The 49,011-nt window shown below is 33.5% G+C and carries 51 protein-coding genes; 40 read left to right on the forward strand and 11 right to left on the reverse strand.

Annotated elements, in window-relative coordinates:
• Nucleotides 1–155 precede the first annotated feature (155 nt).
• On the forward strand, nt 156–1,043 hold the full coding sequence (locus DRF58_RS12530) for a DUF72 domain-containing protein (RefSeq protein ID WP_116035921.1): 888 nt from the start codon (nt 156–158) through the stop codon (nt 1,041–1,043).
• On the forward strand, nt 1,043–1,633 hold the full coding sequence (locus tag DRF58_RS12535; protein WP_116035922.1) for a Fic/DOC family protein: 591 nt from the start codon (nt 1,043–1,045) through the stop codon (nt 1,631–1,633). Before DRF58_RS12530 ends, DRF58_RS12535 begins: the two co-directional genes overlap by 1 nt.
• Here the strand turns inward: DRF58_RS12535 and DRF58_RS18395 are convergent.
• Nucleotides 1,614–1,766 carry a hypothetical protein gene (locus DRF58_RS18395; protein WP_157966731.1) on the reverse strand — a complete coding sequence of 51 codons (153 nt, stop codon included), beginning with the start codon at nt 1,764–1,766 and terminating at the stop codon, nt 1,614–1,616. The genes DRF58_RS12535 and DRF58_RS18395 overlap by 20 nt on opposite strands.
• Nucleotides 1,767–1,852: 86 nt before the next feature.
• Nucleotides 1,853–2,149 (reverse strand): hypothetical protein, encoded by a 297-nt coding sequence (locus DRF58_RS12540; RefSeq protein WP_116035924.1) that lies wholly within the window; start codon nt 2,147–2,149, stop codon nt 1,853–1,855.
• Between the two features lie 78 nt (nt 2,150–2,227).
• Here DRF58_RS12540 and glyA point away from each other — a divergent pair, with 78 nt between their 5' ends.
• The 21 genes from glyA (at nt 2,228) to DRF58_RS12655 (ending at nt 27,937) form a co-directional block, all read left to right on the forward strand.
• Entirely contained in the window at nt 2,228–3,496 is a 1,269-nt protein-coding gene (gene glyA, locus DRF58_RS12545) for a serine hydroxymethyltransferase (protein WP_116035926.1), read from the forward strand.
• A gap of 97 nt (nt 3,497–3,593) precedes the next feature.
• Nucleotides 3,594–4,058: a regulatory protein RecX gene (locus DRF58_RS12550; protein WP_116035927.1), complete on the forward strand. Its 465-nt coding sequence runs from the start codon at nt 3,594–3,596 to the stop codon at nt 4,056–4,058.
• A gap of 113 nt (nt 4,059–4,171) precedes the next feature.
• On the forward strand, nt 4,172–4,792 hold the full coding sequence (locus tag DRF58_RS12555) for a porin family protein (protein WP_116035929.1): 621 nt from the start codon (nt 4,172–4,174) through the stop codon (nt 4,790–4,792).
• Nucleotides 4,793–4,916: 124 nt separating this feature from the next.
• Nucleotides 4,917–5,633, forward strand: a complete 717-nt coding sequence (locus DRF58_RS12560; protein ID WP_245955443.1) for a polysaccharide biosynthesis/export family protein — start codon at nt 4,917–4,919, stop codon at nt 5,631–5,633.
• Between the two features lie 14 nt (nt 5,634–5,647).
• On the forward strand, nt 5,648–7,963 hold the full coding sequence (locus DRF58_RS12565) for an exopolysaccharide transport family protein (RefSeq protein WP_157966732.1): 2,316 nt from the start codon (nt 5,648–5,650) through the stop codon (nt 7,961–7,963).
• Nucleotides 7,963–9,501, forward strand: coding sequence for an MATE family efflux transporter (locus DRF58_RS12570; RefSeq protein ID WP_116035934.1), 1,539 nt, complete (start codon nt 7,963–7,965; stop codon nt 9,499–9,501). Before DRF58_RS12565 ends, DRF58_RS12570 begins: the two co-directional genes overlap by 1 nt.
• Nucleotides 9,494–10,498 (forward strand): glycosyltransferase family 2 protein, encoded by a 1,005-nt coding sequence (locus DRF58_RS12575; RefSeq protein ID WP_116035935.1) that lies wholly within the window; start codon nt 9,494–9,496, stop codon nt 10,496–10,498. Before DRF58_RS12570 ends, DRF58_RS12575 begins: the two co-directional genes overlap by 8 nt.
• A 116-nt stretch (nt 10,499–10,614) precedes the next feature.
• Nucleotides 10,615–11,775 (forward strand): glycosyltransferase, encoded by a 1,161-nt coding sequence (locus DRF58_RS12580; protein WP_116035937.1) that lies wholly within the window; start codon nt 10,615–10,617, stop codon nt 11,773–11,775.
• Complete coding sequence (locus tag DRF58_RS12585) at nt 11,775–12,716, forward strand: glycosyltransferase family 2 protein (protein ID WP_157966733.1); 942 nt, start codon at nt 11,775–11,777, stop codon at nt 12,714–12,716. Before DRF58_RS12580 ends, DRF58_RS12585 begins: the two co-directional genes overlap by 1 nt.
• Complete coding sequence (locus tag DRF58_RS12590) at nt 12,717–13,700, forward strand: glycosyltransferase family 2 protein (RefSeq protein WP_116035940.1); 984 nt, start codon at nt 12,717–12,719, stop codon at nt 13,698–13,700.
• Between the two features lie 6 nt (nt 13,701–13,706).
• Entirely contained in the window at nt 13,707–14,831 is a 1,125-nt protein-coding gene (locus tag DRF58_RS12595) for a glycosyltransferase family 4 protein (protein ID WP_116035942.1), read from the forward strand.
• Nucleotides 14,828–15,895, forward strand: coding sequence for a glycosyltransferase (locus DRF58_RS12600; protein WP_116035943.1), 1,068 nt, complete (start codon nt 14,828–14,830; stop codon nt 15,893–15,895). The genes DRF58_RS12595 and DRF58_RS12600 overlap by 4 nt, the downstream gene beginning before the upstream one ends.
• Nucleotides 15,888–17,009, forward strand: a complete 1,122-nt coding sequence (locus DRF58_RS12605; RefSeq protein ID WP_116035945.1) for a glycosyltransferase family 4 protein — start codon at nt 15,888–15,890, stop codon at nt 17,007–17,009. Before DRF58_RS12600 ends, DRF58_RS12605 begins: the two co-directional genes overlap by 8 nt.
• Nucleotides 17,002–18,225, forward strand: coding sequence for a glycosyltransferase (locus tag DRF58_RS12610; RefSeq protein ID WP_116035946.1), 1,224 nt, complete (start codon nt 17,002–17,004; stop codon nt 18,223–18,225). Before DRF58_RS12605 ends, DRF58_RS12610 begins: the two co-directional genes overlap by 8 nt.
• A gap of 2 nt (nt 18,226–18,227) precedes the next feature.
• Entirely contained in the window at nt 18,228–19,328 is a 1,101-nt protein-coding gene (locus tag DRF58_RS12615; RefSeq protein ID WP_116035948.1) for a glycosyltransferase family 4 protein, read from the forward strand.
• The gene (locus DRF58_RS12620) at nt 19,325–20,536 is read left to right on the forward strand and encodes a hypothetical protein (protein ID WP_116035949.1); all 1,212 of its coding nucleotides are present in this window, start codon (nt 19,325–19,327) and stop codon (nt 20,534–20,536) included. The genes DRF58_RS12615 and DRF58_RS12620 overlap by 4 nt, the downstream gene beginning before the upstream one ends.
• Before the next feature lie 459 nt (nt 20,537–20,995).
• The gene (locus tag DRF58_RS12630; protein ID WP_116035953.1) at nt 20,996–22,057 is read left to right on the forward strand and encodes a hypothetical protein; all 1,062 of its coding nucleotides are present in this window, start codon (nt 20,996–20,998) and stop codon (nt 22,055–22,057) included.
• 840 nt (nt 22,058–22,897) lie between these two features.
• Entirely contained in the window at nt 22,898–23,644 is a 747-nt protein-coding gene (locus DRF58_RS12635) for a hypothetical protein (protein WP_116035954.1), read from the forward strand.
• A 1,349-nt stretch (nt 23,645–24,993) separates the two neighbouring features.
• Nucleotides 24,994–26,139: a glycosyltransferase family 4 protein gene (locus tag DRF58_RS12645; RefSeq protein WP_185144545.1), complete on the forward strand. Its 1,146-nt coding sequence runs from the start codon at nt 24,994–24,996 to the stop codon at nt 26,137–26,139.
• Nucleotides 26,140–26,445: 306 nt separating this feature from the next.
• Nucleotides 26,446–27,036 (forward strand): hypothetical protein, encoded by a 591-nt coding sequence (locus DRF58_RS12650; protein ID WP_116035957.1) that lies wholly within the window; start codon nt 26,446–26,448, stop codon nt 27,034–27,036.
• A gap of 58 nt (nt 27,037–27,094) precedes the next feature.
• Nucleotides 27,095–27,937 (forward strand): mechanosensitive ion channel family protein, encoded by an 843-nt coding sequence (locus tag DRF58_RS12655; protein WP_116035959.1) that lies wholly within the window; start codon nt 27,095–27,097, stop codon nt 27,935–27,937.
• A 16-nt stretch (nt 27,938–27,953) separates the two neighbouring features.
• Here DRF58_RS12655 and DRF58_RS12660 read toward each other — a convergent pair whose 3' ends face one another.
• Nucleotides 27,954–28,457 carry a hypothetical protein gene (locus DRF58_RS12660; protein ID WP_123902410.1) on the reverse strand — a complete coding sequence of 168 codons (504 nt, stop codon included), beginning with the start codon at nt 28,455–28,457 and terminating at the stop codon, nt 27,954–27,956.
• A gap of 77 nt (nt 28,458–28,534) precedes the next feature.
• Nucleotides 28,535–29,725: an ADP-forming succinate--CoA ligase subunit beta gene (sucC, locus tag DRF58_RS12665; RefSeq protein WP_116035962.1), complete on the reverse strand. Its 1,191-nt coding sequence runs from the start codon at nt 29,723–29,725 to the stop codon at nt 28,535–28,537.
• Nucleotides 29,726–30,000: 275 nt separating this feature from the next.
• Here sucC and DRF58_RS12670 point away from each other — a divergent pair, with 275 nt between their 5' ends.
• The 4 genes from DRF58_RS12670 to DRF58_RS12685 are packed head-to-tail and all read left to right on the forward strand — an operon-like array spanning nt 30,001 to nt 35,059.
• Nucleotides 30,001–30,675 carry a TetR/AcrR family transcriptional regulator gene (locus tag DRF58_RS12670; protein ID WP_116035964.1) on the forward strand — a complete coding sequence of 225 codons (675 nt, stop codon included), beginning with the start codon at nt 30,001–30,003 and terminating at the stop codon, nt 30,673–30,675.
• A gap of 4 nt (nt 30,676–30,679) precedes the next feature.
• Complete coding sequence (locus DRF58_RS12675; protein WP_116035966.1) at nt 30,680–32,344, forward strand: peptidase domain-containing ABC transporter; 1,665 nt, start codon at nt 30,680–30,682, stop codon at nt 32,342–32,344.
• A gap of 14 nt (nt 32,345–32,358) precedes the next feature.
• Nucleotides 32,359–33,672 (forward strand): HlyD family secretion protein, encoded by a 1,314-nt coding sequence (locus DRF58_RS12680; RefSeq protein ID WP_116035967.1) that lies wholly within the window; start codon nt 32,359–32,361, stop codon nt 33,670–33,672.
• Nucleotides 33,656–35,059, forward strand: a complete 1,404-nt coding sequence (locus tag DRF58_RS12685; protein ID WP_162300307.1) for a TolC family protein — start codon at nt 33,656–33,658, stop codon at nt 35,057–35,059. Before DRF58_RS12680 ends, DRF58_RS12685 begins: the two co-directional genes overlap by 17 nt.
• A gap of 31 nt (nt 35,060–35,090) precedes the next feature.
• On the opposite strand, the gene DRF58_RS12690 is transcribed toward DRF58_RS12685, so the two are convergent.
• Genes DRF58_RS12690 through DRF58_RS12700 form a run of 4 tightly spaced genes read right to left on the reverse strand, consistent with a single transcriptional unit; the run spans nt 35,091 to nt 37,334 of the window.
• Nucleotides 35,091–35,441, reverse strand: a complete 351-nt coding sequence (locus DRF58_RS12690) for a hypothetical protein (protein WP_116035971.1) — start codon at nt 35,439–35,441, stop codon at nt 35,091–35,093.
• Nucleotides 35,442–35,828, reverse strand: a complete 387-nt coding sequence (locus tag DRF58_RS12695; RefSeq protein ID WP_116035972.1) for a DUF423 domain-containing protein — start codon at nt 35,826–35,828, stop codon at nt 35,442–35,444.
• A 2-nt stretch (nt 35,829–35,830) separates the two neighbouring features.
• Nucleotides 35,831–36,001, reverse strand: coding sequence for a hypothetical protein (locus DRF58_RS18515; protein WP_168926422.1), 171 nt, complete (start codon nt 35,999–36,001; stop codon nt 35,831–35,833).
• A 4-nt stretch (nt 36,002–36,005) separates the two neighbouring features.
• Complete coding sequence (locus tag DRF58_RS12700) at nt 36,006–37,334, reverse strand: hydroxymethylglutaryl-CoA reductase, degradative (RefSeq protein WP_116035974.1); 1,329 nt, start codon at nt 37,332–37,334, stop codon at nt 36,006–36,008.
• A 158-nt stretch (nt 37,335–37,492) separates the two neighbouring features.
• On the opposite strand from DRF58_RS12700, the gene DRF58_RS12705 reads away from it, so the two are divergent.
• The 12 genes from DRF58_RS12705 to ygiD all read left to right on the forward strand — a co-directional run bounded on the left by DRF58_RS12705 (nt 37,493) and on the right by ygiD (nt 44,808).
• Complete coding sequence (locus DRF58_RS12705; RefSeq protein WP_123902411.1) at nt 37,493–37,909, forward strand: hypothetical protein; 417 nt, start codon at nt 37,493–37,495, stop codon at nt 37,907–37,909.
• A gap of 121 nt (nt 37,910–38,030) precedes the next feature.
• Nucleotides 38,031–38,255, forward strand: a complete 225-nt coding sequence (locus DRF58_RS12710; protein ID WP_116035977.1) for a hypothetical protein — start codon at nt 38,031–38,033, stop codon at nt 38,253–38,255.
• A complete protein-coding gene (locus tag DRF58_RS12715) occupies nt 38,237–38,536 on the forward strand; it encodes a type II toxin-antitoxin system RelE/ParE family toxin (RefSeq protein ID WP_116035979.1) in 300 nt (99 codons plus the stop codon). Before DRF58_RS12710 ends, DRF58_RS12715 begins: the two co-directional genes overlap by 19 nt.
• A 117-nt stretch (nt 38,537–38,653) precedes the next feature.
• The gene (locus DRF58_RS12720) at nt 38,654–39,910 is read left to right on the forward strand and encodes a putative DNA modification/repair radical SAM protein (protein ID WP_116035981.1); all 1,257 of its coding nucleotides are present in this window, start codon (nt 38,654–38,656) and stop codon (nt 39,908–39,910) included.
• A 60-nt stretch (nt 39,911–39,970) separates the two neighbouring features.
• Nucleotides 39,971–40,207 carry a type II toxin-antitoxin system ParD family antitoxin gene (locus tag DRF58_RS12725; RefSeq protein ID WP_116035982.1) on the forward strand — a complete coding sequence of 79 codons (237 nt, stop codon included), beginning with the start codon at nt 39,971–39,973 and terminating at the stop codon, nt 40,205–40,207.
• The gene (locus DRF58_RS12730; RefSeq protein ID WP_116035984.1) at nt 40,200–40,496 is read left to right on the forward strand and encodes a type II toxin-antitoxin system RelE/ParE family toxin; all 297 of its coding nucleotides are present in this window, start codon (nt 40,200–40,202) and stop codon (nt 40,494–40,496) included. The genes DRF58_RS12725 and DRF58_RS12730 overlap by 8 nt, the downstream gene beginning before the upstream one ends.
• 78 nt (nt 40,497–40,574) lie before the next feature.
• Nucleotides 40,575–41,081 (forward strand): SH3 domain-containing protein, encoded by a 507-nt coding sequence (locus DRF58_RS12735; protein WP_157966734.1) that lies wholly within the window; start codon nt 40,575–40,577, stop codon nt 41,079–41,081.
• Between the two features lie 4 nt (nt 41,082–41,085).
• The gene (locus DRF58_RS12740) at nt 41,086–41,385 is read left to right on the forward strand and encodes a hypothetical protein (protein ID WP_116035987.1); all 300 of its coding nucleotides are present in this window, start codon (nt 41,086–41,088) and stop codon (nt 41,383–41,385) included.
• 2 nt (nt 41,386–41,387) lie between these two features.
• Complete coding sequence (locus tag DRF58_RS12745) at nt 41,388–41,942, forward strand: hypothetical protein (RefSeq protein WP_116035989.1); 555 nt, start codon at nt 41,388–41,390, stop codon at nt 41,940–41,942.
• A gap of 71 nt (nt 41,943–42,013) precedes the next feature.
• A complete protein-coding gene (locus tag DRF58_RS12750) occupies nt 42,014–42,772 on the forward strand; it encodes a TIGR03915 family putative DNA repair protein (RefSeq protein ID WP_116035991.1) in 759 nt (252 codons plus the stop codon).
• 241 nt (nt 42,773–43,013) lie between these two features.
• Entirely contained in the window at nt 43,014–43,523 is a 510-nt protein-coding gene (locus DRF58_RS12755) for a YceI family protein (RefSeq protein WP_116035992.1), read from the forward strand.
• Between the two features lie 457 nt (nt 43,524–43,980).
• Nucleotides 43,981–44,808 carry a 4,5-DOPA-extradiol-dioxygenase gene (ygiD, locus tag DRF58_RS12760; RefSeq protein ID WP_116035994.1) on the forward strand — a complete coding sequence of 276 codons (828 nt, stop codon included), beginning with the start codon at nt 43,981–43,983 and terminating at the stop codon, nt 44,806–44,808.
• A 172-nt stretch (nt 44,809–44,980) separates the two neighbouring features.
• Here the strand turns inward: ygiD and DRF58_RS12765 are convergent, their stop codons facing one another.
• Genes DRF58_RS12765 through hutH form a run of 3 tightly spaced genes read right to left on the reverse strand, consistent with a single transcriptional unit; the run spans nt 44,981 to nt 47,590 of the window.
• On the reverse strand, nt 44,981–45,430 hold the full coding sequence (locus tag DRF58_RS12765; RefSeq protein ID WP_116035996.1) for a GNAT family N-acetyltransferase: 450 nt from the start codon (nt 45,428–45,430) through the stop codon (nt 44,981–44,983).
• Nucleotides 45,427–46,083: a GNAT family N-acetyltransferase gene (locus DRF58_RS12770; RefSeq protein ID WP_116035997.1), complete on the reverse strand. Its 657-nt coding sequence runs from the start codon at nt 46,081–46,083 to the stop codon at nt 45,427–45,429. The genes DRF58_RS12765 and DRF58_RS12770 overlap by 4 nt, the downstream gene beginning before the upstream one ends.
• 19 nt (nt 46,084–46,102) lie before the next feature.
• Nucleotides 46,103–47,590 carry a histidine ammonia-lyase gene (gene hutH, locus DRF58_RS12775; protein WP_116035999.1) on the reverse strand — a complete coding sequence of 496 codons (1,488 nt, stop codon included), beginning with the start codon at nt 47,588–47,590 and terminating at the stop codon, nt 46,103–46,105.
• A 104-nt stretch (nt 47,591–47,694) separates the two neighbouring features.
• Between hutH and DRF58_RS12780 the strand changes: the two genes are divergently transcribed.
• Nucleotides 47,695–48,525, forward strand: a complete 831-nt coding sequence (locus DRF58_RS12780) for a GLPGLI family protein (protein WP_116036000.1) — start codon at nt 47,695–47,697, stop codon at nt 48,523–48,525.
• The last annotated feature ends 486 nt before the right edge of the window (nt 48,526–49,011 follow it).

The following is a 49,011-nucleotide window of genomic DNA, read 5'->3' on the forward strand; positions in this document are numbered from 1 at the left end:
TGAAATTCATAGACAAATATCTGATTATCAGATATAAATATACAAAAAATAACAATTATAACCAAAAAAAATCCGCCTCAAGTTGTGAGACGGATTCTTGCTAACTTTAAACCTCAATTCTAAAATCTAATTTCTAACCTCTAACTTCTTACAAAATGAAATTCGGACAAGTTGCTGACCCGTCACAAATCGATTTTACTTTACCAAAAGACCATCCTCAAACCAAATTCATTCTTAATCAGAACAAAAAAAGTTTGGAGAACATCTCGATTGGCTGTGCAAAATGGAACAAGACCGACCTCAAAGGTTTTTATCCGAAAGGAACAAAAGACGAGTTAACATATTACGCAACCCAATTTAATTCGATTGAATTGAATGCAACTTTCTATGGAATGCCGACCGCAGAACAAGTTCAGACTTGGAAAGAAAAAACGCCGAAAGATTTCAAATTCTTTCCGAAAATTACCAATACAGTTTCACATTTCCGAAGATTATTGAATGTTAATGACGTTGTAACACAGTTTGCTTCAGCAGTTTTGAATTTCGATGAAAAATTAGGAATGGTTTTTTTACAGCTTCACGATAATTTCAAACCGAAAGATTATGAACGTTTGGAGAAATTTGTTCAAGATTGGCCAAAAGAAGTTCCGTTAGCAATTGAACTCAGAAATACGGAATGGTTTACAGATGAAGAGGTTTTCAATACAGTCTGTGAATTGTTTGAAATGAATAATATTACCAACATCATTGTAGATACAGCAGGAAGACGAGATATGCTTCATATGCGATTAACAACTTCTGATGCTTTTATCCGCTACGTTGGGGCTAATGCAGAAAGCGATTATGCAAGATTAGATGACTGGTTAGAGAGAATCAAAGTTTGGAAAAAAGAAGGCTTGCAGAATCTTTATTTCTTTGTTCATCAAAATGTTGAAAAAGCTTCGCCATTATTGTCAGCTTATTTTATTGAGAAAGTTAATAAAGAGTTTGGAACCAATATTCATATTCCAACAATGGCTTCGGAAAAGCCAACTTTGTTTTAATGACTAAGTATAATGTAAATCCGAATGAAGATGAGATTCTTCCTAATTTATTAAATTCAAATTCTAAGAAAGAAATCGAAGAAGCTGAGTTTGAAGGATTTTTATATGCGGAAATATTTTTAACGACTCAACTTTTTGATAAGACAAAATTTAATTTAGATTATATTAAGAACATTCATTATTTAGCTTTAAAAGATGTTTATTCATTTGCGGGGAAATATAGAACAGTTAATATTTCCAAATCAGGATTTATGTTTCCTGCCGCAAGATTCTTAGAAGAATCAATGAAAGAATTTGAGAACGACATCTTAAATAATCTTTTAGATAAGTATGAAAAATTCGATTCCGCGTTTTTAATTGGAGATATTGCCAAAGTTCACGCAGAATTGTTATATATTCATCCATTTAGAGAAGGGAATGGTAGAACTGCTCGTTTGTTGCTTAATCTAATGTTAAGGAAAAATGATTGGGAGATTTTGGACTTTACAAAAATGGATGATGAATTGTTTGAAAAATACGTCTTTGCTGTTCAGTCGGCTTCAATGAAGAACTATCAACCAATGGTAGAAGTTATTGAGCTTTTGCTTTGATTTTTTTTAAAACACGAGCATAAGCTTCATTAGCAAATTTATCAGAAATTTTAATACGTTCAATACCAAAAGAACCTTTCAGAGATTGAAGGGTTTTATTTTTATCGAACGTATTAATTTTTTCTTTTTGCATAATCAAATATAAGGAATTAATTTTTACAAATGTCAGTCTGAGGCTCTTGAAGATCATAAAAGTTGTAAGTCTGAGACTCTCGAAGACTAAGCCAAAAACTTCAGTTCTTTATCTTTAAATTGATTGTTTTCAACAAGTTTGTGCATCGCTTTCAAAGTTTTCTTACGAAGCTTTGCCAAAACTCGAACATTTTTGTCATCGCTATAATCAAAAATATCGTCTTCAAAAGAAAATACATCTCCTTTTTTAAACTTGATATTGTTTTCTTTCATTTCTTTAAGAAGCATTAGATTGGTCATTACTCTTAGAGATGCACTTTCTGCCGCTTCCAGATGTTTCAGAGATTTTAGAAGCTCTTTTTTATATTTTTTCTTTGATTTCATTTCGAATGATGTTAATCTATGAAAGGTATGAAAATTTCTTTAGAATTTTGTAATTTTGGAGGAAATAAATCTTAAGAAATGCAAGACCCTATTTTCGAACTCATTGAAAAAGAAAGACAAAGACAAACACACGGAATTGAATTAATCGCTTCGGAAAATTTTGTATCCGAAAATGTGATGAAAGCCATGGGAAGTGTACTCACCAACAAATATGCAGAAGGCTATCCGGGAAGACGTTATTACGGCGGATGCGAAGTGGTAGATGAGGTAGAGCAATTGGCAATCGACAGAGCAAAAGAATTGTTTGGTGTAGATTATGTAAATGTTCAGCCGCATTCTGGTTCTCAAGCCAATGCCGCAATTTACCTTTCAGTTCTTAAACCTGGAGATAAAGTGATGGGAATGGACTTGTCTATGGGCGGACATTTGACCCACGGTTCTGCGGTTAATTTCTCAGGAATCCAATATCAGGTTTGTTCTTACGGCGTTCAAAAAGAAACTGGTTTGATTGATTATGACCAAATGAGAGAAGTCGCTTTAAGAGAAAAACCAAAAATGCTAATTGCTGGATTCTCTGCTTATTCCAGAGATTTGGATTATGCTAAATTCAGAGAAGTTGCGGATGAAATTGGAGCGACTCTTTGGGCAGATATTGCGCATCCAGCAGGTTTGGTTGCAAAAGGTCTTTTGAATAATCCATTTGAACATTGCCACGTTGTAACGACTACGACTCACAAAACGTTGAGAGGTCCAAGAGGTGGGATGATTATGATGGGTAAAGATTTTGAAAATACTTATGGTCATAAAACGCCAAAAGGAGAAACTAAATTGATGAGTGCTGTTTTGGATGGTGCTGTTTTTCCTGGAATTCAAGGTGGGCCGTTGGAACACGTGATTGGTGCAAAAGCAGTTGCTTTTGCAGAAGCTATTGATTCTAAATTTGAAACTTATGCGAAGCAAGTTAAAGCTAATGCTCAGGCTTTGGCAAAATCAATGATAGATTTAGGTTTCGAAATCGTGAGTGGTGGAACGGATAATCACTTGATGCTGATTGACCTTAGAAATAAAAATGTTAACGGTAAAGAAACTGAAAAAGCATTGGTAAAAGCAGATATCACTTGTAACAAAAATATGGTTCCTTTTGATGACAAATCACCTTTCACCACTTCAGGCATCAGACTTGGAACGGCAGCGATTACAACAAGAGGTCTTAAAGAAAATGATATGGAAACCATTGCAGGTTTGATTTCTGAAGTGGTTGATAATATCAAGAATGAGGAAGTTTTATCTTCTGTTAGAACGAAAGTCAATGAATTGATGGAAGGTCACGCACTTTTCAATTATTAAGAAATTAGTTTCAAAATATTCAATAGGAAGGTGCAGAAAAACTGCACCTTTTCTGTCTCTCATCTATTAGTCTATTATCTATCCATCTAAAAACAATATGGACAAAAAATCACCCACTTTCGATGAAATTAAACTAAAGCTTGTGAACTATTGCGTTTATCAGGACAGATGTCATTATGAAGTAGAGCGGAAGATGAGAGAGTTTCTTTTGATTCCAGAAGCTAAGGATGAGATTTTTCTTTATCTAATGAATGAAAATTATCTTAATGAAGAACGTTTTACCAGAAGTTACATCCGAGGGAAATTCTACATCAAACATTGGGGAAGGAATAAAATCAAAATGAACCTCAAGCAAAAGGGGATTACCGAAAAACTAATTTCAAAATGTATGGATGAAATTGATGTTGATGATTATGAAAAGGCTTTCATGAAAATCTATCATGATTATTTTTCCAAACAGAAAGGAATGAAAGATTATCAAAAAAAAAGCAAAACAATCAAACATCTTATATCCAAAGGTTACGAGTATGATGTTGTTTTGGATGTTGTAAATAATGAATGAAATAGGATGTTAAATTAAATTAATATATCATTATACTATAAGATTTTAAAATATTTCTTAAAAAGTGATGAATAATTCTTAATTTCGTCACAAATTTGAACAACTACTATTCCATGAGAAAAATTATTACTATATCTTCACTATTGTTATTTGGATTTATAAATGCACAAACGGTTAAATATGGAGTGACAGGTAATTTTCATAAAAGCTCAATTCCGGGTATTCACGATCGTTCAAAAGGTATATTTGGTGGTGGAATAGGTGTTTTTGCTGATATTTCTTTAGTACGCAATGAAATATATAATTCTGCTTGGTTGTACCTTACTCCTCAGTTGGAATTTAACACTCAAGGGGAAAATGCTCAAATGCCGGGGCAAGAAACTCAAAAGTATCATAATAATTATATAGGGATTCCTCTATACATCAAATATTTTTTGAAAAGTCAGGGTTATAAAGGCGATATCTATTTTATGGCGGGACCAAGATTTGAGTTTATGGTATCCAATAAAGTATCTGGACCAGTGTCTCTCACTGCACACCAAGAGGAAAATATTGAAAAGTTTGGCTATGGTATTTCTGCAGGAGTTGGGGTTAATATCCAAAATAGGTGGGATGTTTTTATTAGGTACGACAGAGGTTTTTCCAAAATTTATCCAGATTATACAAAGTACACAACCTATAACAGAATGTTAGCTATAGGAATCAATTTGTATTTAGGCGAGTCTGGGTTCTAAAAAATATTTGGCTGTTAAAAGATCGTTATGATCTAACAGTATTTTCATGAAGAAATCATTATTATATTCACTTGTTATATTGTTTTTAGCTTTTTCTTGCAAGCCTAAAAATAATATGATTTATATGAGCAACAACAACTTTCAGCAAGAGGTTTCTCAGGCTAGGTACACGGGTCTTCATATTCAAGAAGGAGATGTGTTGGAGGTTATTGTGACTGCTATGGATGATTTGGCGGTTAAACCTTTTAACAAGACTACCATTCAACAGACAGGAGAAGAGGGGAGTTCTGGAGGGATGTCTATGCGTTTAGGAAATAATGAGTATCAAGTCACTTCGGAAGGTTACATTATTTTTCCAGTTCTAGGCAATGTGTATTGCAAAGGGATGACCAAGCAACAACTGAAAACCGAATTTGATAATAGGCTCAAGCAATATCTTACAGATCCTATTGTAACCATAAGACATGTCAATTTTAACATCAGTGTTTTAGGAGATGTGGGTGCGCCAGGGCAAAAAACAAGTTCTACAGAAAGATTGAATGTCTTTCAAGCTTTAGCTTTGGCTGGAGATATGAGAGATTCTGCAGATCGAACCAAGGTGAAATTAATTAGATATTCGGAAGAATCGGGGAAAGATGTGACCTACTCATTGGATTTGTCAGAAGCTTCTATCGTCAATTCGCCTTATTATTATCTGCAGCAGAATGATATTCTATATGTAGAGCCAGATCGAAACAAGCAAATTGCGGCTAATACCACCAATCCCAATCGAGCATTACTATTCCAGATTTTAGGAGTAGCAATTGGTCTAGTAACATTTGTGATTGCAATAGCTAAATAATCTATATGGAGTTAATGGAGAGCCAACCGGCTGTGAAGAAGAGAAAACTCAATCTCAAGAAGGAGGTATTAAAGTATCTTCGCTATTGGTATTGGATGCTTTTGAGTATGATTGTATTTTATTTAGGAGCTAGAGTTTATTTGCGATATATTACGCCTCAATACCTTTCTAAAACTACATTACAGTTTCCACAATCTAAAACCAAAGGGGGTGTTCCTCTTAGCGATTTGACAACTTTGGGCAATGGTCTCAATGGAGATAGCGAGCTTCAAGGAGAGGCATCCGCTATTCTATCCAAACCAATACTGGCAAAAGTCGTAGGACAACTGAATATGAATGTAAGTTTCTACGGAGTAGGAGCAATCAAAGAAACCGAGCTTTATACATCGTCTCCTTTGTTAGCCAACATCATTACAGTTACAGATCTTAGATTCTCCTCTGTATCCTACGTTGTGACACCCAATGGTAACAACACGTACAAACTTTCAGAAGGGCCTTTGCTCAAGGGAAAAGACACATTTCGTTTAGGAGAGATTGCTCAGCTGCCTTTTGGTAAGTTTGTAATGAATTTGAAACAAGGGGTAAAGTCTTTTGCGCCAGTAAAGGTTGTATTTAGAAGCACATCCAATTTAGTATCATCTTTAGAAAGTTCTGTAATAGTTTCCTTACCGCCTGATAAGGGCTTGATGATGGAGCTAAGTTTAATAGGAGCTATTCCGAGTAAATCTGAGAATATCCTCAACAGTATCACAGAGCATTATAAACAAGAAGGCGTCAAAGACCGTAATTTAGAAGCCCAAAATACCCAGGATTTTATTAATGGTAGGTTAGAGATCATATCAGAAGATCTTTCTGGCATCGAAGGCGAAAAAGAAAGCTTCAAACGTAAAAATCAAATTACTGATCTTGATACACAAGCGGCTTTGGCTGTAAATAATGCTAATGCCAATACAAACCAGATTGTTACGCTTGCAACACAATTGGATTTGGTTAATTCTATCTATGCGTTTACAGCGGCAGAACGTTTGCTCCCGTCTAATATGGGATTGTCCTCAGTAACCGAAGGCTATATTGCAAAATATAATGAGATGTTGCTGACAAAGAACAAGACTTTGAAGCAGGCAACCACTCAAAACCCATCTGTTATCCAATTGAATAGAGATATTGCAGAGATGCGAGATCTTATTCGGGATAACCTCAAAGAGTCAAAAATTACTTTGCAACTTCAGATTGCACAAGTACAAAATCAACTTGATACAAATCGTTCAAAAATTTATAATTATCCTACACAGGAAAAAGTATATAGAGGGATAGAGCGTCAGCAAAACCTTAAAGAGCAACTATATCTTTATCTTTTACAAAAAAGAGAAGAGAATGCGATCACATTAGCGGTAACAGCGCCTATTGCAAAAGTTATCAATCCAGCTTATACCGTTGGTATTGTAAAACCAGATAGGCAGAAGATTACTTTAGGAGCATTACTGGCAGGCTTGTTATTACCTCTGGTGATATTGTTTATAAAATATGCTTCGGATAGTAAGGTTCATACAAAGCAACAGATACAGTCACAGCTTCCCGATGCTTTGATTATTGCAGAGATTCCTGAGGGCGAAAAAGAATCCCATTTGGTTTTAGCCAATGATTTTTCGGTTTTTTCAGAGTCCTTTCGTATTTTGACATCCAATCTCAAGTTTATTCTGAAAACAAAAAAGAATAAAAAAGAAAGCGATGTGATACTCATTACATCTTCCATTAAAGGAGAAGGGAAGACTACTATAGCTTTTAACACGGCAATGAGCCTGGCAGGGAATGCTAAAGTGTTGCTGATTGGCGCGGATATCAGGAACCCACAATTGCATAGGTTCGTTCCAATCAAAGAAAAGGGATTGACAGATTATTTGGTGTCAGATGATCTTGTGCCAGATTCTTATATTGTACCATCTAAAATACATGATAATGTGGATGTTCTTTTTAGTGGCGCATTGGCACCCAACCCCAATGATTTGCTAGAGATGGATAAATTCGATGCAATGATTGAGCTACTCAGAGAGCGATACAGATACATTGTCATAGACTCAGCACCAGTTATGTTGGTAAGTGATACATTGCACTTGATAGATATTGCAGATGCTATATTATATGTGGTTAAGTCCAACTACACCGAAGTTCAGATGTTAGACTTTATCGATGAGCTCCAAACAACACATGATGTCACGAACATGTCATTTGTCCTAAACAATGTGAAGCCAGAGAATAGCCGTTATGGTAATAAGTATGGGTATGGGTATTATACTAATTCGGGGAAACAAGGTATAAAAAAGTTTTTCTGATGTCTTCTACAAAAAATATTGCCAAAAATTCAATGTTTTTGTACTTCCGGATGTTCATCAATATGTTGGTGGGATTATGTACAGCGGGAATCGTCCTTAATACTTTAGGAATTAGCGATTATGGTATTTACAATGTTGTTGGGGGGTTCGTATCCATGTTTGGATTTCTAAATTCGTCTATGTCTTCGGCAACGCAAAGGTTTTTGTCTTTTGATATCGGAAGAAATGACCAGGTGCAACTTGGTAAAACCTTTTCTACAACAGTTACCATTCATTTTGTAATTGCTTTAGTAATTGTCTTGGCTTTGGAAACTTTTGGGCTTTGGTATATCAATCATAAATTGAATGTTCCTGCTGAACGATTAACAGCTGTAAACGTAGTTTTCCAGTTTTCAGTATGGACTTTCTTTTTTGGAATCATACAAGTTCCTTATAATGCATTGATAACAGCGCATGAGCGGTTTAATGTATATGTGTATGTAAGTATTTTAGAGATGGTATTTAAGATTACTATCCTTTTTTTAATAGTAAATATAAACTATGATAAATTGATTTTATATTCAGCATTACTTTTTGTTTCTTCTTTCATAGTACGTATGCTATACAGAATTTATTGTCGTCGTCATTTTAAAGAAAGCATTTACCAATTTCATTATGATAAACCATATTACAAAAATATGGTGTCATTTTCTAGTTGGAATCTATTTACCAATGTAGCGATTATTTCAAAAAATCAAGGAGTAAATTTGTTGTTGAATTTTTTTTATGGAACATTCCTAAATACAGCTTACGGTATTACTTCACAAGTGCAAGGTCTGGTTCTTAACTTTGTTGCGAGTTTTCAAAATGCAGTTAATCCTCAAATTGTAAAAACATATTCCTCCGGAAATGTTGATCAGTCCATTAAATTAACCATGCAAAGTTCCAAATTTTCTTTTGGACTAGTTTTAATAACCATGTTTCCTGTAGTGGTATCTTTAAAAGAACTGTTTGATTTGTGGTTAAAGAATTATCCTACTTACACTTTGTCTTTTGTTAAGTTAGCACTTATTATTGCAATGTTGGAGGTTTTGGTGTATCCAATTGATACTCTTATTAAATCTACGGGTAGAATTAAAAAATACCAACTGGCATTATCATTTTTAATTATTCTCAATTTACCTATTTCTTATCTATTTTTGAGTTTTGGATATCCTCCTGTAACGATTTATATTATTAATATTTCAATTGTATTGCTTTCAATGACCACTAACATTTACTTTATGAATGTTCTTTTAAAAGTAGATGTTAAGCTTTTTTTGCGCAATGTAATTTTTCCTGCATTAGCTATAGGTTTTGTTTTAATGATATTGTATTTCTTTTTGATGAATTATATTCATTTTGATAATGCTATTATTCAAGTTTTAATAAGAAGTGGTATTGCTTTTTTATCCGTTTTAATATTAGAGATTTTGCTCCTTTTTTCTAAAACTGAAAGACAATCAATTTACTTGTTGTTAAAAAATAGATTTTTGCCTAAAACAAGTCAAAATGAGTAAGCAGCCTAAAATTTCTATCATTATTCCAGTCTACAATGCTGAAAAGTATCTTACAGAATGTTTACAATCAGTCCAATTTCAATCTTTTACAGATTTTGAAGTATTATTAGTGAATGATGGTTCAACAGATAGAAGTGGAAAGATATGTGAGGAATTTGTTGAAAAGGATTCTCGGTTTAAAGTTTTTCATAAAGAAAATGGAGGTGTATCTTCTGCCAGAAACTTAGGAATTAAAAATGCGAGCGGTGAGTTTATTTGTTTTATTGATAGCGATGATTATATAAAAGAAAATTTCTTTAAAGATTTTAAATTTGAAACAAACAGTGCAGATTTATTTGTACAAGGGTATCATATTAAGATAGAGAATCAACAGTTTTTAGAGAGAAGCATAATTCACGCAAATTTAAAATCAAACGATATAGGCTCTATTTTATGTAATTTAGAAATTAAGACGAATATAATTGAAACACCTTGGTCGAAATTATTTAAAACAAATATTATTCATGATAATAATTTGCTTTTTAATGAGAGATTACATAATGGAGAAGATCATTTGTTTGTGTTGAGTTATTTTAAATATATAAACTCTATTTATCTTTCAAATTCAAACAATTATATCTACAACAGAGCTGATAATCCAGATTCTTTAATCAATCAAAGAATACAGCATCATAATTTTGGTTACTATAATCATAAGGTTTTTGATAGAAGAATTGAAAATTATAGGATCCATAATATGAAACAAGAGTATAAAGATTTTATCTTAACGATGTTTCATGCTAATATTTATCGAAGCATTAAATTATTGTTTAATGATTTAAACGAAAGACAAAAGAAGAAATATTTTCAACAATACATGTTTGAAATCAAAAAAATTGAGAAGGATAATCATTTTTTAATACAAAAAAGGGGTAAAGTGAATCATCTAGTAAGTGTACTGGATCATAATTTTCCCTACATGCCATTTTTAATTAAACTCATTTATAAATATGTTTAAAGTTTACTGCATAATTGTTACCCAAAATGCTTCAAAATGGATTTCTGATTATTTAGTTGTTGGTGTTCCTGCAAAAGTAATTGGGGAAAATTTAAAATGGAAATAGCCTAGCATTTATGAAAAAAATACTTGTTTTTATCAATTATCATGGAGTGTTATCTGAGACATTTATTGCTGATGAATTAGATTTTTTACGTCATAATGAGGAGTTAGATATAGACGTTCTTCATTTTGGAGATGATAATATAGAAGAGGGCATCTATGGACTCAAATTTCCAGTTGGAATCATTCAAAGATGGAAGAAGATCATTCGCAATTGCGATTTTTCTATTTTTAAGTATTTGGGTTATCGAAATGGTATCAATGGTGTGCTTCCTTTTTTAGCAAATTTTTTAAAAGGTAAAAAATATGATACTATATATTGTCATTTCGGAACTAATGGGAAGTTAATTGCTGAACTAAAAAAAATAGGTGTAGTTTCTCTAGAAACTAAATTAGTTGTAAGGTTTCACGGCTTAGATATGAATTTTACAAAATATTCGAAAAGTTATTATAATGTATTAGTTGACTATTGTGATGCTATACTTTTTGGGAGCAGTATGGCAAAAGAAAAATTATTTAATTATGGTCTAAAAAATAATTTAGTTTTTCTTCCGGTTGGAATTCAAAATAAAAATATTTCTGGTTTAATTGATGAAATAAGCAATGATGTTGGAAGCTGTAGAAGTTTTAAAATACTTTCCGTTGGAAGATTTATAGAATTAAAAGGGCATGAGATGTCTGTAGAGATTATAAATAAATTAAAAATTGAAAATGTTACTTTAAAAATTATTGGTGAGGGACCTTTATTTAACAAAATATCAAAGGTAATTATTAATAAAAACCTACAAGGAAAAATAAAATTATTAGGATCACAACCTCATGCTTTTGTATTTTCAGAATTAGAACGTATTGATGTTTATTTATATTCAGGAATATATGATTCAGAAGGTAGATGTGAGAATCAAGCGACATCTATTTTGGAAGCTATGGCAAAAGGTAAAATTGTATTAGCCTCGTCTTTAGGCGGGATACCAGATTACTTGTTGGAAAATAAGACAGGTTTTTTGTGTAGACCTGGTGACGTTATGCAATTTGTTGAAAAACTTAATTGGATTATTTCAAATTTTAGTTCTACGACAATAAATAGAATTCGCACTAACGCTATAAATATGGTAAAAGAAAATTACTGCCAAGAACAATTGAATGTTCAATTATTAGAAATTTTAAAAAAATAGTGTTTTCTATAGTTATTCCATATTACAAAAAAAGAAAGTACATCGAACGATGTATTGATTCTGTATTGGAACAAACATTCTCGGATTACGAAATCATATTGATAGATGATGGTTCGCAAGATGATATTGAAGAGCTTATCAATGGTAAATATGCAGGAAAAGTAACTTTAATTACGCAAAATAATCAAGGCGTTTCTGTCGCTAGAAATACAGGCATAGCAAATGCGAAGTATGATTATATTGCATTCTTAGATGCTGATGATTATTGGAGTCCTTTTTATTTAGAAAAAAATAAAAATGTTCTATATAGAGAAAAAGACGTTGCGATTGTAGGAGCTAAATATTCCATAGATGTAGACCTAGTAGAAAAATATGATGTGGCTCTTAAATATACGCAGCTAAAAAAATATTTTAAAAAAGCCATTTGTGAAACCATCTTCTTTACATCGGCTACAATAGTAAGGAAAAGTTTTTTTCATGATAACGAAGGCTTCAATACAGAATTATCCTTGGGAGAGGATTTAGATGTTTGGTTTAGAGTAATTGCTGTAGGAGGAAATGTTTTTTTTATTAAAAATACACTTGTTTATTATAGTAATGATGATCTACTATCTATTACAAAATCTAGTGTTCCTTTTACGAAATCATTAAACAGTAAACTACAAGAAATCTATTATCCTCTATTTTCAAAATTTAATAATGTTGCTTTTGAAGAGTTTGTTGCCAAACAAATATACAGTACATTAAGTATTCGTTATTTTACGGAAGATACACATGATGTTTCCAAAAAAATGATTCGAACTAATAAGAAAAAATATTTTTTTGCGGAATTATACTTTGCAATTCCTTATAGTATAGGAAGTAGATATTCAGCAAAAACGTTTTGGAGAAAATACACTCGTAAATATTTTAAATTCATTTTCACTTATATATATATTTAAATGCTGATATCAGTTATTGTTCCAGTTTATAATGTTGAAGCATATTTACAAGACTGCATCACTTCTATTATTAAACAATCCTACAACAAAATAGAAATTATACTTGTCAATGATGGGTCTACTGATAATAGTGGTAATATTTGTTATGAATATGAGACGATTGATAATAGAGTAAGAGTTATCCATAAAGAAAATGGGGGAGTAAGCTCAGCAAGAAATATCGGGTTAGCATCTGTTTTAGGAGAATGGTTTTGTTTTGTGGATGCTGATGATGTCTTACAAGATAACTTTATAGAAACATTTACTACGATGTTGGCACATGATAAATGTTCTAGTGATATATATATACAAGGAGTTGGGCAATTCTGGAATAATGATGTTTCGAACTTCCAAACTTACACAACATATCCGGACGGTAAGTATACTATTGAAAATTTTCTGAAGTACAAACACCAAGATCTTATAAGGCTACCTGTATCAAAATTGTATAAGACACAAAAAATACGCAATCATCAGGTCGTATTTGATAATAGTTTAGTATTAGGAGAAGATACCAAATTTGTATTTCAATACTTATTGTATTGCCAAAGTGTATTGGTTTCCCAGAATTTGGGATATTTATACAGAAGACTTTCTGATTCTTTGAGTAATAAAAAGTTAGAATACACTTATGATAAAAAATTATTAGAAGAAATAAGTACCGTATTAGATTCATTTGTAGATAGCAATCCTTCTTTTTCTAAGCAAAACCTACTACATCATACTTCTTATGTTTCGTTAAGAGCCTTGCTTTCTATTTATCATAGTAATAGCATGAGCAAAAAGCAACGCATAAAAGAAGTTAGGTGGATTAGAAATTCGCATCCGGGCTTTTTGTTGTTGTTAAAAAAAGGACATATAAAATCAAAACTAATGTATGTACTATTAAAGTTTAGGCTATACTCTTTTTTTGATTTTTTATACATTAATATGAATAAAAAGTAATTAGTTATGAATATTATATTTTTTATTGGGAGTCTAGCAAATTCTGGCGGAATGGAAAGGATGTTAACTTTTCAAGCCAACTATTTTGCAGATAAATTTGGGCATAATGTAACTATTCTTACTTATGAGCAAGGAGATCATCAAGATTTTTTTCAAGTTAGCAACAAAGTAAAAAGAGTTAAATTATCTTTCGAAAAACCAAACCATTCTAGCTCTATTATTACGCTTTATTTACAGAGAAATTACAAGGAAAAATTACAAATAGAAATTGAAAAGATATTATTTCAGTCAAATTTTGACATTTCTTTAAGTTTTGGCATAGAGGGTAGTTTTTTATATAAAATAAAAGATAATAGTAAAAAAATAGTAGAATTTCATTTCAGCAAAGATTTTTATAAACAAGATTCAGGAAACTTTCTTCAAAAGATATGGCGAGGATATCGTTTTAAACAGTCCATCCAACGAACGAAAGAGTATGATAAAATGGTCATACTTACAGAAACAGATCAGCTTTTTTGGGAAAAATATTTATCTAATGTGGTTGTTATTAATAACCCCAATGTAATGCAAGCTGATATAAACGCACCGCTTGAAAGCAAAGTAGCGATAAGCTTAGGTCGTTTAACAAAACAAAAAGGATATGACCGTTTAATTGAAATTTGGGAAAAGGTAGTTCAAAAATTTCCCGATTGGAAACTCCATATTTATGGAGATGGCAAAGAAAAGAATGCTTTGTTGCAGTTAATTGATGAGAAAAATTTATCCAAATTTATCCAAATTTATCCAACAGTTAGTGATGTGTCAGAGATTTATCAATCTGCCTCTTTCTATCTCATGACTTCACGTTTTGAAGGGTTTCCTTTGGTTTTGATAGAAGCAATGTCTTGTGGCTTGCCTGCAATTGCTTATAGCATAATTGGTCCAAATGAATTGGTCCAAAATAATGTAAACGGTTTTTTAATAGAAGATGGTGATACTGACGCATTTGTTAATCATATTGAGATTTTATGCTCTGATTTTGAAAAACGTAAAGAATTAGGTGAAAACGCAAAGAAATTAGTTGAAAAGTTTTCTCCGCTCCAAATTATGAACCAATGGAATGATTTGTTTAATCAAGTTGTAAAAAAATGAAAATCCTACGTCTAACCACATTACTTGATTTTGGAGGTCAGGAAAAGCAATATCTGAGTCTTACAGAAAAACCAGAATTGCTAAAGCATCAATATATTTTTGCTGCAATAGGTTTTGGTGGCAATGCAGAAAAAATTCTGAAAGAAAGAGGATTTGAAGTGCATATTCTCAATCAAAATTTTTCTATTAAAAATATTTCCAATATTTGGACAGTATATAAGTTAATTAAGAAAATTAACCCTGATATTGTGCACACTGCAGCAGCGGAAGCCAATTTCTTTGGTGTTTTAGCAGCTAGATTGGTTGGCGTAAATGTGATTATTGGTGAAGAAGTTGGGATTCCGAATCATTCTTCTATTGCTCAAAAAGTTTTTAGATGGGTTTATAGATTTGCAGATAAAGTAGTAGGGGTTTCCCAATCTGTTAAAAATTATTTGGTAAGCATTAATGAAATCTCCGAAAATAAAGGTGAGGTAATTTATAATCCAGTAAGCATACCGACACAATTTCCAAAAGCAGTTTCTGAAAAATTTGAAATCGTTTATGTTGGAAGGTTAGAAGCAGTAAAAAATGTTGAAGGCTTAATTAGAGCATTTGCGAATTCAGAGAATGATAATATGCATTTAACCATTGTGGGTGACGGAAGGGAAAGAAATAATCTGGAAGAACTCACTAGTCATTTAAAAATGGAATCTAAAGTTACCTTTGTAGGTTTTTCCTCAGAGCCTTCCAAATACCTTTCAAATGCAGATTTGTTTGTGTTACCTTCCTATTCAGAAGGCTTTGGGATTGCAGCGGCAGAAGCTATGTTTTTACAAATTCCAGTTTTATGTTCTAATGTTGGTGGTATTCCTGAATTTGTAGTCAATGGCGAAAATGGATGGTTATTCAATCCGAATAATATTGATGAACTATCTTCTAAATTAAATGATATTTTCGTTTTGGACAATGCCGCATTGAAGCAAATAGGACTAAATGGATACAATAGCGTAAATACTCAATTTACGATTGAAAAATATATTCAAAATTTAGAAAGATTTTATAACAAGTTAAGTCATGATTAGAGTTCTACATATAATGTCTACTGTTACTGGTGGTGGCGTAGAGCGAAGACGCCTTTCTTTGGCAAAAGCTTTTAAGGGAACAGATATCCAAATGAAACTCGTGGGCACTTTCAAAAGTGGTCTTATTGCAGAACAAATCGAGCAAAATGGGGTTGAAATATTAGAGGTTGGAGATTTCAATGGACCTTTTCATTGGGAAAAACATAAAAAAGTTCAACAAATTATTGAGGATTTTAAGCCTCATATTATACATGGAGCTGTTTACGAAGGAGTAACCATGGCGGCAGTTAATAGCTTTATAAAAAAAGTGCCTATTGTTATATTAGAAGAAACATCAGATCCTCAAAATAGGAGCAAAAAAGCAGATTTTCTGCTTCGCTTGTTTTCTTTTGTGGCAGATAGATTTATTGCTATTGCGCCTAATGTGGCAGATTATCTTAAAAACACAGCAAAAGTTTCTCCACGGAAAATAATAACCATTAATAATGGAGTCGAAATTCCTAGAATAGTTTCGGACGAAGAAATTCACTCTTTAAAAAGTAATTTGGGAATTACTGAAGGTGATTTTGTAGTGGGTACCGTTGGTAGATTATTTAATGATCATAAAAAATTTACCGATATCATCGAAGCTTTATCTTTGTTGAATCTTCCTAATATTAAACTTTTAATTGTTGGGAGTGGACCCGATGAAGAAATGATTCGACAAAAAGTAACCGAATTGCGTCTAGATAATCAGGTGATTTTTACAGGTTATCAATTCGATACCGCACCCTATTACAAATTGATGAATGTATTTTGCATAGCGTCCCAGCGAGAGGGTTTTGGATTGGTAGCAGCAGAGGCGATGCTCCATAAGTTGCCAGTTATTGCGACACGAGTTGGAGGTTTACAGAATATAGTGGTTGATGGGGAAACTGGTATACTAATAAGTCCCAATAAGCCGCATGAAATATCAGATGCAATAAAAGAAATTTATAAATCATCAGATTTACAAAAAAAATATTCCCAGAAGGGATACGATAGAGCTATGAAAAATTACACAGAAGAAAGATATGTGAAAGATGTGATTAATTTATACAATGAGTTATTAGAAAAGAAGAATATCAATGCCTAAAAACCTTCTCTTCATCACTTGGGACGGTCCACAAACTTCCTATATGGAAGGTCTTTTTATGCCTATTTTTCAGGAAGTTGCCAAGAATAATGATGTGAAATTTCACGTGTTACAATTCACTTGGGCAGATGAGAATAAAATTAGTCATACCAGAAATGTGGCGGAAAAAATGGGAATCAGTTATTCTGCTTTACCAATCATTAGAAAACCCAATGTGTCTGTGGGAAGTTTGTTGACGGTTTTTACCTCAGCCAACAAAATCAAAAAATACATCAAGGAAAATAATATCAACATCGTGATGCCAAGAAGTACTTTCCCGGCAATGATGGTCAATCAAATTCTAGGAGCTAGCAGAGTCTCCTTTAGGGGATTTAGGGGTAAACTAATCTTCGATGCAGACGGACTTCCCATAGAAGAACGTATGGATTTTGCAGGTCTCAAAAAAGAATCATTTCAATACAAATTGATGAAATCTGCGGAAACCAAAATACTCAAAAATGCAGATGCTGTTATCACAAGATCTCAAAAAGCTATAGATGTCCACATCAATAATATTGGAGAAAAGAACAGAGAAAAATTTTCTGTAGTATATAATGGGCGAGATAAAAATCATTTTAAATTAAATCAAGACTCCAGAGTTCTGGCTCGTAAAGAATTGGGATTAGGTGACGAGTTTTTATTCGTTTATGCAGGTTCTTTGGGTCCACAATATTGTCTGCCAGAGATGTTAGCTATTTTTAATCATCACAAGATGGCTAATAATTCCAAATTTCTTATTCTGACGGGTAATACAGAATTTGCTGAAAACAATATCCCAGAAGAATTGCGGTCAAAAATCATTTTGAAATCGGTAAAATCAGATGAGGTTCCTTTTTATCTCAATGCAGCCGATGTGGCGTTTGCGTTGCGACAACCAACTTTCAGTATGCAAGGCGTGGCACCCATTAAGTTGGGAGAATATCTCTTGTGTGGACTACCTGTTATCGCCAGCAAAGGGATTGGAGATACAGATGATGTTCTTGAAAATTTCCAAGAATGCTATCTTTATGATCATTCTTACAGATTAGAGGAGCAGAAAGATAAAATAGCTGACTTTTTAGAAAAAGTTATATTTGCGGATAAAAAAAATATAGCTTCAAAGTCTCAAGTGTATTTCTCTTTGGAAGCCGCAGCCGAATCATACATCAATGTGATAAGAAAAATAACCATCAACTAACAATGAAGATCCTTTACCTTACCAAATATACCAGAATGGCGGGTAGCAGCAGAATGCGGAGCTATCAGTATTTCCCATATTTGGAAAAAAAAGGAGCGGAAATTACGGTAAAACCTTTTTTTGATGAGGCTTATCTCAAGGATTTTTATGCTGGGAATAAGAACATCAACACAGTTCTAAAGTCCTATTTACGTCGTTTCTTTGTTTTATTTACGATTTTCAACTACGATAAAATCGTTATTGAAAAAGAGATTTTTCCTTTTCTTCCAGCATTTGCAGAATGGATTCTAAAGATTTTAGGAATAAAATACGTTGTAGATTATGATGATGCGATTTTTCATAATTATGATAAAAGTTCCAATCCCATTATTAAAAAATTTCTAGGTAGTAAAATTGCTAAAGTAATGCGCTACAGCGGAACCGTGGTAGCAGGTAACAGATATCTTGCAGATTATGCCCAAAAAGCTGGTGCAAAAAACATAGAAATAATCCCTACAGTCATCGATATCAAAAGATATTCATCAAAAAATAATAGTCTAGAGCTTCCACCCTTTAGGGCTGGGGAAACAAATGCATCACGAGATCATACAAAATTCATAGTCGGATGGATTGGTACCAAAACAACATTCGAAAAACATCTGTTGCCTTGCAAAGACTGGATCAAAGAATTGCAGAAACAAGATCCTGATATCAACTTTCATATTGTTGGAATCACAGAGGATGTGGATTTAGGAAATAATGTAAATTATATCCAATGGACAGAAGATACTGAAGTCTCAGAAATTCTTAAAATGGATGTGGGGATAATGCCGCTTCAGGATTCTGAATGGGAAAAAGGAAAATGTGCCTATAAGCTGATTCAGTATGCAGCTTGTGGTATTCCTGGAGTAGCATCGGATGTGGGGATGAATAGAGATGTCTGCATGGATAACGAAACAGGTTTCATTGCAAAGAGTAAGGAAGACTGGATAGAAAAAATACGGTTTTTGAAAAACAATGACTTAACAAGAAGGCAATTGGGAAAAAGTGCTAGGAAACTGGTTGAAGAACAATACTGCATTCAGGTGACGGCAAAGCGTTGGATTAAAATATTGAAGGAATGATTTTAGATATTATTTACATTCCGATTTTTATTTTGTTGGCAATCCAATTTCCAAAACTACTTTTGGAAGACAAGGAACAAGCTTATTTGCCTATTCTTAATAGATTGGCACTATTTCACTTTGTATTGGGAATCGCTTATTTTTTCACTACAAACAATGGAGGTGGAGATGCGTGGGGCTATTGGATGGCGGGAAATAAAATGGACTATTTTCAGTTTGTTCGAGATTTACGAGGTGGAGAAGGAACCGAGTTTATGCGGGCTTTCAATTATATTCCAGCTCATGTGATGGGCATGTCATTCTTGTCCAATACCATGTTTTACAGCCTCTTGGGCTTTATGGGAATCACTTACTTTTTTCTGATTGCAGCACGAAGCATTCCGTATAACAAAATTATTTTTGGCTACGTTCTCTTTCCATTAATCTTCTTTCTCCCAAATCTTCATTTTTGGAGTGCAGGAGTAGGCAAGGATACCATTTTGTTTTTGTGCATAGGCATGTTTACCTATGGTTTGATGAAACCTTTTAAGAGAATACCGTTAATTGTTATCGCAATGCTGTTGTCAATGGCAATCCGCCCACATATCACTTTGTTCTTGACGGTTGGTTTTGGTTTGGCCTACATCATGGGTGGGAAAGTCTCGGTGGGGCAAAGAATCCTTTTCTCTGCGGTAATGATCGGGATAGGACTAACCATTTTACCTAGTGTAATGGAGTTTGCCAAAATAGAAGAGGCTTCTGTTGAAGGCTTCGACAAATTTGCAACAAATAAAGCAGAGGTGCTTAGTAGAGGTAGTACAGGTTCTGCAATTGATATTTCTTCTTATCCATTTCCTCTCAAAGTACTAACTTTCTGGTTTAGACCATTTTTCTTTGACGTTAGAAATCTCAATGGTTTGATAGCGTCTTTAGAAAACCTAGCAATAGTCATTGTTTTTGTAAAGGCGATGAGGTCTAGCCCTATCTCGGCTTTCAAAGCAGCACCATTTGTAATCAAAGGGCTGGTTGTTTTTTTAATAATTGGGACTCTTGCATTTTCTCAATCTCTTGGTAATGTTGGGATTATGATCCGTATGAGAAACATGTTTCTGCCAGGACTCATTATTTTTATGTTGTGGGTATTTTCTTACCAACAACAAACATTCAGACAACCGAAAAAACTTTCCAAAACCCGTGCTACGAAACTTCTTCGAAAAGCAAAACCTTAAAAACCAAGTAACACAGACTTTAACATCGCCACCCTACAACCCTCCGACTCATTTTATAATCCTGATAAGGCGCTCAAGAAATCTTGTCCTGCTGAAGCATTCGAAGCATTTCATCTTAAAAACGAAATCCTCTCCAACTCTCTCTCTGACGAACCCGCCACTGTCATGCTGTGGCATTCGAAGCATCTAATTTATAAACCTTATTTGTTAATTTTTAACACTATTTTTGTCATTCCTAAAAAAAATATCGCAGTAGACGTATTCAATCTCAACAACTGGTTGCATTTAATTTCGATTTCAAATGAACAATCAAAGCTGGGTTGGATACAGATTTTATAATTAAAGGCAGTGATTTTGTTTAATTTTGGAGGGATTTTTCCTCCCTTTAGGGTTGGGCTGAAGAAAAATCCCATAAGATTTTGATTTGGAATAAAATTTAAACAGATACAAATTCAAAATATGAAAAGCAGAAAGTGGCTATTCCCGGTTTTTTTATTGCTTTACCATTCCGCTTTTGCCTTCATAGCTTGGCAATATAATCTCGCAAATCCAAGTGATGCGTATAGATATTGGCATTTTGAAGGGAATTGGCTCGACTTCTTCAGTATAGGAACTGATGTCATCAAATTCATCAATTATCCCTTTGTAAAAGTACTAAACCTACCTTTTTGGATGGGATTTTTGATGTACAGTCTCATTGGATACTATGCAATTTTAGAATTATACAGATTTGCTCAGAGCTATGTTAATCCGCAACATAATATTTTCAAATACGCATTGATGGGCGTTTTTTTGTTACCTAATCTCCATTTTTGGACAGCCATTGTAGGAAAAGAGCCGCTTGTTTTCCTTGCTATTGTTTGGATTATCATCAAGCAAACAGAAAAGCAATATATCAATTTCAAATACATTGTAGGTTGGCTATTACTCATTCTCATTCGGCCGCATGTCGCATTATTTTTATTACTGGCTATAGGAATCACACTATTGATAAAAGACAGCCAATTAACACGCAAAAAAATAGGAATTGCTATTGGCTTAGCGGCTTGTTCGTTGGGGTTGTATCTCATGACCATGCACTTGCTCAATCGCAATCCTTTTGATTTAGCCTATATCTTAGAACGGAATAATGCTTCTTTAGTCGCCTTCAAAAGAGCAAATTCTTATGTGCCGATGATAGATTATAATTGGATAGAGAGAATATTTGTCCTCAATTTTCGACCATTGTTTTTTGATGCTAACTCTTTCTTTTCATTGGTTTTGAGTGTGGAAAACGTCTTAACCTTGCTCTTGATGTTTTTAGCAATAATGAGTTACATAGTGAGATTCAAGACAATCAAGCTCGATACTTTTGCAAGGATATCATTGTTGTTTTTCGTGGTTTCATCATTGTTTTTTATCCAACGCTATTCTTGTCTAGGGATCTTTGTTCGCACAAAAATGATGTATACACCCTTTGTTTTGATTTTAGCAATCAAAATATTGAATGGATTATACCGCGAAAAAGGGCATGGAAAATGAGTTAAGAAGTTGTGCATGATAATTTCATTAAAATTTAAACAGGCTCTCAGTGTAATTACCAAATAAAAAAGCGATGTTGAGATTGGTTGTCAATTTATATCAGTCAGAAAATTAAGATATTTAGCTTATAAACCGTAATGAAAATCAATGTTGTAACCCTAGTTCGGGTTGAGGGATTTTTGCAAATAATTATATATCAATTACAATGGTCTTATCAATAACGTCGGGCTGCGGTCTGATTTATTAGATTTAGAGAATCAATTTAGTTAGAGTCTATTACCGCTTTATCTTATGAATTGATTTTTTTGCTATATGCTCCAGAGGAGCCATATCTGTGTAGTAGAAATTTTTTATCACACTATGAAACTCCGAAGGAGTTCAATCCATTTCCAGTAAATTTAAAACAGAAATGATATAACATTCTCTATAAGATTAAATAGGCTAGAACGGATATTATTGCTTTTATAAATTATCCCTCTTAAAGGTTGAAAAATTCTTTTAAAATTAATCAAAATTACTCTCTTTAGGGTAAGGGAAATAATTTTGATTAATTTTTTAAACATCCACAGATTTGCCGCAAAATAGGGACGCCTGTACGATCATGTTAACTTCCCTTTGTTATTCTCCGTACCATCCCCGTACATAGTTCGTTGTTTCCCGTATAAACCGCCAGTTCCAAAACGAACATTTTGTGCTCTTTTGAAACAAAAGGGTGTAACATGTTACAAGATGTTGGTAACGTGGTGGTTAGGGTTATATATTTGTCCTGTCAGAACACTAGATGTGTGATGGGTGCAAGAGAGTCTTGCCAATTTTTTAATAATTTAAAATTTAGAAATTATGCCTAGACAAAAAGGTTTATTTAAGATTGAAGGCAGTATCGATGGAGTTACATTCTATCGCAATGCCGATGGTCATTTTGTAAGAATGGCCGGTGGGGTTAGCAAATCTCGTATTATGAATGATCCAGCGTTCGCAAGAACCAGAGAGAACATTACCGAATTTGGAAACAATGCCAAAGCAGCAAAAGTCCTTAGAGATGCTTTGGGGCCATTGGTTAAAAATGCGAAAGACTCAAGGACATCCAACCGCTTGATGCAGCTATTCAACAAAGTCAAAAATTTGGATGTGGTGTCGCTAAGGGGCCAAAGAAAAATTAGTATTGGACTCGAAGATCCTCTGAGTCAAAATGTCTTTCAGAAATTCGATTTCAATAAAAAAGCTCAATTAAGCAATGTTTTGAAGCGTACTTATGAGTTGGATGCCTTAGCAGGAACACTTGATATTCCTGGCTTTATACCAGCGGTAGATCTTTTGAAGCCAGAAGGTGCTACCCATGCACAGATAACTTATGCGGCGCTGGGTTTGGATTTTGATACCGCAGATTCTAGCTTGGTACAAGCTACTCCGCTCAATTTTGCTTTGGATAATGTTGTACAGGATATCGCTTTATCGCTCACGCCTCCTGTTGGATTACCATCCGTTTTTCAGGTATTGCTCATCGAGTTTTTTCAGGAAGTCAATACGCTGCAGTATCCTTTGAATAATGGGGCGTTCAATGTGCTCTTTATTCTAAATTTGAGTTGATGAGCTCAGTCAATCCAAATCCCTTAGCATCCAATAGCTAAGGGATTTTTTTTATAAAATAGCCTGCAAGCAACCAGTACAATCTGGAATTCCCAATCCACCCAAAAATGAGTCGCCGCAAACAGCCGGGTCCCCAACAAAAAGGACGCAGATTGTAACGTGAAGCATTTTTAACATAAAATTTTAGCAGCACTGTTGTTGGATTAAAAAATTCTTATTAAATTTGGTTTGGAAGAAAAAAAGATCATTGAATTTTCGGTTATTGCGGAATGTCTACATCAGTAAACGCCAGTTTCCTGTTGAAGGGCAAGCATTGTTGAAAACATTATAACGTCACTACCACAGCTATTTTTACAGACACTCATACCATTTTTAATACCTATTTATAACGTCACTTTCACAGCTATTTACAGACACTCATACCATTTAATACCTATTTATAACGTCACTACCACAGCTATTTACAGACACTCATACCATTTTTAATACCTATTTATAACGTCACTTTCACAGCTATTTACAGACACTCATACCATTTAATACCTATTTATAACGTCACTACCACAGCTATTTACAGACACTCATACCATTTTTAATACCTATTTATAACGTCACTATCACAGCTATTTACAGACACTCATACCATTTAATACCTATTTATAACGTCACTACCACAGCTATTTACAGACACTCATACCATTTTTAATACCTATTTATAACGTCACTATCACAGCTATTTACAGACACTTATACCATTTTAATACCTATTTATAACGTCACTACCAGAGCTATTTTTTACAGACCCTAAGATTTTCAATAGAGAAATGATAAAAACTGCAATCGAAAATTGTCTTCCTTGTCAAATTAAATTGAGTCATGGTATTATTAGAAATGTATTAATGATCGGCATTTCCGATTGCTATTAATGGAGCTGTGTAAAAAGTGAACCCTAAACAACATCCGCTGGATGATGGGCATATCTCAGCTATAATATTAAAAAGAAAATGAGAATTTGTATTTACCCAAAAGACGTAGCAACATTGCTGGGGTATTCAGAAGGTCATTCGCGTAGAGTATTGCGAAAGATCAAAAAAGAACTTCAAAAAGAGAAGAAGGACAAGCTGAGTATTTCAGAATTTTGTACCTATATGAAGCTTTCAGAGCTAGAAGTCTGCAAATCGCTGAACCTTCTTCCTCGTAAGTAAACTATCACAGCCGTCCTCACAAAAAAGGGCGGCTTTTTAATTGACCATCTCTTTCCACCAATTTTAAAAGTAACAAAACCCTCCAACTTGCACCCCGAAACCCAACTCCATCTTTTCATATCTTTGCAAAAAAACGACATCCAGATGGCTAAGCTCTTCCGCATTACAACAGTTCCAATTTCTCTAGAAAAATTATTGGGAAAACAACTGACGTTTATGAACCAACATTATGATGTGACGGCTATTTCAGCGGATAAAGAAAATCTAGATAGAGTAGGCAAGGAGCTTGGGGTCAAAACCCATACTATAGAAATGACACGTAAGATTACACCTTTACAAGATTTGAAATCTTTATGGGAGATGTATACTTACCTGAAAAAAGAAAAACCGGAGATAGTACATTCGCACACACCAAAAGCTGGGCTTATTGGCATGTTAGCAGCAAAACTAGCTGGTGTAAAAGTGAGGTTGCATACAGTAGCAGGTTTGCCTCTTATGGAGACAATGGGTATCAAAAGAAAAGTTCTAAACCAAGTAGAAAAACTGACCTACGCTTGCGCTACAAATGTCTATCCTAATTCCAAAGGTTTATATGACTTCATTTTAAAAGAAAAACTAGGCAAAGTGGATCAATTGAAAGTCATTGGCAATGGTAGTACAAATGGCATTGATGTCAACTATTTTGATTGTTCTCTGTTTTCAGATGATGATAATTTTAGGCTTAGACAAGAACTCAATATTTCCAAAGATGATTTTGTCTTCATTTTTGTAGGCAGACTGGTAAAGGATAAGGGAATCAATGAGTTGGTTTCTGCTTTCAAGTTTCTTCAACTCTCCAATTCTCCAGCCCTCAAACTTTTGCTGGTAGGTCCTTTGGAGCAAGATTTAGATCCTTTATCTCAAGAGGTTTTGGATGAGATAGAAAATAATCCAGGGATTGTATCTGTTGGATTCCGGAAAGATGTAAGGCCTTATTTCGCAATGAGTAATGCATTAGCATTTCCAAGTTATAGGGAAGGTTTTCCAAACGTTGTATTGCAGGCTTTAGCAATGGGTTTGCCTGCATTGGTATCAAATATCAATGGGTGTAATGAGATTGTTGCTCATCAACAGAATGGACTGATTTTTCAACCCAAAGAATCTCATGATTTACAAGAAGCTATGAAGCTATGTTTAGATTCTGAAATCTATAATAAGCTTCAAGTATCTGCGAGAGATAGTGTGATGAAATATAAACAGGAGCTGATTTGGGAATTGCTGAAGAAAAACTATGATAATTTATTAGATTGATAAACATTGATTTTTGGTTAAAAATGTTTGGATGAAAATTCTAAATAAGATGAGCGAAATTAACCACATTTGATAGCGTGATTTTTGTATTAGAAATCAAGACATAATCAAGGTAATACAAAAAATAAAGTATTTAATATAGAATAGGAAAGCCAATCAAATATGATTGTTTTTTTTTGTTGCTGAAAAACTAGATAATCAATTTTCATAAAAATGTTTTCTACAATTGTTTTTTTCATAAAATAGTAATGGCACAGCCTTTGTAAATTATTAAAAAGATAATTAGAAACTAAAAATTTATACGATATGAAAAAATTATTATTAGGAGCATTTGTTATTGCCGCAGGTTTTTTTTCCTCTGCAAACGCTCAGATACAAGAAGGCAACTGGATGGTAGGAAGTAGTATTATTTCTAGTAGATTTGGATTAAATACAGGAGCTGGTTATGACATAGCTCTACAACCAAAAGCAGCTTACTTTATCAAAGATAATGTAGCGTTAGGAGGGTATGTTAATTTAGGAATTAGTAAAGTAACAAAAGGAAGTCCAACTGCTTTTGATTATGGTGTTGGAGCGTTGGGTAGATATTATCTTTCCCCTGGCGAACAAGGTGTAGATAATCTTTTGAATCACGGACGCTGGTTTTTTGAAGGTAATGTTGGGATTGGAGGAAGATCCATAGAGAATGCAGATTCTACTACAGGACTTGATTTTGGGGTTGGGCCAGGTTATTCCTATTTTATTACGCCTAATATCGGTATTGAAGGTTTGGTAAAATACGTTGGGAGAGCAGGATTTGGAAATGAGGGTCTTAACTCTAATATCACTTTCAATGTAGGTTTCAGTATATATTTACCAACTTCTCATGCTAAAAGAATTGCCAACGAAGTAAAATAATTATAAGTTAAAAATATAATTAAACCGGCTTTTGTCGGTTTTTTTATTAATATTAATTATGGAATATATAAACACGATTTATAAGGTTTTAGAAAGATGGTACATCAGTTTAGCTGAATTGACACCAAGATTAGTGGTAGGGATTTTAGTCTTCTTATTTTTCCTTACAACCAGTAAGTATCTCAGCCGATGGTCAGTGAAACTCTTTCACAAATTCTTTCCAAAAACAAAAAGCGATTCTGTCGTAACGCTTATCGCGGTATTCAAATTTCTGATTATTCTGATGGGGACTTTTATCGCATTAGAAATAATGGGTTTCAGTGGTTTCTTTATGAAGTTCTTAGGAAGTTTAGGAGTTGCCGGGGTGATTGCAGGTGTCGCACTGAAAGATTTAGTTTCAAGTATATTCTCAGGAATGTTGGTGAATGTTGATAAGGCCTTCAAAATTGGAGATTATGTCACGATTGGTGGCAACTCTGGGACAGTTCAGGATATTGGATTGTTGACAACTAAATTAATTACTGATGACAGCAAAAAAGTTTACATTCCCAATCAGGTGATTTTCAATTCTCCATTTTTCAATATTACAGCATCACCTCAACGTAGGATTATTCTGGATTTCGAAATTCCTGTAGGAGAAGATATTAGTAAAGCTAAACAAGCGGTTCTAGACGAAATAAAAACATTGGAACACATTGACAAAGCAGATTCAATAGATGTTATTTTTACTAATGTGAAACAAGGGTTGTTTACAATGCAAGTTAAGTTTTGGTTAGAAATTGGTGGTAATTTTACGAATGTGAAAAGTGATGCTATTATGAAAATCAATGAAAGACTTGTCAAAGAGAATATTGAACTCGTGACGCCTACAAGTATTAATATCACTAATACAACAGCATAAAAATAAAACTCAGGAATTACTTCTTGAGTTTTTTGTTTTTATTAAAATTAATAGAATCTTTTTCTTTATGAATTGTCGCAACAGAATCATCAACGGCAATATATTCTCCCATTATAAAATCTTCATTTTTTGGTATTGTGTCCTCTTCTATAATATCGACAAGTCCGGTTGTTGCAACACAATTTTCCTTTTCAGACTTCGAACAACCTATTAATAATAAGATTAATGATAATAATCCTAGCGATAATCTACTATTTTGAAGACTTAAAGGAACATAACGAAAAAGCTTTTCTTTAATCTTCACCGATTTATAATCATTAATATTCAATTGATGATTATAAAATCTTCCACAAATATTCTCATCGGATTTTTCTTCGATAATTTCTTGAATTTCCTGAGAGTTTTTTTCAGTAAAGTCAATCACACATTTGCTACAAACGGAACAAAATCTCCCTTTTTCTTCAGGTGACATCTCGTTCCAGTTTTCCGAGCAAGGATTGGGAATGCAAATTTTATTCATCAATTTATTTTAAATCAATGCATTAAAAAACCGTTCCAAAAATGAAACGGTTTCTTTATTTATTTTAAAATTTTAGCTTAAGCCAAAACTTCTTTTACTTTGTTTGCTGCTTCCTCAAGAGTAATTGCAGAGTGGATTGGTAATCCAGCATCGTCAATTAATTGCTTAGCTTCAACAGCGTTAGTCCCTTGCAATCTTACGATTAATGGAACAGGAAGGCTTCCCATTGCGTTATAAGCATCTACAACACCTTGAGCAACTCTGTCGCATCTTACGATTCCTCCGAAGATGTTAATCAAGATAGCTTTTACGTTCGGGTCTCTCAAGATGATTCCGAAAGCCGTTTGAACTCTCGCAGCATCAGCAGTTCCACCCACGTCTAGGAAGTTTGCAGGGTTACCACCAGACAATTTGATGATATCCATAGTTGCCATTGCAAGACCAGCTCCGTTTACCATACAAGCAACGTTTCCGTCCAATTTCACGAAGTTAAGACCAGCCTCGCCAGCTTCTACATCCATTGGATCTTCTTCTCTCTTATCTCTAAGTTCAGCAAGGTCTTTATGTCTGTAAAGTGCGTTGTCATCTAGGGTTACTTTAGCATCTACAGCGATAATTTTGTCATCAGAAGTTTTCAAAACCGGGTTGATTTCGAAAAGAGAAGCATCAATACCGATGTAAGCATTGTAAAGAGACGTGATGAATTTTGTAAATTCTTTGAAAGCGTTACCAGAAAGACCTAGGTTGAAAGCGATTTTTCTAGCTTGAAAACCTTGTAGTCCGTAAGCCGCATCAATCACTTCTTTGTGAATCAAGTGAGGCGTAACTTCAGCAACGTGCTCAATGTCCATTCCACCTTCAGTTGAATAAACAACAGTGTTTTTTCCAAGCGCTCTGTCCAAAAGGATAGAAACGTAAAATTCTTTAGTTTCTGACTCGCCAGGATAATATACGTCTTCAGCTACCAAAACAGAATTTACCAATTTACCTTCAGCAGAAGTCTGAGGTGTAATTAGTTGCATCCCGATGATGTTTCCAGCGTTTTCTTTAAGTTTATCCATATTTGGAGAAAACTTAACACCACCACCTTTTCCACGTCCACCTGCGTGGATCTGAGCTTTTACAACCCATCCTTGTGCGCCGGTTTCAGCAGTTAATTTTTCAGCAGCAGCAACTGCTTCGTCCACATTGTTTGCAACAAAACCACGTTGGATGTTAACCCCGTATTTTGCTAAAATCTCTTTTGATTGATACTCGTGAAGATTCATAATATGTTTTGATTAATTTTTAAATTTTATAAGATTGACAAATTTAAGAAAAATGACTTACGTTAAAAAGAAAATTATAGAAGTTTTAATGACTTAAATCACTTTATCGTTTTATAATGAGAATGATAAAACCAATTGTTCTGAATTTTATATTTAAATTCTAATTTCTGGCGCGATTTTCTAATCAAATTTTAATACTATTTTAATGTATAGTAATACTATTATCGCCAAAAGTTTTATAATTTTGAAGAGTCAAAAAAATTAGATTAATATCAATGAATTTTCAATTAAAATTCAAAGTTACAGAGAAACTCTATCTCAAAGATCCCGAGAAAAGCGAGCTTGGGAAATCTCTTGTGAAAAATGCCATAGAACTGATTTTTGAAATTGGTTTCGAGCATTTTACATTCAAAAAACTGGCAACGAAAATTGGTTCTACAGAAGCTACGATTTATAGATATTTCTCTTCAAAACACAAGCTTTTGACTTACATTCTCAATTGGTATTGGTCCTATCTAGAGTGTATTTCCCAGCTTCGGGTTTCGGAAATCAAGCTTGCGTCGGATAAACTCGATAAGATATTAGAAATCATCACGCATCACGACAAATCTTGTGTAGAGATTGAGGATTATGACCTCGCTAAACTTCACGCCATTGTGGTTTCGGAAAGTTCTAAATCTTATTTGGTAAAGGAAGTGGACGAAATTAATAAAGATATGGTTTTCAGTCCACTGGAAAATCTGTGTGCTTTTATTTCAAATATAATTTCGGCTTCTAATCCAAAGTTTCCTTACCCAACTTCTCTTGCAAGTACATTGTTGGAAACGGCGCACGATCAGCAGTTTTTTAGCGAACATATGTCAAAATTGACAGATAATAAAGATAATCAGAATCATAAATCTTATGTCCTGAATTATTTAAAATATTTAACATTTAATCTTACAAAATAAGACAATGAAAACATCACCAAATGAATATGGGCAAAAGCTCTGGCAATATATCACCAAAGAAAAAAAGGACGTCACAAATATCTATTTTTATGCGATTCTCAATGGTTTGGTTGCGCTTAGTATTCCTTTAGGGATCCAGTCGATCGTGAACTTTGTAATGGGAGCTACGATGGTAACTTCTATTTATATTTTAATATTTTTTGTGGTATTCGGAACTTTCTTGGTCGGTTTTTTCAGACTAAAAGTTTTGCAGATTATTGAGAAAATTCAGCAGAAAATTTTTGTTGAGTTCTCTATGGCTTTCACCGAGAAACTGCCGAAAGTCAATCTTTCGAGTACCAGAAAATATTACTTACCGGAATTGGTCAACCGTTTTTTTGATGTTCAGAATCTACAAAAAGGAATTTCGAAAATCCTTCTGGAAATTCCTACCGCTTTGATTCAGATTGTGTTTGGGATTTTGTTGTTGTCGTTTTATCATCCTTGGTTTTTGGCTTTTGGAGCGTTGGTTGTCCTTTCTGTAGTTATTATTTTCAGAGCTACAATGGAAAGTGGAATCAAATCGAGCATAGACGAAAGTGATAAAAAATACGAAACAGCAGCGTGGATAGAAGATGTTGCCGCATCTGTCCAAACATTCAAAATGCATTCTGATAACGAAGTTCATTTAGCAGGAACAGATAATCGTGTGGTCAAATATTTAGAAGATAGAAATGCGCATTTCCGAGTTTTGGTGTTCCAATACAAAACTATTGTAGCCTTCAAAGTGATTATCACATTGGCAATGTTGGCCATTGGAACTTATCTTATGATAACGCAACAGCTTAATATTGGTGCATTTATCGCAACTGAAATTGTGGTTTTAAGTATTATGTCAGCGGTGGAAAAATTAATTGTAAGCTTGGAAAGCTATTATGATATCATTGCTTCTTTTGCAAAACTCGATAAGATTACAGAACTAAAGGAGGAGAGTAATGGTGAAATTGAGTTGACTCAAAAAGATAAGGGAACCGAAATCGAGTTCAAAAATGTTGATTTTTCTTTTAATGAAACACATCCGATTTTATCAAATCTAAATTTCAAGCTTCAGGAAAATTCTATCACAGCAATAACGGGAAAAATGGGAGCCGGAAAATCATTATTATTGAATATGCTTTCCGGATTCTATGAGCCAAGTTCAGGAACGATTTTGTTTGATAAGATTCCTTTGAAAAATTTAGATAAACAAAAATTCCGAAGCAATGTTGGTTTGTATCTAGAAAATATGAAAGTCATCCAAGGTACAGTTCAGGATAATATACTTTTAGGAAATAGCAGAAGCAACACAGAAGATATTCTAATATTATCTGAGAAAATGGGAATTGATAACATTTCTAGTTTGTTCAGTCAAGGTTTTACAACAGAAATCAGCGAAACCGATTCTGAGCTGACATTCAGTTCAAAGAAAGAAATTCTTCTGCTTCGTGCATTATTAGGAGAAAAAAGGATGATACTTCTGGAAAACCCTTTCGCAGGAATGCCGCCGGAATTTCAGGAAAAAATGCTCAAATATCTTCAGGAAAAGAAAAAAGATACCACCATTGTTGTGGTTGCTCCAGACAAAAATTTTCTTTATAGTGCAGACCAACATTTGCATCTTGAAGATGGAACTATAAAAATGATTTCTTAAAAATTTAGAAAAAAATGGAACTAAAGTCATACGATAAAATATACCATATTCACAGAAAATCCAGAGTTAAAAGATGGTTTTTCTTTATTCTAATTGGAGGAATCATCACGCTGTTTCTTCCTTGGACTCAGAATATTAAAGTGAAAGGTAACGTTTCTTCTTTATATCAATCCCAAAGACCTCAGCAATTGAATTCTCCAATCCCTGGACGAATCATCAAATGGAATGTGAAAAATGGAGATTATGTAAAAAAAGGAGATACACTTCTTCAACTTTCCGAAATCAAAGACGATTATCTGGATCCGATGTTGGTTCAAAGAACAGAAGAACAGGTTGAAGCCAAAAAAGGCGTAAGAGATTACTATGAAGCTAAAGTTGGAACCGCTAAAAATCAACTTTTGGCGCTTAATGCTGCAAGAGATTTGAAACTTAATCAAGTTAAAATTAAAATCAGTCAGCTGAATAACAAATTAGTAGGAGAAGAAGCTGAATTAGCTGCAACTACAAACGAACTGAAATTGTCAGAAGACCAATTTGCCAGACAGAAAAAGATGTACGATGATGGTTTGGTTTCTTTGACACAGTTCCAGCAGAGAAGTATTTCTTATCAGAATGCGATTGCTAAAAAAACAGCAACGGAGAACAAAGTAGCCCAAACCAGACAAGAAATTCTCAATACTCAAATCGAACAAAATGCTGTAACACAGGATTATAATGAAAAGCTGAGTAAGATAGAAGGAGAGCGTTTCCAGAGTTTGGGAAATATAGAAGGAAGTGATGGCGACATTGCAAAACTTCAAAACCAAGTAGCAAATTACAAAGCGAGACAAGGTTTATATTTCATCATCGCATCTCAGGATGGTCAGGTGGTTCAGTTGAACAAAGCAGGAATTGGAGAAGTTCTGAAAGACGGTGAGAACATCGGAACCATTGTTCCTACAACTGTAGATTATGCTGTGGAAATTTATATTAAACCTGTCGACCTTCCACTTGTTAAAGAAGGACAACGTGTGATGTGTATTTTTGATGGTTTCCCAGCAATTGTTTTCTCCGGTTGGCCAGATTCCAGCTACGGAACTTTTGCAGGACAAGTGATTGCTTTGGAAAATAATATCAGTCCAAATGGTCTTTTCAAAGCTTTGGTGATTGAAGATAAGAATGAAAAAAGATGGCCACCAAAAATCAAAATGGGAACAGGTGTTCAAGGAATCGCTATTCTAAATGATGTTCCAATCTGGTACGAACTATGGCGAAACATCAACGGTTTTCCACCGGATTATTATGAAGTTGCAACCGCAAAATCAACAAAAGATGAAAAAGCTAAATAAAATTTTTCTTCTCGTTTTTCTGCTTTTTGTTCAGTTTAATTTTGCTCAGGATTCTTTGAAGTTATCGGCGAATGAGTTCATTTCAATTGTGAAAAATTATCATCCGTTAGCTTTGAAATATCAATTGCAGAATAAGATTGCAACGGCAGAAATTACCCAAGCTAGAGGTGGTTTCGACCCTGTTTTAGGTGGGAAGTTGGGCGAGAAAAATATTGATGGAACAAACTATTATAAACAAAAAAATCTGGAACTCGGGATTCCGACTTGGTATGGGATTGATATCCACGGAGGTTACAATTATATCGAAGGAGATAAACTGAGCAATACCGAAACGGTTGGTGGATTATACCAATTTGGCGTAACGATTCCGTTGGCAAAAAATCTTCTTTATGATAAGAGAAGAGCAATGCTCGATCAAGCCAAGTTTGCTCAGAAAATGACCGAAGCTGAACAAGCAGTTTTAACCAACGAATTACTTTTGGATGCAGAAAACAAATATCTGGAATGGGTTCAGAATTATGAGATTTATAAACTGAAGACCGAGATTATTGATATCAACAGAGAACGTCTCAAACTCACTATCAAAACGTTTGAATATGGAGAAAAACCTGCTATTGATACGATAGAAGCTTTGTCTCAGTTGCAAAGTTTTGAACTTCAGCAGCGCGATGCATTTTTGACTTTTGTGAAGACAACTCAGGAGCTTCAGTTATTTCTTTGGAAGGAAAATCAGCAGGTTTATGAGCTTTCGCAGATGATTTATCCTTCTGATGACCTTACGAATAATCTGGCTTACACCGATTATGAATTCTTGATTAATGATGTAGAATCCCGACAAATTAGTTCGCATCTTTCGATTTTATATTATAATCAGAAACAAAATATCTTGGAAAGTGAACGACGGCTGAAGTGGCAAAGTTTCCTTCCGAAAGTTGATTTTACTTATAATTTCTTCAACAAAGAAAACTACAAGGCAGATTATCTTCCGCTTTTTGATAACAATTTTCAATATGGTTTGAAGCTGGAAATTCCGATTTTCCAACGAGAAGCAAGAGCCAATTATCAGATTGCGAAAATAAAACTGAATCAGAATGAACTGGACACCAATTACAAAATAAGGGAACTCGACACCAAAATCGAAACATACAAAAACGAGATTCTGAATTACCGAACGCAAATCGACCTTTCCGAAAATAATCTCAAAAACTACGAGCGACTTTTGTCTGCAGAAGAAACGAGATATAGCAACGGAGAAAGTTCATTATTCTTGATTAATTCAAGAGAAAATAAAGTCATCGAAGCGCAAGAGAAATTCATATCCATTAGAACCAAATTCCTTAAAAGCTTCAATAAGTTGAAATGGATGAAAGAGAATTTCACTTTATAAAACAAAAAGTTCAGGCAAAACCTGAACTTTTTTATTTGACTTTTCTGTATTTTCTTTTCAGAAATTTTATATTAATTGATTGAATATCATTAATGACGACATCTTCTAAAGAATCTTGTTTTCTCTGTAATTTAAGTAAAAGTAATCTTTTTGAAAAACTCCATTCGCCTAAATACGTTTTATTATCAAGCTCGTCAAATCCCCAATAATTTTGTATTCTTTTAAAAGTTTTATCTTTATATAAAATGATACTATCCTTTTCTGTATGATTTTTATACTTGTTAGAATAGATGTTTTTTCTTGTCAAAACATAAATTGATTCAACTTTTTGACTTAGAAAAAAGTTAGATGAAATTAGAAATATGAAAACAAGAAGTTTCATTTAAAACTTCACTTTCACAAAATACCAAATCAACATCGCCCAGCTGATAATCATAAACAATCCACCAAGCGGCGTAATTGGCCCAAGGAATTTTAGATTAACACCCCAAACATCTTGGAAACTTAAGAAATAAATACTTACAGAAAACAAGAAAGTTCCTGTAATCATCAGAATAGAAATCCATTTTTCGGATGAGGTTTCGAATTTCAAAATGTAACCAACAATTAATAAAAAGAAAGCTGCATAAATTTGATATCTAACACCAGTTTCAAAGCTCTCCAATCTTTCTACAGATAATATTTTTTTGAATGCGTGCGCTCCAAATGCGCCAAGAATTACAGATAACAAACCGTAGATTCCGCCTATGATTAAAGTAAAGTTTTTCATTTTTATAATTCTCCTTTTTGATTTAAAATAATAATTCTTCCAACCAGCGTAGCGATTCCTAAGATGATAAAAAGCCAAGCAAATCTTTTGGAACTAGCAAAACCTTGATTTTTTGTCAACTTTAGAAATATTCCAAAAACCAGCATAAAAGCTGAAAGTGCAATTCCAAACATAGTTCTATTTGTTTCTCAGTTTTTCCAATTCCGAAATCACCTCGTGATGACTCACCGTTTTATCTTTGAAGTAAGTCACAAAATGCTGTTTCTCTTCTTCCGTTGCTCCAAACTGATTCAGGATATTGAAAAGGTGCATTTTCATATGACCTTTCTGGATTCCTGTCGTTACCAAAGAACGAAGCGCTCCAAAATTCTGAGCCAATCCCGAAACCGCCAAAATACTCATCAATTCCTGAGCAGAAGGTTTTCCTAACAAAGCCAAAGAGAATTTCACCAAAGGATGAAGATTTGTCAATCCGCCAACAACTCCAATCGAAATCGGTAAGTCAATCCAAAATCTGAAAATCCCATTATCTGTTGTACAGTGCGTTAATGAAGAATATTTTCCGTTTCTCGCTGCATAAGCGTGAGCACAAGCTTCTGTTGCACGGAAATCATTTCCTGTTGCAATTACAACTGCATCAACGCCATTCATAATTCCTTTGTTGTGCGTCGTTGCTCTATAAGGTTCAATTTCTGCAATTGTCACAGCACGTTTGAATTTCCAAGCAAACTCTTCGTTAGAAATTCCGCTGTCATCTTTCAAATCTTCAATTTTGCAAGACACTTCGGCTCTTACAATACAATCTGGTGTGTAATTAGAAAGAATATTCATTACAATCTGAAGCGATTCTTTTTCTTCCTGAGAAAAACTTTCCTCATTCGCAACTTCTTCTTTCAAAGTTTTCCCGAATTGCTCCAGACAAGAATTAATAAAATTAGCTCCCATCGAATCTACCGTGTCAAAACTCGCTTTCAGTTGAAAATAATTTTCCAGTTCCGAAGTTTTATCAATGAGTTTGATGTCCAAGATTCCACCGCCTCTTTTTCTCATATTGGCAGTGATATCTTCAGTAGCTTCGAGCAATTTTTTCTTCAGTTTAAAATTGAAAAAGTGAAGCAGTTTATGTGGCTCAACCTTCAGAACAAAATGTGTGTGACCTAATTTTTCTGTATTGATAATTGTCGTTTTGAAACCGCCTTTGTCCAACCAGAATTTTGCAGCTTTGGAAGCCGCAGCTACAACCGAACTTTCTTCCACAGCCATTGGAAGAGCCAAAAGTTTTCCGTCAATAAGGAAATTTGGAGCAATTCCGTAAGGCATATAAAAATTGGAAATCGTGTTTTCCGAGAACTCATCGTGAAGTTTTTGCAGGTCGTGGTCGTTATTCCAATATTGCTGTAAAATCTGCTCGTAACTTCTGTCGTTACTTAGATATTCGGAAATAAGCCAGTCTATTTTTCTTTGTTTAGAAAGTTTTGAAAACCCTTCAACAGGTTGATGATTCATATGAATTGGTTGTTTTTCTTAGTAAGTCATATGCAATCGCAACTGCGATTTCATATCAAAAATTTATGTTGGTAAAGATAGAGATTTTGGAGGATTTTGTTTGGATTGGTTTGTATATTTGTTTAGTTAATTATATGATTAATTAAAAAAAATAAATGATGAAAATATTGATTTGTTCGATTTTGTTTTTCTTACTTTTTCAAAGATTTAATGCTCAGGAAAAAATAGAATTAAAGTTTGATGGTTTGTATCAAACTAAATGTGTTTTTGAAAAAGATGAAATTGAAGGAACTAATTATTTTATTAGATTTTATCCTAATGGAAATGTAATAGAAGTCGGAACAGGGTGTGACGCTACACCACAAGATTTGGAAAGCTGGTTTAATTTAAATTCGAAAGATATTTCGATTGGAAATTATAAATTGAAAAATAAAAAAATCAGTTTTCAAACAAAAAGTATTGCAGGTGAAGTAAATTATAAAGGAAAGATTCTAGATGAAAATACAATTGTTCTAAAATCTCATAGTTTAATTAATGGAAATAGAGATAGACATAATTATTATTTCGTCAAATAAGTATTTGAAATTTTCTGTTAGTAACTAAATCTTAAAATCCTTGACTTTCTTCATTTATAGAAAACAAATCTGAAGATTATTAATCATTATTTTTCATAAATTTGATACAAATAAAAAGCAAATGAGCACAGCAGAATTAAAATCAGATATCATCAAAAGAATCCAAAATATCAAGGATTCTTATATTATTGATGAGATAAAACAACTTCTTGATTTTGAGTTGGATAATGGTATTTTTCAATTAAGTGCTGCGCAAAAACAACGATTGATTGAAGCCGAATCCGACAATGTTTTAAGTGAAGAAGAAGCCAACAATGATATCGAGAAATGGCTAAACGAAAAATAAACTGGACGGAAAAAGCCAACCTTGAAAGGAAAGAAATTCTCCAATATTGGATTACCCGAAATAAATCCAAACGATATAGCGTCAAGCTCAACAAACTCTTTGGTGAAACTCTAAAAAAAACCGCTGAAAATCCAATGATTGGAAGAAAAACGGATTTTAATGAAAACATTCGTGTCAAAATTGTTCGTGATTATCTTCTATTTTATAAATTTGATGACAAACAATTAAAAGTTCTATCAATCTGGGATGGAAACCGTGATGATAACAAACTTGAAGTTTGATAAAATCAAATTTCCTGTCAGCAACTAAATCTTAAAATCCTTGACTTTTTTCATTTATGGAATTATTTTTGACATTAATTTCTGAATCAATTCCATTTAAAAAATTAGCTTTCAAAAATGAATTTCGACCGGATCAAAGAAAAACTCGAGATACTTGCAGATGCTGCAAAGTATGATGTTTCGTGTTCTTCGAGTGGCGGGAAAAGAAAGAATAATGGAGGTCTGGGCGACAGTTCGGCAAGCGGAATTTGTCATACTTATACAGAAGACGGACGTTGTGTTTCACTTCTCAAAATCCTTTTGACCAATCATTGCATTTACGATTGCATCTATTGCGTTTCCAGAAAATCAAACGATATCAAACGTGCCGCTTTCACAGTAGAAGAAGTTGTTGATTTGACCATCAGTTTTTACAGACGAAATTACATCGAAGGTTTATTTCTAAGTTCCGGAATTTTCAAAGATGCGGATACGACAATGGAACGTTTGGTTCGTGTTGCAAAAAAGCTGAGAACCGAACATAATTTCAATGGTTATATTCATTTGAAATCAATTCCTGGAGCGAGTGATGATTTGATGAATGAAGCCGCACTTTACGCTGACCGATTATCTGTAAACCTCGAAATTCCGACAGAATCTGGTTTGAAATTATTGGCACCAGATAAAAATCGGGAAGATATGCTTCAGCCGATGAGAATTGTTCAGAAAGGAATTCAGCAATATAAAGACGAGAAAAAAATCATCCGAAGCGCTCCTAAATTTGCGCCTGCTGGACAATCAACGCAAATGATTGTTGGCGCAACTAATGAAAACGATTTGCAAATCATCAAAGTTGCAGACCATTTCTACAAAAACTATGGAATGAAACGGGTTTATTATTCTGGCTATATTCCTGTAACTGTGGACAATCGTTTGCCGGCAATCACAGCAGAAGTTCCGGTTTTACGGGAAAATCGTTTATATCAATCAGATTGGCTGATGCGTTTTTATGGTTTTAAAGCAGATGAAATATTGGATTCTGGTATGCCTTTTCTGGATTTGGAAGTTGACCCGAAGCTAAGTTGGGCCTTGCGAAATTTGGATCAATTTCCTGTCAACCTTCAAACCGCAGATTATAAAATGATTCTTAGAATTCCTGGAATTGGTGTAAAAACTGCGAAGAAAATCGTGAGCGCAAGAAAATTTCAAGTTTTGACAATAGACCATCTTAAAAAACTTGGAGCAGCTGTAAACAGAGCTAAATATTTCATTGATTTCACCTATGGTAACCCATTTCTGAAACATTTGACCGATTTGAATTTGAGAAAATTAATTATCGGTGGAAGTCAATCAAAATTTCAGAATCAGTTTTCTCAGCAATTGACATTGTTTTAATTTACTATCCATATTTGCTAAATTTAGACATAATTTGTAACTTCGAAAAAAGAATTCACAATGAATGTTAGTTTCACAAAAAAACAGGAAGAATATATTTCGAATCAAATAGAATCTGGGGATTTTCAAAATGCTAGTGAAGTGGTGCGTGATGCATTGCGTCTTCACGAAGTTTATCGTCATCGAGTGATTCAGGATTTGAAAGCTGAAATTGAAAAAGGCTGGAATGATTCTTCGAGTTCTCGTTCAATAAAAGACATTATTCAATCCAAGAAAAATAAAATAGAGAATGTCTAGAAAAATCTATATTTTATCAGAAATTGCTGATAAAGATTTGGAAGACATTTTTGATTATACTTTTGACGAATTTGGATATGACCAAGCGGAAAAATATCTTTTAGAGATTGAAGAGATTTTTCAAAATTTAATTATAAATCCACAAATAGGAAAAAAACGAGACGAAATAAAGCAAGGTTTATATAGCTTCCCGAAAGACAACCATATTATTTTCTATAGGATTTTGGATAATCACATTCGTATTGTTAGAGTTCTTCACGGGAGTCGAGATATTCCGAAGTATTTTTAAATTGTTAAAAGTTTTTATAAATCTTTTTAAAGGGACATGGTTTGTCCATACAATTTAATATTTTTGAAAAAACAAACTATGAAAACAAATTATTTATTCAAATTTCTCCTCGCTTCATTTTTATTTGTGTCAGCCTTCTTTTATTCACAAAAATATATAGTTGACGCAGATAATTTAAATGTTCGGGAAAGTGCAAATAAAAATTCACCTGTTCTTTTTCAATTAAATAAAGGTGTTGAACTTAATGCTATTCAAACAAATGGAGATTGGATTGAAATTAAGTATTCTGATAAAATAGGTTTTGTAAATAAAAAGTTTCTGAAGGAAATAAATGATAGTTCGCAGAAGGGTTTTAAATACGGATTTAATAAAGCTGTCGAAAAGATTAGTATTCCGTTATTTTGTATTGTTTTCGCAATATCTTTTCTCAAAAAAAGGAAAAGGGATGCTAGATTTTCTAGTGGTTATCGACAAGGTAAAGTAAATGAAATAAGCTTTATTATTATCCTTATGATTTCTATTTTAATTACTTTTATACTAAGTACATTCATTGCGATTTGTTTTTGGGTGGTAAATTTATTTTAAACCAATGTTTTATACTCAATCTAAATTTATAGATTTAATTTTTAATCTCCGTTTTCAAGATTTGTTATGTCCTTGGAAGTTAATTGTTGATTCTCAAAAAAAGACAATAACTTCTGAAAAGAGAAATTGGTTCTTAATAGGAATTAATAAAACTACGATTCCAATTTCAAATATTAGAAACATTACAATAAATGAACATATTTTTGGAGCTGATATTCACATCAAAATTTATGGATCATCGATTTCTACTTATTTTTTACCAAAAAAAGATGTTGCTGAAATTAGAAAAATACTTAATTTTTAATTATGGATAATAAAGTAAGTACCCGATTTTTTTTTGAAACTTGGAAAAATGTTGTTTTAATAAATAGTCAAAGACTTAAGGATAATTGGCAAAATGCTAACAAATTCACATCATTAATTAAAGGAGAGGAAAATTCTATTCTTTCATCAATTGGTAAAGTATTAGATTTAGAAGTCTATGAAAGTGATTACTATAGTTTAGATGCGATTTTTTACGACAAGGATGATTTATGTCCGAGAATAAAGGAGAATACATTTTGGTTTAGAAATATAAGAATTGCATTTGAACACGAAAATGCTTTCAACCTGAAACTTTGTGAAGAGATTTCACATTTGATAATTACAAATTGTGATTTAAGGGTTCTCGTAACTTATCCGAATAGTGTGGAAGAAGGAGAAGAAATGCTTTTGTATTTTTCTGATATAATCAAAGGAAATCGGAAAGACAAGGAATTTTCAGAAAATGAAGAAATTTTAGTAATCTTTGGCTATGAATCTGATTTTGTTTGGAATGGATATATCTATAATACAAACAGTTGGATAAATATTCAAAACTAAATTGAGATTCCTACGGAATGACAAAATTTGCGTTTATTTAATAATCCTCCAACCCTCCAACCAACCCAAAAATGACAACCCTTCTCTACGACGGAACTTTCGACGGACTTTTCACAGCGATATTCGAAATTTTTGAATACCGTTATCAAGATGTGGAAATCAAAAATAGAGAAACATTCCAGCAGGAAAATATGTTTGCAGAGATTCACGAGGTTGTGACGCAAGAAGAAAAATCTGAAAGAGTTCTCAATAAAATAGAACAAAATATTGGCAAGTCAGGAATCAATCAATTAATCAAAGTTTATCTTTCCGAAGATTCAGAATTGGAACAACTTATTTTTTCTGCGGTAAAACAATCAATAAAACACCCGAACGACAATATCCTTCAAAATTTCGCCAACGATGACATTCTGAAAATCTCAAAAATCTGCAAATCCGTAAGTCGAGAAAGACACAGAATGACTGCTTTTGTAAGATTCGAGAAAATGCAGGACGACATTTATTTTGCAAAGATTGACCCGGATTTCAATGTGTTGCCCTTAATCAGAAAACATTTCAAAGACCGATATGCAGACCAAAAGTGGATGATTTATGATTTGAGAAGACATTACGGATTGTTCTATGATTTGGAAAACTGCGAATTCTTTTATCTCGATGAAAAACTGAATCTTAACCAGTACCAAGAAAAATTCCACGACGAAGAAAAGAAATACCAAACGCTCTGGCAAAGCTATTTTACCAAAACCAACATCAAGGAACGAAAAAATACCAAGCTCCACATCCAACACGTTCCGAAACGGTATTGGAAATATCTAACCGAGAAATGGTGATTCGGAGCCGGCTCCCGCAGCAGGGATAGTAGCGGATATCCTTTTTTGCGCTGGCAAAAGCGTTGGCAAAAAGATAGCAGCGGATAGCCCGGCCGGCAGATTTTGCGTGAGCTGGAGCGTTGGGAAATCTGACGGGCTGCCCAAATTTTCATTACGATGTAAATTCTTAACTTACATCAATGTGCAGAAAATCTCAGCGGACTAAATTTGCACTATAATTAAACAACAAAATATTGAAATTATGGCAACTAAATGGTTATTAGACCCAACACATAGCGAAATCACTTTCAAAGTAAAACACTTGATGATTTCCAACGTAAAAGGAGAATTCACAACGTTCAACGCAGAGATTGAAGCAGAAGACGACACATTCGCAAACGCAAAAGTTTCGGCTATTATCGATACAGATTCTATTTTCACAAATAATGCAGACAGAGATGCGCACCTGAAATCAGCAGATTTCTTCAACGCAGAAGCTAACCCAAAAATCACTTTCGAAGCTACTACCTTTAACGGTGATGTAACTGGGAATTTAACAATCAATGGCGTTACAAAACCAGTGACGTTGAACGTAGATTTCGGTGGTGTGAATGTTGACCCTTGGGGAAACACCAAAGCAGGTTTCTCTTTCGAAGGAAAAATCAAAAGAAGCGACTTCAGTTTGACCTGGAACGCAGCTTTGGAAACAGGCGGTGTGATGGTGAGCGAAGAAGTTAAAATTGCAGGCGAATTGCAGTTTGTAAAACAATAAAAGAATACAATAGTATTTATAGTTTGAGTTTTTTAAAGTATAAACAGAGTTCGCTTTGTTTATACTTTTTTTGATTTTGAGAATAATTATTGGGGCAGCTTAATCAGCCTGTTTTTTATCCTGAGCTTGTCGAAGGGCTCCCAATTTATCACTCTGAGGTTCTCGAAAAGTCCGCTCAAGTCGGGCTGCAGATTCTACAAAAAAACACGCTTTGTTATAACCACAAAGTTTGTCATTCTGTAGGAAACCTAACAAAGTGGTTCGACGAAGTCAATCTAAATCGACTTTTATAAATTCAAATCAGCGAGAAACAAAATTTCATCAAAATTATTTCCCCAGCCCTAAAGGGAGTTAATTTTAATGAAATTTTCAAATCCGTTCTCCCTTTAGGGTTGGGGTAAAAAAGATTTGAAAAATACTTTTTACATTAATACATTCTACTTTTTACAAAAAAAATATGAATCTCAACGACCTATCAAAAATATCTGACAATTTCCGAACCACAGAAAAAATGCCGGTTCTGTTTTTAGGACACGGTTCTCCGATGAACGCCATCGAAGAAAATGTTTTTGTTCAGGGATTCAGAAATATCAGCAAAGAAATTCCAAGACCTAATGCAATTATTTGTATCTCTGCGCATTGGTTTACTAAAGGAACTTTTGTAACCGCGATGGATATGCCGAAAACCATTCACGATTTTTATGGTTTCCCAAAAGAATTATTTGAGGTGCAATATCCGGCAAAAGGAAATCCTGAATTGGCTAAAGAAACTGCGGGTTTGCTGGCTCCGGTTTTGGTAGAAGAAGACCATAATTGGGGATTGGATCACGGCGCTTGGTCGGTTCTCAGACATCTTTATCCAGATGCGGATATTCCGGTTATTCAGTTGAGTATCGATTATACAAAACCACCTCAATATCATTTTGATTTAGCAAAAAAATTATCCAAACTCCGCGAAAAAGGAATCTTGATTATCGGAAGCGGAAATATTGTTCATAATCTCCGATTGATCGACTGGAAAAATATTGATACCGTTGGAGCAGGCTGGGATTGGGCGATAGAAGCGAGAGAAAAAACCAACAACTGGATTTTGGATGGTGATTTTCAGAAATTGATCGATTATCAAAAACAAGGTACATTTCTGCAATATGCGGTTCCAACACCGGATCATTTCCTGCCGATGATTTATAGTTTGGGATTAAAAGAAAAATCAGAAGAATTATCATTATTCAACGACTCATTAATTGGCGGTTCATTGAGTATGACCTCGATTAGGATTGGATAAATACTTTTTCCGCAATGCTCCAGCAGAGCAATTTGTTAATAGCAACATCAGATAAACAAACAAAAAGCTCTGTAGGAGCGACCTGTTGATTACAATAAATTACAGGTCGCTCCTACGGAGTTTTAATTGATGATGAATTTTTATTTCTATTAATAGTTTATCCCTCTGGGATTTAGTCCAATATTTTCTCAAAACAAACGCTGTTATCAACTCCAACATATTGCCCATAATTGGGGATACTTTTATAACCGCATTTTGGGTAAAGCGCAACAGCTTCGACTTGTTTTTTTCCTGTTTCCAGAACTGTTTTTTCGTAACCTAATTCTTTAGACCAAGTTTCTAATTCTCTCAAAATTGCTGAAGCCAAACCTTTTCCGCGTTTCTCGGGAAGTGTGAACATTCTTTTAACTTCCATCGATTTTGAATCTAATTTTTTTATTGCGCCACAAGCAACAGCTTCATCATTATTAAAAATTACGACACAGTTTTTTAGTAAATCTATTTTGTTGTATTGATGATAAAAAGCGTGTTCTTCGCCATCCATCAGAGCAAGATAAATATCTAATTGTTTTACTAATTTTTGGAAGTCTGGGTTTTCGGAGGTTGTTCTGAGGGTTTTCATTTTATTGGCAAAGATTTAATAAATAGACAATCGTAAATATTTTGTTTTGCATTAAAATATTTATAAGTATCATCAAAGAATGTTATATTTCCTTTCTTCCAAACTATTCTCCAACGACAATCTCCAAATAAGAAAATAGGATGTTTTAGATTTCTTGAACCATTTATGAAATCCAGATTGAATTTAAAAACTTCATTATTACCATAAATTTCAATTGTCTCATCTTTGGAATTGGTATCTCTTTTTGATTGATTATGTGTCTTTCTAATATTTTTAACCATTCTATTTTCTCCCTCGCCTTCGATAGGAAAATCTATAAAGCCTAATTTTAACCAAAATGAGTGAGAATTTTCAGATGTTGAGTTTAAAGTAAATCCGTAGAATTTGTTTGATGTATTTTTTGAAATCTCCTCAAAAACTAATCTGCCGATTCCTTTAAGTTTAAATTCCTCTTTGATTTCTGCAGTATCAATATGAATTGTTTTATCTCTTTTAGTTAAGCAAAAAAATCCAATTGTGACATTATCGCACTCGGCAACAATCAATGTTTTATTTTTATAACTTTTATATAAACAGGATTTTTCTGTACCCCAGAAAGATATTTCGTCTACATTTTTTTGAATAGGATTAAAATTAATTCTGAGGTTTACCATTAATTATTTTTTAGAAATATTAATTCACCACAAATTTACTTTCTCTAATCAGCTCGGCAATCTTGAGAATATCTTCGCCAATCAATCTATCGTCTTCTAATTTCGGAACTACAGAACGGATGATGTCATAATTTTCTTCTACAATTTTCGAACATTTTGCAGGTCTTCTGAATTCCAAACCTTGGGCCGCAAACATTAATTCTATTGCTAAAATATTTTCTAAGTTCCCAAGAATTTGATTAAATTTTCTACCAGAAATACTTCCCATAGAAACGTGGTCTTCCTGACCTAAACTTGTCGGGATAGAATCTGCGGAAGCTGGAAAACAAAGTGTTTTGTTTTCTGTAACCAACGCAGCACTTGTATATTGCGGAATCATAAAGCCAGAATTGAGACCAGAACTTTCTACTAATAATTTCGGTAAACCATATTTTCCTTCAAGCAAAAGATAACTTCTTCGGTCAGAAATATTCCCTAATTCTGCCGCCGCTAATGAACAATAATCCAAAGGCAAAGCCATCAACTGTCCATGGAAATTACCTCCGGAAATTGATTCTACTGAGCTCAACACAATTGGATTATCGGTTACAGAATTCAGTTCTGTTTCTGCCATTTGTTTGAGATGCTCAAAGGCATTTCTACTCGCACCGTGAACCTGTGGAACACATCTCATAGAATATGGGTCTTGAACACGGTCACAGAATTCGTGTGATTTCAGATTGTCAGAATTTTTCAGAAAATTTCGCATTCTTTCCGCTACTTTTTGGCTTCCATCAAATGGACGAATCTCGTGCAACTCTTTCTTAAATGGACTTGCAGAACCGCGATAAGCTTCGAGACTCATTGCTGCAGTCAAATCTGCCAAATCCAAAAGATATTCGAATTTTGCAAGACCGGTAATCGCGTGTGCTATTATAAATTGCGTTCCATTAATCAAACCTAAACCTTCTTTCGGACCTAGTTTCAAAGGTTGAAGTTTATGTTTCTTCAGAACTTTTACAGTTTCAACAGTTTTATCATTTTCCCAAACGTGACCCAATCCCAAAAGCGGTAAAACCAAATGTGCCAATGGCGCCAAATCTCCGGAAGCTCCAACAGAACCTTGTTCCGGAACAACTGGAATAATATCCAATTCTAACATCAAAATCAATCGCTCGATAACATCTAAAGAAACACCCGAAAATCCTTTCGACAAAGCATGGATTTTGGAAATCATCATCATCTTAGAAATATTCTTGTCAATCGGTTTTCCAACACCAACAGCGTGAGAAATAATCAAATTGTGCTGAAGTTGCGCTGTTTCAGATTCTGAAATCTTAGTGTCGCAAAGTGGTCCAAATCCTGTGTTGATGCCATAAACAGTTCTGTCCGATTCTACGATTTTCTGAACATTCTGTTGTGATTTTATGATTTGGTCTTTTGATTTTTTATTGAGTTTTGCCTTGGAAGGATTTTTTAAAATCTCTAAAACATCCTGATATTTGAATTGATCGATTCCGTAAATCATCGCTGAAAAATTTTGCCTAAAAATACACTTTTCGGGAGGAATATTGATTATTGAATGAAAATAAAAAATAAGATACAGCGTTGTTATAATAAACATTATCATAAATGAAAAAACTCTTTCTATTTTCTCTTTTTTATTCCATAATTTTCACCAGTGCACAAACTCATAGATTTTTTTATGAATTGAAATATAAATCTGATTCTCTTCAGCTTGAATTTGATAAAAGAACTATGGTTTTAGACATTAATCCAAATGATGTAAAATATTATGATTATACGTTTTTAGAAAAAGATTCTCTGAATAATGCTACCAATTCTCAAAATGTTAATTGGACAAAGCAAATTCCTGTGACGAGGAAAATAAATTCTTATGAAAATATGAATTTTGTAGCCGTAGGTTTTGATTTTTTTAAATACCCAACAAATGATAATATTGATTGGATTTTAGAAAAAGAGACAAAGAAAATCCAACAATTTACAGTACAAAAAGCGACTACAAATTTTGGAGGAAGAAAATGGATTGCTTGGTTTACAAAAGAAATTCCGGTCAATGAGGGGCCATATAAATTTAGAGGATTACCTGGATTAATTTTAGAAATTCAAGATAACAAAAATCAATTTTATTTTAATCTTATAAGAAGTCAAAACTTAACAAGAACCTATGACACATCTAATATTCTTGAAATCAGATATGGTTATTCGCCAATTCTTACAACAGAAAAAAAATACATTGAAAAAGCACAACAATATTTTAATGACCCATTTTATACAGACAAACAAAAACTAAGAGATGGAAGTGTAAAAAGTTTTGAGTTTTATGGTAAAAAATATACAACAGCAGAAGAATTGAACTCTATATCAAAAGATGCACAATTAAGAATATTAAAAAACAATAATCCAATTGAATTAAATAAAGCTATTAGATATAAAAAATAGACTACGTTTTTTAATTTCTTAAAAAAAATTGATTGACTTTCTCATAATCTTATTTTAGATTCACTCAAACTTCAGTTCCTTCGCCTGCTTAATATGCGCCAAATGATGACGACAATGCCAACTGTAAATCAAAATGTTTTCTTTAAGTGAAATTCTTTCAGATTGTTCAGGATGAATAAATTCTTTATTCAAATTGTCTTCAGATAGACTTTTTAAAATAAAGTTTCAGTAAAAATACATCAAAGATTAACAACAGGCAAAACGGTTGTAAATAAAGACTTTACAGCCGTTTTATGATTTTTTGGTAATGAGGTAAAAAGCAGTAAAAAGCGAGGTTTGACAAAAGTAAGGTTACTAAAACGTTACTTTTAAATATTAGAAACAATTGTTTTAAAATACTGTATTTCAGCTTTCTGCATAGTTTTTCATATTGTTCCGTAGCTCACATAGGTTTAATTTTATCATTAAGAATTGTGAGTATGGAAA

The organism is Epilithonimonas hispanica, assembly GCF_003385395.1.
Lineage (GTDB): Bacteria > Bacteroidota > Bacteroidia > Flavobacteriales > Weeksellaceae > Epilithonimonas > Epilithonimonas hispanica.

What these genes read in the sequence shown, in the direction of transcription:
- DRF58_RS12630 (WP_116035953.1), top strand. Translation starts at nt 20,996, where the DNA reads ATGAAAAGCAGAAAGTGGCTATTCCCGGTTTTTTTATTGCTTTACCAT.
- DRF58_RS12670 (WP_116035964.1), top strand. Translation starts at nt 30,001, where the DNA reads ATGAATTTTCAATTAAAATTCAAAGTTACAGAGAAACTCTATCTCAAA.
- DRF58_RS12530 (WP_116035921.1), top strand. Translation starts at nt 156, where the DNA reads ATGAAATTCGGACAAGTTGCTGACCCGTCACAAATCGATTTTACTTTA.
- glyA (WP_116035926.1), top strand. Translation starts at nt 2,228, where the DNA reads ATGCAAGACCCTATTTTCGAACTCATTGAAAAAGAAAGACAAAGACAA.
- DRF58_RS12540 (WP_116035924.1), bottom strand. Translation starts at nt 2,149, where the DNA reads ATGAAATCAAAGAAAAAATATAAAAAAGAGCTTCTAAAATCTCTGAAA.
- DRF58_RS12655 (WP_116035959.1), top strand. Translation starts at nt 27,095, where the DNA reads ATGGAATATATAAACACGATTTATAAGGTTTTAGAAAGATGGTACATC.
- DRF58_RS12735 (WP_157966734.1), top strand. Translation starts at nt 40,575, where the DNA reads ATGAAAACAAATTATTTATTCAAATTTCTCCTCGCTTCATTTTTATTT.
- DRF58_RS12600 (WP_116035943.1), top strand. Translation starts at nt 14,828, where the DNA reads ATGAAAATCCTACGTCTAACCACATTACTTGATTTTGGAGGTCAGGAA.
- DRF58_RS12610 (WP_116035946.1), top strand. Translation starts at nt 17,002, where the DNA reads ATGCCTAAAAACCTTCTCTTCATCACTTGGGACGGTCCACAAACTTCC.
- DRF58_RS12650 (WP_116035957.1), top strand. Translation starts at nt 26,446, where the DNA reads ATGAAAAAATTATTATTAGGAGCATTTGTTATTGCCGCAGGTTTTTTT.
- DRF58_RS12700 (WP_116035974.1), bottom strand. Translation starts at nt 37,334, where the DNA reads ATGAATCATCAACCTGTTGAAGGGTTTTCAAAACTTTCTAAACAAAGA.
- DRF58_RS12565 (WP_157966732.1), top strand. Translation starts at nt 5,648, where the DNA reads ATGGAGAGCCAACCGGCTGTGAAGAAGAGAAAACTCAATCTCAAGAAG.
- DRF58_RS12745 (WP_116035989.1), top strand. Translation starts at nt 41,388, where the DNA reads ATGGATAATAAAGTAAGTACCCGATTTTTTTTTGAAACTTGGAAAAAT.
- DRF58_RS12725 (WP_116035982.1), top strand. Translation starts at nt 39,971, where the DNA reads ATGAATGTTAGTTTCACAAAAAAACAGGAAGAATATATTTCGAATCAA.
- DRF58_RS12575 (WP_116035935.1), top strand. Translation starts at nt 9,494, where the DNA reads ATGAGTAAGCAGCCTAAAATTTCTATCATTATTCCAGTCTACAATGCT.
- DRF58_RS12620 (WP_116035949.1), top strand. Translation starts at nt 19,325, where the DNA reads ATGATTTTAGATATTATTTACATTCCGATTTTTATTTTGTTGGCAATC.
- sucC (WP_116035962.1), bottom strand. Translation starts at nt 29,725, where the DNA reads ATGAATCTTCACGAGTATCAATCAAAAGAGATTTTAGCAAAATACGGG.
- DRF58_RS12660 (WP_123902410.1), bottom strand. Translation starts at nt 28,457, where the DNA reads ATGAATAAAATTTGCATTCCCAATCCTTGCTCGGAAAACTGGAACGAG.
- DRF58_RS12590 (WP_116035940.1), top strand. Translation starts at nt 12,717, where the DNA reads ATGCTGATATCAGTTATTGTTCCAGTTTATAATGTTGAAGCATATTTA.
- DRF58_RS12740 (WP_116035987.1), top strand. Translation starts at nt 41,086, where the DNA reads ATGTTTTATACTCAATCTAAATTTATAGATTTAATTTTTAATCTCCGT.
- DRF58_RS12645 (WP_185144545.1), top strand. Translation starts at nt 24,994, where the DNA reads ATGGCTAAGCTCTTCCGCATTACAACAGTTCCAATTTCTCTAGAAAAA.
- DRF58_RS12715 (WP_116035979.1), top strand. Translation starts at nt 38,237, where the DNA reads ATGGCTAAACGAAAAATAAACTGGACGGAAAAAGCCAACCTTGAAAGG.
- DRF58_RS12730 (WP_116035984.1), top strand. Translation starts at nt 40,200, where the DNA reads ATGTCTAGAAAAATCTATATTTTATCAGAAATTGCTGATAAAGATTTG.
- DRF58_RS12755 (WP_116035992.1), top strand. Translation starts at nt 43,014, where the DNA reads ATGGCAACTAAATGGTTATTAGACCCAACACATAGCGAAATCACTTTC.
- DRF58_RS12535 (WP_116035922.1), top strand. Translation starts at nt 1,043, where the DNA reads ATGACTAAGTATAATGTAAATCCGAATGAAGATGAGATTCTTCCTAAT.
- DRF58_RS12635 (WP_116035954.1), top strand. Translation starts at nt 22,898, where the DNA reads ATGCCTAGACAAAAAGGTTTATTTAAGATTGAAGGCAGTATCGATGGA.
- DRF58_RS12615 (WP_116035948.1), top strand. Translation starts at nt 18,228, where the DNA reads ATGAAGATCCTTTACCTTACCAAATATACCAGAATGGCGGGTAGCAGC.
- DRF58_RS12555 (WP_116035929.1), top strand. Translation starts at nt 4,172, where the DNA reads ATGAGAAAAATTATTACTATATCTTCACTATTGTTATTTGGATTTATA.
- hutH (WP_116035999.1), bottom strand. Translation starts at nt 47,590, where the DNA reads ATGATTTACGGAATCGATCAATTCAAATATCAGGATGTTTTAGAGATT.
- DRF58_RS12780 (WP_116036000.1), top strand. Translation starts at nt 47,695, where the DNA reads ATGAAAAAACTCTTTCTATTTTCTCTTTTTTATTCCATAATTTTCACC.
- DRF58_RS18395 (WP_157966731.1), bottom strand. Translation starts at nt 1,766, where the DNA reads ATGCAAAAAGAAAAAATTAATACGTTCGATAAAAATAAAACCCTTCAA.
- DRF58_RS12720 (WP_116035981.1), top strand. Translation starts at nt 38,654, where the DNA reads ATGAATTTCGACCGGATCAAAGAAAAACTCGAGATACTTGCAGATGCT.
- DRF58_RS12765 (WP_116035996.1), bottom strand. Translation starts at nt 45,430, where the DNA reads ATGAAAACCCTCAGAACAACCTCCGAAAACCCAGACTTCCAAAAATTA.
- DRF58_RS12560 (WP_245955443.1), top strand. Translation starts at nt 4,917, where the DNA reads ATGAGCAACAACAACTTTCAGCAAGAGGTTTCTCAGGCTAGGTACACG.
- DRF58_RS12580 (WP_116035937.1), top strand. Translation starts at nt 10,615, where the DNA reads ATGAAAAAAATACTTGTTTTTATCAATTATCATGGAGTGTTATCTGAG.
- DRF58_RS12705 (WP_123902411.1), top strand. Translation starts at nt 37,493, where the DNA reads ATGAAAATATTGATTTGTTCGATTTTGTTTTTCTTACTTTTTCAAAGA.
- DRF58_RS12595 (WP_116035942.1), top strand. Translation starts at nt 13,707, where the DNA reads ATGAATATTATATTTTTTATTGGGAGTCTAGCAAATTCTGGCGGAATG.
- DRF58_RS12550 (WP_116035927.1), top strand. Translation starts at nt 3,594, where the DNA reads ATGGACAAAAAATCACCCACTTTCGATGAAATTAAACTAAAGCTTGTG.
- DRF58_RS12750 (WP_116035991.1), top strand. Translation starts at nt 42,014, where the DNA reads ATGACAACCCTTCTCTACGACGGAACTTTCGACGGACTTTTCACAGCG.
- DRF58_RS12695 (WP_116035972.1), bottom strand. Translation starts at nt 35,828, where the DNA reads ATGAAAAACTTTACTTTAATCATAGGCGGAATCTACGGTTTGTTATCT.
- DRF58_RS12770 (WP_116035997.1), bottom strand. Translation starts at nt 46,083, where the DNA reads ATGGTAAACCTCAGAATTAATTTTAATCCTATTCAAAAAAATGTAGAC.
- DRF58_RS12690 (WP_116035971.1), bottom strand. Translation starts at nt 35,441, where the DNA reads ATGAAACTTCTTGTTTTCATATTTCTAATTTCATCTAACTTTTTTCTA.
- DRF58_RS12605 (WP_116035945.1), top strand. Translation starts at nt 15,888, where the DNA reads ATGATTAGAGTTCTACATATAATGTCTACTGTTACTGGTGGTGGCGTA.
- DRF58_RS12675 (WP_116035966.1), top strand. Translation starts at nt 30,680, where the DNA reads ATGAAAACATCACCAAATGAATATGGGCAAAAGCTCTGGCAATATATC.
- DRF58_RS18515 (WP_168926422.1), bottom strand. Translation starts at nt 36,001, where the DNA reads ATGTTTGGAATTGCACTTTCAGCTTTTATGCTGGTTTTTGGAATATTT.
- DRF58_RS12570 (WP_116035934.1), top strand. Translation starts at nt 7,963, where the DNA reads ATGTCTTCTACAAAAAATATTGCCAAAAATTCAATGTTTTTGTACTTC.
- DRF58_RS12685 (WP_162300307.1), top strand. Translation starts at nt 33,656, where the DNA reads ATGAAAAAGCTAAATAAAATTTTTCTTCTCGTTTTTCTGCTTTTTGTT.
- DRF58_RS12710 (WP_116035977.1), top strand. Translation starts at nt 38,031, where the DNA reads ATGAGCACAGCAGAATTAAAATCAGATATCATCAAAAGAATCCAAAAT.
- DRF58_RS12680 (WP_116035967.1), top strand. Translation starts at nt 32,359, where the DNA reads ATGGAACTAAAGTCATACGATAAAATATACCATATTCACAGAAAATCC.
- ygiD (WP_116035994.1), top strand. Translation starts at nt 43,981, where the DNA reads ATGAATCTCAACGACCTATCAAAAATATCTGACAATTTCCGAACCACA.